This is a genomic window from Enterobacter sp. PL_is379 (assembly GCF_055817355.1).
In genome coordinates this window covers 171,142-227,330 of record NZ_JBVPGT010000026.1, presented here as the reverse complement: position 1 = coordinate 227,330, position 56,189 = coordinate 171,142, and the positions used below count along the sequence as shown (strand labels likewise).

Annotated in this window: 55 protein-coding genes, 1 other RNA gene and 1 other annotated feature (2 of these 57 only partly in view); of the genes, 19 read left to right on the top strand and 37 right to left on the bottom strand. The window is 55.6% G+C overall.

Annotated elements, in window-relative coordinates:
* From adk to AC0TOY_RS09010, 7 genes are all read right to left on the bottom strand, one after another.
* Positions 1-128: the 5' end (the start) of an adenylate kinase gene (gene adk / locus AC0TOY_RS09040; protein WP_006809841.1), read on the bottom strand. Its footprint begins 517 nt before the window's first position; only the first 128 of its 645 coding nucleotides appear in the window; its start codon is at positions 126-128; its stop codon lies beyond the left edge, outside the window.
* A gap of 229 nt (positions 129-357) precedes the next feature.
* On the bottom strand, positions 358-2,232 hold the full coding sequence (gene htpG / locus AC0TOY_RS09035; RefSeq protein WP_473721737.1) for a molecular chaperone HtpG: 1,875 nt from the start codon (positions 2,230-2,232) through the stop codon (positions 358-360).
* A 110-nt stretch (positions 2,233-2,342) separates the two neighbouring features.
* The gene (gene recR, locus AC0TOY_RS09030) at positions 2,343-2,948 is read right to left on the bottom strand and encodes a recombination mediator RecR (protein WP_008499298.1); all 606 of its coding nucleotides are present in this window, start codon (positions 2,946-2,948) and stop codon (positions 2,343-2,345) included.
* Complete coding sequence (locus tag AC0TOY_RS09025; RefSeq protein WP_003858972.1) at positions 2,948-3,280, bottom strand: YbaB/EbfC family nucleoid-associated protein; 333 nt, start codon at positions 3,278-3,280, stop codon at positions 2,948-2,950. Before AC0TOY_RS09025 ends, recR begins: the two co-directional genes overlap by 1 nt.
* Positions 3,281-3,333: 53 nt before the next feature.
* Complete coding sequence (gene dnaX, locus AC0TOY_RS09020) at positions 3,334-5,262, bottom strand: DNA polymerase III subunit gamma/tau (RefSeq protein ID WP_473721736.1); 1,929 nt, start codon at positions 5,260-5,262, stop codon at positions 3,334-3,336.
* Positions 3,940-4,004: a sequence feature (DnaX frameshifting element), on the bottom strand. It overlaps the preceding gene by 65 nt.
* An 88-nt stretch (positions 5,263-5,350) precedes the next feature.
* Positions 5,351-5,902, bottom strand: coding sequence for an adenine phosphoribosyltransferase (apt, locus tag AC0TOY_RS09015; protein WP_006176947.1), 552 nt, complete (start codon positions 5,900-5,902; stop codon positions 5,351-5,353).
* A 151-nt stretch (positions 5,903-6,053) separates the two neighbouring features.
* Positions 6,054-6,431 carry a DUF454 family protein gene (locus AC0TOY_RS09010; protein WP_024906851.1) on the bottom strand — a complete coding sequence of 126 codons (378 nt, stop codon included), beginning with the start codon at positions 6,429-6,431 and terminating at the stop codon, positions 6,054-6,056.
* A 50-nt stretch (positions 6,432-6,481) separates the two neighbouring features.
* Here AC0TOY_RS09010 and priC point away from each other — a divergent pair, with 50 nt between their 5' ends.
* Together priC and rsmS are read left to right on the top strand one after the other, a co-directional pair.
* The gene (gene priC, locus AC0TOY_RS09005; protein ID WP_048991480.1) at positions 6,482-7,009 is read left to right on the top strand and encodes a primosomal replication protein N''; all 528 of its coding nucleotides are present in this window, start codon (positions 6,482-6,484) and stop codon (positions 7,007-7,009) included.
* A 14-nt stretch (positions 7,010-7,023) separates the two neighbouring features.
* The gene (gene rsmS / locus AC0TOY_RS09000) at positions 7,024-7,200 is read left to right on the top strand and encodes a pleiotropic regulatory protein RsmS (protein WP_048991481.1); all 177 of its coding nucleotides are present in this window, start codon (positions 7,024-7,026) and stop codon (positions 7,198-7,200) included.
* Between the two features lies 1 nt (position 7,201).
* On the opposite strand, the gene mscK is transcribed toward rsmS, so the two are convergent.
* Together mscK and acrR are read right to left on the bottom strand one after the other, a co-directional pair.
* Complete coding sequence (mscK, locus tag AC0TOY_RS08995) at positions 7,202-10,549, bottom strand: mechanosensitive channel MscK (RefSeq protein WP_473721735.1); 3,348 nt, start codon at positions 10,547-10,549, stop codon at positions 7,202-7,204.
* Positions 10,550-10,662: 113 nt separating this feature from the next.
* Positions 10,663-11,316, bottom strand: coding sequence for a multidrug efflux transporter transcriptional repressor AcrR (acrR, locus tag AC0TOY_RS08990; protein ID WP_024906848.1), 654 nt, complete (start codon positions 11,314-11,316; stop codon positions 10,663-10,665).
* 140 nt (positions 11,317-11,456) lie between these two features.
* Between acrR and acrA the strand changes: the two genes are divergently transcribed.
* The 6 genes from acrA (at position 11,457) to AC0TOY_RS08960 (ending at position 18,291) form a co-directional block, all read left to right on the top strand.
* Positions 11,457-12,650: a multidrug efflux RND transporter periplasmic adaptor subunit AcrA gene (gene acrA / locus AC0TOY_RS08985; RefSeq protein ID WP_032646183.1), complete on the top strand. Its 1,194-nt coding sequence runs from the start codon at positions 11,457-11,459 to the stop codon at positions 12,648-12,650.
* A 22-nt stretch (positions 12,651-12,672) separates the two neighbouring features.
* Entirely contained in the window at positions 12,673-15,819 is a 3,147-nt protein-coding gene (gene acrB, locus AC0TOY_RS08980) for a multidrug efflux RND transporter permease subunit AcrB (RefSeq protein WP_024906846.1), read from the top strand.
* A 509-nt stretch (positions 15,820-16,328) separates the two neighbouring features.
* Positions 16,329-16,703, top strand: coding sequence for an Hha toxicity modulator TomB (tomB, locus tag AC0TOY_RS08975; RefSeq protein ID WP_008499288.1), 375 nt, complete (start codon positions 16,329-16,331; stop codon positions 16,701-16,703).
* Positions 16,704-16,730: 27 nt separating this feature from the next.
* Positions 16,731-16,949, top strand: a complete 219-nt coding sequence (locus tag AC0TOY_RS08970) for an HHA domain-containing protein (protein WP_010428174.1) — start codon at positions 16,731-16,733, stop codon at positions 16,947-16,949.
* 205 nt (positions 16,950-17,154) lie between these two features.
* Positions 17,155-17,706: a maltose O-acetyltransferase gene (gene maa, locus AC0TOY_RS08965; protein ID WP_090417995.1), complete on the top strand. Its 552-nt coding sequence runs from the start codon at positions 17,155-17,157 to the stop codon at positions 17,704-17,706.
* Positions 17,707-17,823: 117 nt separating this feature from the next.
* A complete protein-coding gene (locus AC0TOY_RS08960) occupies positions 17,824-18,291 on the top strand; it encodes a YlaC family protein (protein ID WP_024906844.1) in 468 nt (155 codons plus the stop codon).
* On the opposite strand, the gene pdxR is transcribed toward AC0TOY_RS08960, so the two are convergent.
* Positions 18,263-19,723, bottom strand: coding sequence for a MocR-like pyridoxine biosynthesis transcription factor PdxR (gene pdxR / locus AC0TOY_RS08955; protein ID WP_473721734.1), 1,461 nt, complete (start codon positions 19,721-19,723; stop codon positions 18,263-18,265). The two genes, AC0TOY_RS08960 and pdxR, sit on opposite strands and share 29 nt — an antisense overlap.
* Before the next feature lie 101 nt (positions 19,724-19,824).
* On the opposite strand from pdxR, the gene AC0TOY_RS08950 reads away from it, so the two are divergent.
* On the top strand, positions 19,825-20,535 hold the full coding sequence (locus tag AC0TOY_RS08950) for a GNAT family N-acetyltransferase (protein WP_208763566.1): 711 nt from the start codon (positions 19,825-19,827) through the stop codon (positions 20,533-20,535).
* Here the strand turns inward: AC0TOY_RS08950 and ykgO are convergent.
* Positions 20,532-20,672 carry a type B 50S ribosomal protein L36 gene (gene ykgO, locus AC0TOY_RS08945; protein ID WP_003859006.1) on the bottom strand — a complete coding sequence of 47 codons (141 nt, stop codon included), beginning with the start codon at positions 20,670-20,672 and terminating at the stop codon, positions 20,532-20,534. The two genes, AC0TOY_RS08950 and ykgO, sit on opposite strands and share 4 nt — an antisense overlap.
* Before the next feature lie 2 nt (positions 20,673-20,674).
* Positions 20,675-20,935, bottom strand: a complete 261-nt coding sequence (locus tag AC0TOY_RS08940; protein WP_006176933.1) for a type B 50S ribosomal protein L31 — start codon at positions 20,933-20,935, stop codon at positions 20,675-20,677.
* 219 nt (positions 20,936-21,154) lie between these two features.
* On the opposite strand from AC0TOY_RS08940, the gene AC0TOY_RS08935 reads away from it, so the two are divergent.
* Positions 21,155-22,720, top strand: a complete 1,566-nt coding sequence (locus AC0TOY_RS08935; RefSeq protein WP_473721733.1) for an EAL domain-containing protein — start codon at positions 21,155-21,157, stop codon at positions 22,718-22,720.
* Here the strand turns inward: AC0TOY_RS08935 and AC0TOY_RS08930 are convergent.
* Entirely contained in the window at positions 22,713-22,985 is a 273-nt protein-coding gene (locus tag AC0TOY_RS08930; RefSeq protein ID WP_024906840.1) for a metal/formaldehyde-sensitive transcriptional repressor, read from the bottom strand. The genes AC0TOY_RS08935 and AC0TOY_RS08930 overlap by 8 nt on opposite strands.
* A gap of 133 nt (positions 22,986-23,118) precedes the next feature.
* Between AC0TOY_RS08930 and AC0TOY_RS08925 the strand changes: the two genes are divergently transcribed.
* Complete coding sequence (locus tag AC0TOY_RS08925) at positions 23,119-23,934, top strand: nickel/cobalt efflux protein RcnA (RefSeq protein ID WP_061715862.1); 816 nt, start codon at positions 23,119-23,121, stop codon at positions 23,932-23,934.
* A gap of 38 nt (positions 23,935-23,972) precedes the next feature.
* Here AC0TOY_RS08925 and AC0TOY_RS08920 read toward each other — a convergent pair whose 3' ends face one another.
* From AC0TOY_RS08920 to yczE, 3 genes are all read right to left on the bottom strand, one after another.
* Entirely contained in the window at positions 23,973-27,062 is a 3,090-nt protein-coding gene (locus tag AC0TOY_RS08920; RefSeq protein WP_473721732.1) for a beta-galactosidase, read from the bottom strand.
* 102 nt (positions 27,063-27,164) lie between these two features.
* Positions 27,165-28,235 (bottom strand): LacI family DNA-binding transcriptional regulator, encoded by a 1,071-nt coding sequence (locus AC0TOY_RS08915; RefSeq protein WP_473721731.1) that lies wholly within the window; start codon positions 28,233-28,235, stop codon positions 27,165-27,167.
* 78 nt (positions 28,236-28,313) lie between these two features.
* A complete protein-coding gene (gene yczE, locus AC0TOY_RS08910) occupies positions 28,314-28,925 on the bottom strand; it encodes a membrane protein YczE (RefSeq protein ID WP_032646175.1) in 612 nt (203 codons plus the stop codon).
* An 86-nt stretch (positions 28,926-29,011) separates the two neighbouring features.
* Here yczE and yczR point away from each other — a divergent pair, with 86 nt between their 5' ends.
* A complete protein-coding gene (yczR, locus tag AC0TOY_RS08905) occupies positions 29,012-30,433 on the top strand; it encodes a MocR-like transcription factor YczR (protein ID WP_473721730.1) in 1,422 nt (473 codons plus the stop codon).
* 83 nt (positions 30,434-30,516) lie between these two features.
* On the opposite strand, the gene AC0TOY_RS08900 is transcribed toward yczR, so the two are convergent.
* From AC0TOY_RS08900 to ffs, 3 genes are all read right to left on the bottom strand, one after another.
* Positions 30,517-30,732, bottom strand: a complete 216-nt coding sequence (locus AC0TOY_RS08900) for a hypothetical protein (protein WP_008503298.1) — start codon at positions 30,730-30,732, stop codon at positions 30,517-30,519.
* On the bottom strand, positions 30,729-30,980 hold the full coding sequence (locus AC0TOY_RS08895) for a hypothetical protein (protein WP_023310587.1): 252 nt from the start codon (positions 30,978-30,980) through the stop codon (positions 30,729-30,731). Before AC0TOY_RS08895 ends, AC0TOY_RS08900 begins: the two co-directional genes overlap by 4 nt.
* A 261-nt stretch (positions 30,981-31,241) precedes the next feature.
* Positions 31,242-31,338, bottom strand: an RNA gene (gene ffs, locus AC0TOY_RS08890) — signal recognition particle sRNA small type.
* Positions 31,339-31,508: 170 nt separating this feature from the next.
* Between ffs and AC0TOY_RS08885 the strand changes: the two genes are divergently transcribed.
* Complete coding sequence (locus AC0TOY_RS08885) at positions 31,509-31,820, top strand: MGMT family protein (RefSeq protein WP_024906834.1); 312 nt, start codon at positions 31,509-31,511, stop codon at positions 31,818-31,820.
* Positions 31,821-31,853: 33 nt separating this feature from the next.
* Here the strand turns inward: AC0TOY_RS08885 and AC0TOY_RS08880 are convergent, their stop codons facing one another.
* The gene (locus AC0TOY_RS08880; RefSeq protein ID WP_024906833.1) at positions 31,854-32,381 is read right to left on the bottom strand and encodes a YbaY family lipoprotein; all 528 of its coding nucleotides are present in this window, start codon (positions 32,379-32,381) and stop codon (positions 31,854-31,856) included.
* A 200-nt stretch (positions 32,382-32,581) separates the two neighbouring features.
* Between AC0TOY_RS08880 and tesB the strand changes: the two genes are divergently transcribed.
* On the top strand, positions 32,582-33,442 hold the full coding sequence (gene tesB, locus AC0TOY_RS08875; RefSeq protein WP_023293157.1) for an acyl-CoA thioesterase II: 861 nt from the start codon (positions 32,582-32,584) through the stop codon (positions 33,440-33,442).
* Between the two features lie 191 nt (positions 33,443-33,633).
* Here tesB and amtB read toward each other — a convergent pair whose 3' ends face one another.
* The 5 genes from amtB to AC0TOY_RS08850 all read right to left on the bottom strand — a co-directional run bounded on the left by amtB (position 33,634) and on the right by AC0TOY_RS08850 (position 39,553).
* On the bottom strand, positions 33,634-34,923 hold the full coding sequence (amtB, locus tag AC0TOY_RS08870; protein ID WP_473721729.1) for an ammonium transporter AmtB: 1,290 nt from the start codon (positions 34,921-34,923) through the stop codon (positions 33,634-33,636).
* Positions 34,924-34,958: 35 nt separating this feature from the next.
* Positions 34,959-35,297 carry a P-II family nitrogen regulator gene (gene glnK / locus AC0TOY_RS08865; protein ID WP_008503304.1) on the bottom strand — a complete coding sequence of 113 codons (339 nt, stop codon included), beginning with the start codon at positions 35,295-35,297 and terminating at the stop codon, positions 34,959-34,961.
* A 220-nt stretch (positions 35,298-35,517) separates the two neighbouring features.
* The gene (locus tag AC0TOY_RS08860; RefSeq protein WP_473721728.1) at positions 35,518-37,299 is read right to left on the bottom strand and encodes a SmdB family multidrug efflux ABC transporter permease/ATP-binding protein; all 1,782 of its coding nucleotides are present in this window, start codon (positions 37,297-37,299) and stop codon (positions 35,518-35,520) included.
* Positions 37,292-39,064 carry a SmdA family multidrug ABC transporter permease/ATP-binding protein gene (locus AC0TOY_RS08855; protein ID WP_473721727.1) on the bottom strand — a complete coding sequence of 591 codons (1,773 nt, stop codon included), beginning with the start codon at positions 39,062-39,064 and terminating at the stop codon, positions 37,292-37,294. The genes AC0TOY_RS08860 and AC0TOY_RS08855 overlap by 8 nt, the downstream gene beginning before the upstream one ends.
* Before the next feature lie 30 nt (positions 39,065-39,094).
* The gene (locus AC0TOY_RS08850) at positions 39,095-39,553 is read right to left on the bottom strand and encodes an Lrp/AsnC family transcriptional regulator (protein WP_008503307.1); all 459 of its coding nucleotides are present in this window, start codon (positions 39,551-39,553) and stop codon (positions 39,095-39,097) included.
* A gap of 112 nt (positions 39,554-39,665) precedes the next feature.
* On the opposite strand from AC0TOY_RS08850, the gene AC0TOY_RS08845 reads away from it, so the two are divergent.
* Positions 39,666-40,715 carry a PLP-dependent cysteine synthase family protein gene (locus AC0TOY_RS08845; protein WP_473721726.1) on the top strand — a complete coding sequence of 350 codons (1,050 nt, stop codon included), beginning with the start codon at positions 39,666-39,668 and terminating at the stop codon, positions 40,713-40,715.
* 42 nt (positions 40,716-40,757) lie between these two features.
* Here AC0TOY_RS08845 and cof read toward each other — a convergent pair whose 3' ends face one another.
* The gene (gene cof / locus AC0TOY_RS08840; RefSeq protein WP_045909771.1) at positions 40,758-41,576 is read right to left on the bottom strand and encodes an HMP-PP phosphatase; all 819 of its coding nucleotides are present in this window, start codon (positions 41,574-41,576) and stop codon (positions 40,758-40,760) included.
* Positions 41,577-41,677: 101 nt separating this feature from the next.
* Between cof and AC0TOY_RS08835 the strand changes: the two genes are divergently transcribed.
* Positions 41,678-43,378 carry an SgrR family transcriptional regulator gene (locus tag AC0TOY_RS08835; RefSeq protein ID WP_473721725.1) on the top strand — a complete coding sequence of 567 codons (1,701 nt, stop codon included), beginning with the start codon at positions 41,678-41,680 and terminating at the stop codon, positions 43,376-43,378.
* Positions 43,379-43,444: 66 nt separating this feature from the next.
* A complete protein-coding gene (gene queC / locus AC0TOY_RS08830; RefSeq protein ID WP_032646166.1) occupies positions 43,445-44,140 on the top strand; it encodes a 7-cyano-7-deazaguanine synthase QueC in 696 nt (231 codons plus the stop codon).
* A 2-nt stretch (positions 44,141-44,142) separates the two neighbouring features.
* Here queC and AC0TOY_RS08825 read toward each other — a convergent pair whose 3' ends face one another.
* The 11 genes from AC0TOY_RS08825 to bolA all read right to left on the bottom strand — a co-directional run bounded on the left by AC0TOY_RS08825 (position 44,143) and on the right by bolA (position 55,221).
* On the bottom strand, positions 44,143-44,472 hold the full coding sequence (locus AC0TOY_RS08825; protein ID WP_024906824.1) for an addiction module antidote protein: 330 nt from the start codon (positions 44,470-44,472) through the stop codon (positions 44,143-44,145).
* The gene (locus AC0TOY_RS08820) at positions 44,459-44,812 is read right to left on the bottom strand and encodes a type II toxin-antitoxin system RelE/ParE family toxin (protein WP_024906823.1); all 354 of its coding nucleotides are present in this window, start codon (positions 44,810-44,812) and stop codon (positions 44,459-44,461) included. The genes AC0TOY_RS08825 and AC0TOY_RS08820 overlap by 14 nt, the downstream gene beginning before the upstream one ends.
* A 47-nt stretch (positions 44,813-44,859) precedes the next feature.
* Positions 44,860-45,258 carry a YbgC/FadM family acyl-CoA thioesterase gene (locus AC0TOY_RS08815; protein WP_024906822.1) on the bottom strand — a complete coding sequence of 133 codons (399 nt, stop codon included), beginning with the start codon at positions 45,256-45,258 and terminating at the stop codon, positions 44,860-44,862.
* A 99-nt stretch (positions 45,259-45,357) separates the two neighbouring features.
* Entirely contained in the window at positions 45,358-45,738 is a 381-nt protein-coding gene (locus tag AC0TOY_RS08810) for a helix-hairpin-helix domain-containing protein (RefSeq protein ID WP_157188690.1), read from the bottom strand.
* A 148-nt stretch (positions 45,739-45,886) separates the two neighbouring features.
* On the bottom strand, positions 45,887-47,758 hold the full coding sequence (gene ppiD, locus AC0TOY_RS08805) for a peptidylprolyl isomerase (RefSeq protein ID WP_024906820.1): 1,872 nt from the start codon (positions 47,756-47,758) through the stop codon (positions 45,887-45,889).
* A 212-nt stretch (positions 47,759-47,970) separates the two neighbouring features.
* Positions 47,971-48,243 carry a nucleoid-associated protein HU-beta gene (gene hupB, locus AC0TOY_RS08800; protein ID WP_002444653.1) on the bottom strand — a complete coding sequence of 91 codons (273 nt, stop codon included), beginning with the start codon at positions 48,241-48,243 and terminating at the stop codon, positions 47,971-47,973.
* Positions 48,244-48,453: 210 nt separating this feature from the next.
* Positions 48,454-50,808: an endopeptidase La gene (gene lon, locus AC0TOY_RS08795; protein WP_023334706.1), complete on the bottom strand. Its 2,355-nt coding sequence runs from the start codon at positions 50,806-50,808 to the stop codon at positions 48,454-48,456.
* Positions 50,809-50,990: 182 nt separating this feature from the next.
* Positions 50,991-52,265 (bottom strand): ATP-dependent protease ATP-binding subunit ClpX, encoded by a 1,275-nt coding sequence (gene clpX / locus AC0TOY_RS08790; protein ID WP_024906819.1) that lies wholly within the window; start codon positions 52,263-52,265, stop codon positions 50,991-50,993.
* Between the two features lie 126 nt (positions 52,266-52,391).
* Positions 52,392-53,015, bottom strand: a complete 624-nt coding sequence (clpP, locus tag AC0TOY_RS08785) for an ATP-dependent Clp endopeptidase proteolytic subunit ClpP (RefSeq protein ID WP_010428105.1) — start codon at positions 53,013-53,015, stop codon at positions 52,392-52,394.
* Between the two features lie 259 nt (positions 53,016-53,274).
* Positions 53,275-54,573, bottom strand: coding sequence for a trigger factor (gene tig / locus AC0TOY_RS08780; protein ID WP_024906818.1), 1,299 nt, complete (start codon positions 54,571-54,573; stop codon positions 53,275-53,277).
* A gap of 330 nt (positions 54,574-54,903) precedes the next feature.
* Complete coding sequence (gene bolA / locus AC0TOY_RS08775; protein WP_021241655.1) at positions 54,904-55,221, bottom strand: transcriptional regulator BolA; 318 nt, start codon at positions 55,219-55,221, stop codon at positions 54,904-54,906.
* 305 nt (positions 55,222-55,526) lie between these two features.
* Here bolA and AC0TOY_RS08770 point away from each other — a divergent pair, with 305 nt between their 5' ends.
* Both AC0TOY_RS08770 and ampG read left to right on the top strand, forming a co-directional pair.
* The gene (locus AC0TOY_RS08770) at positions 55,527-56,105 is read left to right on the top strand and encodes a lipoprotein (RefSeq protein WP_023310568.1); all 579 of its coding nucleotides are present in this window, start codon (positions 55,527-55,529) and stop codon (positions 56,103-56,105) included.
* A gap of 46 nt (positions 56,106-56,151) precedes the next feature.
* A protein-coding gene (ampG, locus tag AC0TOY_RS08765) for a muropeptide MFS transporter AmpG (protein ID WP_473721724.1) crosses the window boundary here: on the top strand, positions 56,152-56,189 show its start. The gene runs 1,438 nt beyond the window's last position; the window shows 38 of its 1,476 coding nt (coding positions 1-38); it begins with the start codon at positions 56,152-56,154; its stop codon lies beyond the right edge, outside the window.

Sequence of the window (56,189 nt, the reverse complement as noted above, 5' to 3'; positions counted from 1 at the left end):
GAGCCAGATTTAACAGCGGCGCGCAGCATATCACCGGTGGAGATTTGCGGAATACCGTATTTCTCCATGATGAACTGAGCCTGAGTTCCTTTACCCGCGCCCGGAGCGCCAAGCAGAATAATACGCATTGCGAAAATCCCCTCAAAAGTCGTTTCAATTTTTCAAAAGCGCTAAACAATACCACCAGAACGGGCATCGCTCAAGGAAGGCAGGAAGGCTGAAACGGTTAACGGGGGGAGATAATTTGGGATAGTGCGAGAATGCCCCCTCACCCTAACCCTCTCCCCAAAGGGGAGAGGGGACGATTATACCCTCTCCCCTTTGGGGAGAGGGCCAGGGTGAGGGGCAGGTGTTTAATTACGCCAGCAGCAGCGTATTCACACGTTTAATGAACAGGTTAGGATCTTCCAGCGTACCGCGCTCGGCCAGCAGGGACTGATCCAGCAGCAGTTCAACCCACTCGGCAAAGCGGGCGTCGTCCTGGGTATCCGCTGCGCGTTTCACCAGCGGATGATCCGGATTAAGCTCAAAGATATATTTCACTTCCGGCATCGCCTGGCCCGCCGCCGCGAACAGTTTCGCCATCTGAGTGCCCATTTCGTCGGCATCGGTGGTGACGATGGCTGGGGTGTCGGTCAGACGGTGCGTGAAACGCACCTCTTTCACGCGGTCGCCCAGCAGGGTTTTCACGCGCTCAACGAACGGCTCCAGCGCCTTCTCGGCTTCTTTCGCGCTTTCGTCCACTTCATCCGCCAGCTTGTCGATGGACTCGTCGGCTTTGGCCACAGACTGGAAGGATTTACCGTCGAACTCGGTCAGGTAGTTCATCATCCACTCGTCGATGCGGTCAGAAAGCAGCAGCACTTCGATGCCTTTCTTGCGCAACAGCTCCAGGTGCGGGCTGCTCTTCGCCGCCGCGTAGCTGTCGGCGGTGATGTAGTAGATCTTCTCCTGCCCTTCTTTCATGCGGGAGACGTACTCTTCCAGCGACACGGTCTGCGCGGAGGAGTCGGTATGCGTTGAGGCGAAACGCAGCAGTTTGGCGATGGTTTCAACGTTCGCGGTGTCTTCTGCCGGGCCTTCTTTCAGCACCAGGCCGAACTGTTTCCAGAAGGTCTGATATTTTTCCGCATCGTCTTTCGCCAGTTTTTCCAGCATCTGCAGCGCACGTTTGGTCAGGGCGTTGCGCAAGTTACGGGTGACGGTGCTGTCCTGCAGAATTTCACGGGAGACGTTGAGCGGCAGATCGTTAGAATCGATCAGGCCGCGCACAAAGCGCAGGTAGTTCGGCATGAACTGCTCGGCGTCGTCCATGATAAAGACGCGCTGCACGTACAGCTTCAGACCGTGCTTGTGATCGCGGTTCCACATGTCCCACGGCGCCTGTGCCGGAATGTACAGCAGGCTGGTGTACTCCTGCTTACCTTCCACACGGTTGTGGCTCCAGGTCAGCGGGTCGGTAAAATCGTGGGCGATGTGCTTGTAGAATTCGTTGTACTCGTCGTCTTTAATTTCAGACTTGTTGCGCGTCCACAGCGCCTGCGCCTTGTTGATCTTCTCCCAGGAAACCACGGTTTCGCCGTCTTTCTCTTCCTGTTTTTCAATCTCGACCGGCAGGGCGATATGATCGGAATATTTGCTGATGATGGAGCGCACGCGCCAGTCGTTCAGGAAATCGTCTTCGCCTTCGCGCAGGTGCAGGGTGATTTCAGTGCCGCGGTCCGCTTTGGTGATGTCATCAACGGTGTATTCGCCTTCCCCTTTGGATTCCCACAGCACGCCGTTTTCAGCGCTGTCGCCCGCCGCACGGGTGCGCACGGTGACTTTGTCGGCCACGATAAACGCCGAGTAGAAACCGACGCCGAACTGGCCGATGAGCTGGCTGTCTTTCGCCTGGTCCGAGCCCATGGACTCTAGGAACGCTTTGGTGCCGGATTTGGCGATGGTGCCGAGGTGGTCGATCACCTCGTCGCGGTTCATCCCGATGCCGTTATCGGCGATGGTCAGGGTGCGGTTCTCCTTATTGAACGAGACGCGCACGCGCAGCTCGCCGTCGCCTTCGTACAGATCCGGGTTAGACAGCGCGCGGAAGCGCAGCTTGTCCGCCGCATCGGATGCGTTGGAAATCAGCTCACGCAGGAAAATTTCTTTGTTGGAATACAGGGAATGGATCATCAGGTGCAGAAGCTGTTTTACTTCTGACTGGAAACCACGGGTTTCTTGTCCTTTCATCTATGTCGACCTCAACAATGCCATTTAATGGGGTTTTAAAACGTTGAGTGAGAGATGGGGATACGGGGGGAAATTTTCAAGCGGAGGCCGCGCGCGCAGCCTCCGTTTGGTCAGAAAATAATCTTGTGACGCCCGGCCAGAGAGTGTGACAGCGTGGTGCCGTCCACCATCTCCAGCTCGCCGCCGACCGGCACGCCGTGGGCGATGCGGCTGGCGTCAACGCCGTACTGCGAGCACAGCTCGGCGATGTAGTTGGCGGTTGCCTCCCCTTCCACCGTCGGGTTGGTGGCGAGGATCACCTCTTTGATGGTTTCGGACTCAAGACGCTGTTCAAGGCGATCAAGACCGATATCATCCGGGCCAATACCGTCCAGGGGGGAGAGATGCCCCATCAGCACGAAGTAGCGGCCGGAAAACTGCCCGGTTTGTTCGATGGCGTAGATGTCCGCCGGACTCTCCACCACGCAAATCTGACCGTTTTCCTGACGACGCGGGTTCGTACAGATGTTACACACGTCCTGCTCGGTAAAGGTACGGCAGTCCGCACAGTGACCAATTTCTGACATGGCGCGTGTCAAAGCCTGCGCCAGGCGCATCCCGCCGCTGCGGTCGCGCTGCAATAGCGTAAACGCCATGCGCTGCGCCGACTTCGGGCCAACGCCCGGCAGGCAGCGCAGTGCTTCCATTAACTGCGTGAGCAGCGGACTGGTTTGCATCAGAATGGCATCTTGAAGCCAGGCGGCAGCTGCATACCGCTGGAAACAGAGGCCATTTTCTCTTTCTGAGTTTCGTCGATACGGCGAGCGGCATCGTTAAACGCGGCTGCAACCAGATCTTCCAGCATCTCTTTGTCGTCTTCGAGCAGGCTAGGGTCGATTTCCACGCGACGGCAGTTGTGCGCACCGTTGATGGTCACTTTGACCAGACCGGCACCGGACTCACCCGTGACTTCCAGCTGAGCGATCTCTTCCTGCATCTTCTGCATTTTTTCCTGCATCTGCTGAGCCTGCTTCATCAGGCCACCCAGACCGCCTTTTCCACCAAACATAGGCTTCTCTCTTTTTCACGTTTAAGGATTACAACCGTAAGTCAGACTCACGATCAAATGGGGCGAATACTCTCTTCATCCAGATCGGCGTCGAAGAACCGGCGCAGGGTCTGAATGTTGTTATCCGCAATAATCGCCTCGCGCGCCTGCGCGAGCTTTTCTTCATAAATGGCCTGGCGCCACTCGAGCGGCGTTTTCACTGCCGGATTATCATCTTCAATGATAGTCAATTCAACCGGCGCGCCCTGTAATGTGGCGAGCGCCTCGGCCAGCGCCTTTTGCGCGCCAGGGGAATTGAGGTGTCGCTGGCCCGGACGCAGGTGCAGACGCACCTGATTGCCGTCCTGCTCTTTCCAGGCGTTCAACGCGACCTGCTCCACCAGCTTCGGCAGCTGGAGTTTGCTGACCTCAGCGGCCCAGGCGTCGCGCGCAATGGACTCTTCGGCAAGCTTCGCGGAAAGCTCCGGCGTTTTCTCATGCTCCAGCGCCTTTTTCAGCGCTTTCGGCGTGGTGACCTCTTCCTTCACCTCTTCGGTGATGGTGGTTGCCTTCCAGCGGTAAGCCTCTTCTTTCACCGGGGCTTTCTGCTCGAGCGCGGACGGTGCCGGACGCGACTGTACGCGCTCCGTTACCGAGGCCAGTCGTTCAAGCGCGGCGTTGTTCACCGGCCGCGCTCTTCCTGGCGCTGCCGGTTCACTCTTTTTTGGTTTGGTTACTCCCTGGGCACGCTGCAGCTGGCTGCGTGCGGCAAGCACCGAACTGGTGGCATCCGACAGCGGTACGTTCTGCTGCGGCGGCGGTGTCGGCTGCGGTGGCACCTGCTGCGGCGACATCACCGCCGTAGGGGCGACCGGCGCGAAAGACTGCCGCGGTACTTCCGGCTCCGGCAATGGCATGCGCGGGTGGAACGCCAGCGCGCGCAGCAGCGTCATTTCAACGCCCATACGCGGATCCGGCGCGAACGGTAACTCTTTGCGTCCAATCAGCAGCGTCTGGTAGTACAGCTGCACGTCGGCAGGCGGCACGGTGCGGGCAAGCTCACGCATCCGCTGTTCAATGGTCGCCATATCCGCACCAATGGCGGAGGGAGAAAGCTGCAGCATAGCCACGCGGTGCAGCAGGCTGAGCATCTCAACCAGCAGCCCTTCCCACTCAATACCCCGGGCAGCGGCGGCATTCACCTGCGACATCACGCGTTCGCCGTTGGCGGCAATCATCGCTTCGATAAGCGACAGCGCCTGATCGTCATCCAGCGTGCCGAGCATGGTGCTGACCGCCTCGGTAGAGAGCTTGCCGTCACCGCTGGCAATCGCCTGGTCGGTCAGGCTGAGCGCATCACGCAGGCTGCCGTCCGCCGCGCGGGCCAGCAGCTGCAGGGCGCGCGGTTCGTGGACAATTTTCTCTTCATCAAGGATATGCTCAAGCTGCGCGCGGATCTGCTCAACGTCCAGCGCCTTCAGATGGAACTGCAGGCAGCGCGACAGGATCGTGACCGGCAGCTTTTGCGGATCGGTGGTCGCCAGCAGGAACTTCACGTGCGCGGGCGGCTCTTCCAGCGTTTTCAGCAGTGCGTTAAAGCTGTGGCGCGACAGCATGTGCACTTCATCGATCAGGTAGACCTTGAAGCGGCCGCGCGCCGGGGCGTACTGCACGTTATCGAGCAGATCGCGGGTATCTTCCACTTTGGTGCGCGAGGCGGCGTCGATCTCGATCAGATCGACAAAACGCCCCTGCTCGATCTCCCGACAGTTATCACACACGCCGCACGGCGTGGCGGTGATCCCGGTTTCGCAGTTGAGACCTTTTGCCAGCAAACGGGCAATAGAGGTCTTACCGACGCCGCGGGTGCCGGAAAAAAGATAGGCGTGATGGATGCGACCTAGCGACAAGCCGTTCGCCAGGGCCGTCAGCACATGTTCCTGACCGACAACGTCAGCAAAGGTTTGTGGTCGCCATTTACGGGCTAACACCTGATAACTCATGGGCAGGCTCTGCAACGCTGGAAGGTGAATTTATGGAGGGGAATGCTATCACAACCTCACCCATTGAGCGAGGTTGTGAAAACCGGGATTAATGACCCGGGAAAGGCACCAGGCAATAGCTGGTAATACCCTGTTTTTCCAGGCGCTGTTCACCGCCGAGATCGAACAGGTTGATGATGAAGGCTGCGTCGGTCACTTCCCCACCCAGACGACGGATCAGCTTCACGGTCGCTTCAATGGTGCCGCCGGTTGCCAGCAGATCGTCGACCACCAGCACTTTGTCGCCCGGCTTGATCGCATCAACGTGGATCTCCAGCTGATCGGTACCGTACTCCAGCTCGTAGCTTTCTGCGATGGTTTCACGCGGCAGCTTGCGCGGCTTACGCACCGGCACAAAACCCACGCCCATTGCCAGCGCAACCGGTGCGCCAAACAGGAAACCACGGGCTTCGGTACCTACTACTTTGGTGATCCCGGCGTTTTTATAACGCTCGACCAGCAGTTCAATGCTGAGTGCGTACGCTTTCGGGTCTTCCAGCAAGCTGGTGACATCACGGAAAAGAATGCCAGGCTTTGGATAGTCCTGGATGCTTTTGATGCTGTTTTTCAGATATTCAAGCTGCTGTGCAGTTGCGGTCATCGGTTTGTGCCTAAATAAAACAGTGTTACTCACAGCGCGCAACGAGTCGGCCAAGGCAACAATTGTTTAACCTTTGACCAGGCGCACCTGTGCTCGAAAACGGTCGAATTTACTGGCTGCGCGTGATAATTGCAACAGCCATGATGAGGCTTCAGTGCTTTTGTTGCTTTTCATCAACCACGGGGATCCGCCACATAAAGAAAAGCAGGCAGGTCAGGATCGCCAGCAGCAGAATACGTACCCACATCATTTTCACCAGCCATAATGAAATAGCGAAGGTGATGAGGATCACTGCGATCGCGCGCGGCTTCGCGCCGGGCGGCATGGCCCGGTGTTTTTGCCAGTGCCGCAGATAGCCGCCAAACCATGAGCGGTAGAGCAGCCAGTGGTGAAAACGCGGCGACGAGCGGGCGAAGCACCAGGCCGCCAGCAGGATAAATGGCGTGGTCGGCAGTAAGGGTAAAAACACACCCAGCGTGCCAAGCACTACCGCGAGCCAGCCAATGATGATTAAAATAGTACGCTTCATAATGCGAATCGTTATCAAACTGAACGGCTACTTTACCACTGGAGAGCGCCTTGAAAACAGCACTGCTTCTTGAGAGGCTGCAAAATCAGCTGATTGCTCTGCGGGAGCAGGCTACACCGCTAATGGGGCACGCCACGCTGAAGCCGCGCTTTGACCGACAGCTTTTTCGTACCCGCAGCACCGTCATTCAGGATTACCTGGCGGAAGCGCAGACGAATCTCGACGAGCTTCGCCATGCGGTTGAGAGTGAACAGCAGGAACAGGTGACGTGGCTTGCGGCGCATCTCACCGAGCAGATCACCGCGCTGCATCGCGAAATCGCCGCCTGGCCGCTGCGCGCCTGGGACAGCGCCTCCCCGGGGCTCGGTAAATGGCAGCGCAAGCGGCTGGAGAACCAGGAGTTTGAACGCCGACTGTTTGAGATGAAGCGCGAACGCGAGGTGCGTCTGAACAACAGCGAAACGCTGGAAGAGCAGCAGCTATTGATGCGCGAGATTAGCGCGCTGGAAGGACGCATCGTCCGCTGCCGTCAGGCACTGGATGACATTGAGCGCGTCATTGAACGTTTGACCCGTTAACAGGAGCCACACCCATGTCACTGGAAAATGCACCCGATGAGGTCAAGCTGGCCGTCGATTTGATTATGCTGCTGGAGAATCATGAGATCCCCGCCGAAACGGTGCTTAAGGCACTGGAGATTGTACGGCGGGATTTTGAGGGGAAACTTCCCCCTCACTCTAACCCTCTCCCACAGGGAGAGGGAAAATAGATTAAGCCGGAGTCGGGTCGTCGCCCTTAATGTCGCGCTTCACTTCCGTATGCTCATCACCTTTCTCGTTACGCAGGTGAACCTCAAGCTGGTTAAAGGCGATATTAATATCGTTTTCACGGCACAGACGATCGATAGAACGGTTAAGTTCATCCACCGTGTAGCTGCGGTCACGCAGTTCACGCACGTATAAACGCAGTTCGTGATCCAGCGTACTCGGCCCAAAGGTGGTGAAGAAGACCGCCGGAGCCGGATCGTGCATCACTTTCGGATGCTCAGACGCCGCCTTCAGCAGCACCTCTTTCACCTTATCCAGATCCGATCCATAGGCCACGCCCAGGCGGATCACCACGCGCGTCACCGTATCCGAGAGCGACCAGTTGATCAGACGCTCGGTCACGAACGCTTTGTTCGGGATGATCACCTCTTTGCGATCGAAGTCGGTGATGGTGGTGGCACGAATACGGATCTTGCTGACCGTACCGGAGAAGGTACCGATGGTAACGGTATCGCCGATACGTACCGGACGTTCGAACAGGATGATCAGGCCGGAGACAAAGTTACCGAAGATTTCCTGCAGGCCAAAACCAAGACCGACCGAGAGGGCGGCCGCCAGCCACTGCAGTTTATCCCACGAGACGCCAAGCGAACCAAAGACCGTCATCGCCCCAACAATAATGATTACGTAGTTGAGGATCGTCGTAATGGCGTAGGACGCCCCCTGGCGAAGATTCAGACGTGACAGGAGCAGCACTTCGAGCAGGCCTGGCAGGTTGCGGATCAGCGCCCAGGCCACCACCGACGACACCAGCGCAAACAGCAGGCTGCCCATGGTCACGCTTTTCATGACCGCCGCGCCCGCTTCGGTACCGTTGTATTGCCAGAGGGTAATACTGTCGAGATAGGCGAAAACGGTAATAAGATCGGACCAGATAGCCCAGAACATCACCGCAAACAGGGCGATCATCACCAGCATGGTGATACGCAGCGTCTGCTGGTTAACCTGCTCCAGCGCGATGGTTGGCTCTTCCTGCGGCTCCGCGCCTTCGGCCCCCTCTTTCACCTGATGCTGACGACGCGCAATGGCACGGCGATAGGCGATGCGGCGGGCCGCCACGCTCAGGCCGCGCAGTACGGTCTGATAGAGCAGGTTCCAGACGATCACCAGATAGACCGTTTCAATCCAGCGCCCGGACAGGCGCAGCGTGGTATAGAAGTAGCCCGTTGCCGTCAGCACCATCAGCGCCAGCGGAATGATCGCCAGCACGGTCACGGTGGCCAGACGGATATTGTGGGACTCTTTATCACGCCAGCTGTCGCGGCACATCGGCCACATCAGGATCGCAATCAGCAGCAGGTTCAGCAGGATGACCAGTTGCCCCAGCACATCATCCATCAGATGCAGCGGGGAAAGCTCAGAAACAACCGACCAGAAGTGCAGCGGCAGGAGCGCCAGGCTGATGCGCACAATCTGGCGACGCCAGTGGCTGGTCAGCTGCGCAGGCATGTTGAAATGACGCACCGCCACGCCGTCTTTTTCCAGCACCTTCCAGCACACGCCAAACACCAGCCAGAACAGCGCCAGTTTTTTACTGAACGCCCACAGCAGATCGCTGACGTTGAGCTGCATGGTGAGCAGAATCAGGCCCACAGCCAGAATAATCAGGCACACCGGCAGGGCGCGGATGAGATCGATCAGAATCGCTTTTGGCGTATGAAGCTGGCTATCGTTACGCAGTTGCCCCACTTCGGAGGCCAGCTTCGCCTGGTATTTTTTCAGCCAGGCCAGACGCCAGCGGATCAGGCCAGCAATCAGCAGCAGCGGTAATCCCGCCAGCAAGGCAATCGTCACCGCAGGCCAGGCTTTCTCCCAGTTTACGGTGATCTTCATGCTCTTAATCTGCGTTTTCAGCGTCTCAGGGAAGGATTTAATCCAGTCCCAGTCCATCGGTTTGTTGCTGTTTACCCAGAAAATCTGCTGGGTCAGGATCTCCTGCAGACTTTTCGAGACGCTCACCAGCTGCTGCTGGTTGATTTGCAGGTTAATGGCCATCATCAGCTGGTTACCCAGCTGTTTGTTGAGCTGGTCCAGCAGCTCGCGACGCATATCCACGACCTGGAGCAGCGCGTCGTGCACTTCCGGGTTCACGTCGCTGGAATGCCCCTCTTCAATTTTGGCGACAAAGGTATCGCTCTGGAAAAGGGCATCGCGCTGCTGGTTGACGTCAAACTGTTCCAGACGTAAATCCGCGATGCGGTTGGTCATGTCCTCCAGCTCATCAGCGGACGGGAGCGTCTGCTGCTGCTGGTAGAGAATACGCGACAGCAGGAGGCTACCTTTCAGGACCGCGATCTGCTCTTTAATGTTGCGTTCCGCCTGCAGGGCGCGATCCAGCCAGTTCTTCACCTTGATATTTTGCTGAACCAGCGAGTTGCCGTTTTCGGTCGCCAGTATCAGGCGCTGGCTAAGCTGATGGTTCGCCTCAAGCTCCTGTTTCACCAGCGGATTCGCCTGAATGCGGGCGGTCTCGTCAGGGGATACGGCCTCCTGGGCGGTTTTTTCCGTCAGGGTCAGGCGCTTGCTGTTTACCGCCTCCTGCAATAGCTGAAGCTGGTGTTCCAGACGATTAATGTTGGCGGTGACGTAATCACGCTGTTTCTGCAGCGTGTCCTGCAGCACCGTATTCCCTTCCAGGCTTTTACGCTGCTGTTCAATCTGTGCGTTGAGCAAGGTCTGCTGAACCAGCAGCAGGGTTTGCTGGGTCGGGCGCAGCGTTCCCTCTCCCACCGTCGTGCCGTTCAGACGGTTGCGGATCTGCTGCAGCTGCTGAGACGCGGAGTACATCAAATTTTGCACGCGTTCCGGCTGGGTTTGCAGGGAGACAAGCTGGCTGTTATAGGTCGCGAGGTCGGACTGCGCGGTTTGCAGGTCGTCGAGCAGTTGCGCGACGCGCGACTCCAGCTGACGTAAAGAGAGCGTCGAGAGCGTCTTGCGCGTTTCGGTATCGTTATCGACGTCGCTCAGGGCGTTCAGTGATTCCGTCGCTTTGCGCATGTTTTCAGGAGCCTGCGCCACCTTCTGACGAAGCTGGGCGGTATCGGCTTTGACGCGTTCAATTTTATCCAGCGTTTCCAGCGTTTCCGTCAGATCCTGCTGGATAAGCTTATCCTGAGGAGAGAGCTCTTTTTGTTTGTTCAGCGCGTCGAGCTGCGACTGAACATCGCCACGCGAGGGAATGTCATTGCTGTTATCGGCGCGGGCCCAGGTCAGCGGCGCCGTGGCAAAGAAAAACAGCATCGCAAAGAGCAATGCAAAAACAGGATGTTGCGAGCGATTGATGGGCAGCATAGTTGTGAATGATGTCAGAAGATGACCGAAAATAGTCCGGCGTGAAGAATATCACGCTCGCCGGAAGCAGAATAGCGCGAACGTGAGCCTCTGAGATAAATCCTGGAAATGACTCAGGCAGTTAGCGATGGCGCGTCGCTGCGCAGCGACGGGCAGAGCTGTAGCATTTCCAGTAAAATCGCCACGTAGCTGCGGGCTTCCTCTTTGAGGTCAAAGGATTGCGGGGCAAACAGCCAGTTTTCCATCAGACCTGAAATGTAGCCGCGCATCAGGATAGCCGCCCGGCGGGTCAAGAGATTGGCCGGTAACAGCTTTGCCTGCATACACAGGTTGAGGTTCAGTTCGATACGGTCATAGCTTTCGAGGCTGAGGCTGCGTTGCGCCTGTTGCACCACCGCCATTTCGCCCACGAACTCGCATTTATGATAAATTATTTCCATCATTAATCTGCGACGTTCTTCAACTACCGTCGCTTCAAGGATATATACTAATATTTCTCTCATTACTGAGAGTGGATCATCAGGGAATTTTGCCCGATACTCACTCTCGAGATCGCTAATGCTGGACTCTGAAAGCTCCCAGATTTCACCGAACAGATCTGACTTATCTTTAAAATGCCAGTAAATCGCTCCCCGCGTCACACCGGCAGCCTGAGCAATTTGTGCCAGCGAGGTTGACGAAACACCCTGCTGAGAGAACAAACGTATTGCCACATCCAGAATGTGTTGTCGGGTTTCCAGCGCTTGTTGTTTAGTTTTTCGTGCCATAGGTGGGTGAATTTACAGGAGTCAGATTTACATACATTTGTGAATGTATGTACCATAGCATGACGATAATATAAACGCAGCAACGGGTTTTAGACTCAGGACCCTTGATCAATTTGAAATCGGACACTCGAGGTTTACATATGAACAAAAACAGAGGGTTAACGCCTCTGGCGGTCGTTCTGATGCTCTCAGGCAGCTTAGCGCTAACAGGATGTGACGACAAACCAGCTCAACAAGGAGCTCAGCAGGCGCCAGAAGTAGGCGTCGTGACGCTCAAATCTGAACCTCTACAAATCACCACCGAGTTACCAGGCCGTACAAATGCTTACCGCATTGCGGAAGTGCGTCCTCAGGTTAGTGGCATTATCCTGAAACGTAACTTCACCGAAGGCGGTGATGTGAAGGCCGGTGAGTCTCTGTATCAGATTGATCCCGCAACCTATCAGGCAAATTATGAAAGCGCGAAAGGCGACCTGGCGAAAGCACAGGCCGCAGCCAAAATTGCCCAGCTGACGGTGAATCGTTATCAAAAACTGCTCGGTACCAAGTACATCAGCCAACAGGATTACGATACCGCCCTGGCAGATGCGCAGCAGGCTAACGCAGCCGTAGTGGCAGCCAAAGCGGCGGTCGAAACCGCGCGCATCAACCTGGCCTATACCAAAGTGACCTCCCCTATTAATGGTCGTATTGGTAAGTCTTCCGTCACGGAAGGGGCACTGGTGCAGAACGGTCAGACCACCGCGCTGGCGACCGTGCAGCAGCTTGATCCGATCTACGTTGACGTGACGCAGTCCAGCAATGATTTCCTGCGCCTGAAACAGGAGCTGGCTAACGGCACCCTGAAACAGGAAAACGGCAAAGCCAAAGTGGAGCTGATTACCAACGACGGTATCAAGTTCCCGCAGGAAGGTACGCTGGAATTCTCTGACGTGACGGTCGACCAGACCACCGGTTCCATCACCTTACGTGCGATTTTCCCGAACCCTGACAAAAACCTGCTGCCAGGTATGTTCGTTCGCGCGCGTCTGGAAGAAGGAACGAATCCAACCGCCCTTCTGGTTCCACAGCAGGGTGTGACCCGTACGCCACGCGGCGATGCGAGCGCACTGGTTGTTGGAGCAGATGACAAAGTCGAAACGCGCAATATCACCGCCACCCAGGCGATTGGCGATAAATGGCTGGTGACGGAAGGTCTGAAAGATGGCGATCGCGTGATTGTTACTGGTTTGCAAAAAGTTCGTCCTGGCGCGCAGGTTAAAGCACAGGAAGTGAAATCTGACGATAAACAACAAGCTTCGGCCGCTGGCCAGTCAGAACAAACCAAGTCTTAACTTAAACAGGAGCCGTTAAGACATGCCTAATTTCTTTATCGATCGCCCCATATTTGCGTGGGTGATCGCCATTATCATCATGCTGGCCGGGGGACTTGCGATCCTGAAGCTGCCTGTCGCGCAATATCCAACGATTGCGCCACCGGCGGTGACCATCTCCGCAACCTACCCTGGGGCTGATGCGAAAACGGTGCAGGACACCGTCACTCAGGTTATCGAACAGAACATGAACGGTATCGATAACCTGATGTACATGTCCTCAAACAGTGACTCTACCGGTACAGTTCAGATCACCCTGACCTTCCAGTCAGGTACGGATGCTGACATTGCGCAGGTTCAGGTGCAGAACAAACTGCAGCTGGCGATGCCTTTGCTGCCGCAGGAAGTACAACAGCAGGGTGTGAGCGTCGAGAAATCGTCCAGCAGCTTCCTGATGGTTGTCGGCGTTATCAACACCAACGGCACCATGACGCAGGAGGATATTTCCGACTACGTGGGTGCCAATATGAAGGACGCCATCAGCCGTACTTCCGGTGTGGGTGACGTTCAGCTGTTCGGTTCACAGTACGCGATGCGTATATGGATGGATCCGAACAAACTGAACAACTTCCAGCTGACCCCCGTTGACGTGATCAATGCGATTAAAGCTCAGAACGCCCAGGTGGCAGCCGGTCAGCTAGGCGGTACGCCGCCGGTGAAAGGCCAGCAGCTTAACGCCTCGATCATCGCACAGACCCGTCTGACCTCTGCCGATGAGTTCAGCAAAATTCTGCTGAAAGTGAATCAGGACGGTTCCCAGGTTCGCCTGCGCGACGTGGCTAAGGTCGAGCTGGGCGGTGAGAACTACGACATCATCGCGAAGTTCAACGGTAAACCGGCTTCCGGTCTGGGTATCAAACTGGCGACAGGGGCTAACGCCCTGGACACCGCCACGGCGATCCGCGCAGAGCTGAAGAAGATGGAACCGTTCTTCCCGTCAGGTCTGAAAATCGTTTACCCGTACGACACCACGCCGTTCGTCAAAATTTCGATTCACGAAGTGGTTAAAACGCTGGTAGAAGCGATCATCCTGGTGTTCCTGGTGATGTACCTGTTCCTGCAAAACTTCCGCGCGACGCTTATCCCAACGATTGCCGTGCCGGTTGTTCTGCTCGGGACCTTTGCGATCCTGTCGATATTTGGCTACTCGATAAACACCCTGACGATGTTCGGGATGGTGCTCGCCATCGGCCTGCTGGTGGATGATGCCATCGTCGTGGTAGAGAACGTCGAGCGCGTGATGGCGGAAGAAGGTCTACCGCCGAAGGAAGCGACCCGTAAATCAATGGGTCAGATCCAGGGCGCGCTGGTCGGTATCGCGATGGTGCTGTCTGCGGTATTTATCCCGATGGCTTTCTTCGGGGGCTCTACCGGTGCGATTTACCGTCAGTTCTCAATTACCATCGTTTCCGCGATGGCGCTGTCGGTGCTGGTCGCGTTGATCCTGACGCCTGCGCTGTGTGCCACCATGCTGAAGCCGATTCAGAAAGGCGGTCACGGCGAGCATAAAGGGTTCTTCGGCTGGTTTAACCGCATGTTTGACAAGAGCACGCACCACTACACCGACAGCGTGGGCAACATCCTGCGCAGCACCGGTCGTTACCTGCTGCTCTATATCATCATCGTGGTGGGGATGGCGTTCCTGTTCGTTCGTCTGCCAAGCTCGTTCCTGCCGGATGAAGACCAGGGCGTGTTCCTGACAATGGCACAGCTTCCTGCGGGTGCGTCGCAAGAGCGTACCCAGAAAGTGCTGGATGAAGTGACGGACTACTACCTCACCAAAGAGAAAGACAACGTTGAATCCGTGTTTGCGGTTAACGGCTTTGGCTTTGCGGGTCGTGGTCAGAACACAGGTATTGCCTTCGTTTCTCTGAAAGACTGGTCTGAACGTCCGGGCGAAAAGAACAAGGTTGAAGCCATCACCGGCCGTGCAATGGGCACCTTCTCACAGATTAAAGATGCGATGGTCTTCGCCTTTAACCTGCCAGCGATTGTTGAACTGGGTACCGCGACCGGCTTCGACTTCCAGCTGATTGACCAGGGCGGTCTGGGTCACGAAAAACTGACGCAGGCACGTAACCAGCTGTTTGGCGAAGTGGCTAAGCACCCTGACCTGCTGGTCGGCGTGCGTCCAAACGGCCTGGAAGATACGCCGCAGTATAAAATCGACATCGACCAGGAGAAAGCCCAGGCGCTGGGCGTATCCATCAGTGACATTAATACCACGCTGGGCGCCGCCTGGGGCGGTAGCTACGTTAACGACTTCATCGACCGTGGCCGCGTGAAGAAAGTGTACGTGATGTCAGAGGCGCAATACCGTATGTTGCCAAACGATATCAACAGCTGGTTCGTGCGCGGCAGCAATGGTCAGATGGTACCGTTCTCGGCGTTCTCAACGTCACGCTGGGAATACGGTTCGCCGCGTCTGGAACGCTATAACGGTCTGCCATCGATGGAAATCCTGGGTCAGGCCGCGCCGGGCCGAAGCACCGGTGAAGCCATGAATCTGATGGAAGAGCTGGCGAGTAAACTGCCTTCGGGTATCGGCTACGACTGGACCGGTATGTCCTATCAGGAACGTCTGTCCGGAAACCAGGCCCCTGCCCTGTACGCGATTTCACTGATCGTCGTCTTCCTGTGTCTGGCAGCGCTGTACGAGAGCTGGTCAATTCCGTTCTCCGTTATGCTGGTGGTACCGCTTGGGGTTATCGGTGCGCTGCTTGCGGCAACGTTCCGCGGACTGACCAACGACGTGTACTTCCAGGTAGGCCTGCTGACAACCATTGGCTTGTCGGCGAAGAACGCGATACTTATCGTTGAATTCGCCAAAGATCTGATGGAGAAAGAAGGTAAAGGCCTTATTGAGGCGACGCTTGAGGCTGTTCGTATGCGTCTGCGCCCAATCCTGATGACATCACTGGCGTTTATCCTCGGCGTACTGCCGCTGGTTATCAGTTCCGGTGCTGGCTCCGGTGCGCAGAACGCGGTCGGTACAGGCGTTATGGGTGGTATGGTTACCGCAACCGTACTCGCTATCTTCTTCGTACCGGTGTTCTTCGTGGTGGTTCGCCGCCGCTTCAGCCGGAAGAATGAGGATATTGAACACACGCATTCGGTAGAACCTCACTGATACCGGTTTCACATGATAAAAAGGCCGCATTAGCGGCCTTTTTCATTTTCAGAAAAAATCATAAATTACGCTTATTGTGGTTCTATTTATTTTCTGCCATCTTAAATAGACATATCATAATTAACTGATAACTTAATCGGTGAATTCAGGATTTTTTTAATTTCATTTCTCCGCTTAAGTTATTAGGAATATTCCTAATAAGAAGTTCTTACAAAGATAAGTCTGAATCTGAACTTTTCTCATCATTTTGCTAAGCCGATGAAACGTAAGGAAGCGATAAAGCACCCTCGTTAATTTGGATAAAAAGTTGAGTCCGGGATGACCATTTGCGTACTTGCTCGCATGTCTGCGGTTTTATTTGTAATTTTTCGTAATCGCGCGATGAAATCCAGGAAGGAGTGGCTTATAGTTAGGTTATCAGGAACACAGCACTCATGTAGCTAAGTCAGTTGTATCCATCCCGACAATGATGTTCGGTGAGTAAGAAATCACTCAGAAGGGGATGCGCTATGGACGAGTACTCGCCAAAAAGGCATGATATCGCGCAGTTGAAATTTCTCTGCGAATCCTTGTACCATGACTGCCTTGCCAACCTTGATGAAAGCAACCATGGCTGGGTAAACGACCCAACGTCTGCTATCAATTTACAGTTGAATGAGCTGATAGAGCATATCGCAACCTTCGCACTTAATTATAAAATTAAGTACAATGAAGATAATAAGCTCATTGAGCAAATTGATGAATACCTGGACGACACCTTTATGTTGTTCAGCAGTTACGGCATTAACGCCCAGGATTTGCAAAAATGGCGTAAATCGGGGAACCGGCTATTCCGCTGTTTCGTCAACGTGAGCAGAGCTAACCCGGTTAGTCTTTCCTGTTAAAATTATTACAATTACTAAGGTGAATTTATGTCTGATAAACCACTCACAAAAGTCGATTATTTGATGCGCTTACGACGTTGTCAGTCAATTGACACGCTTGAGCGCGTCATTGAAAAGAATAAATACGAGCTTTCGGATAATGAGCTGGCGGTATTTTATTCAGCCGCTGACCATCGTCTTGCCGAGCTGACAATGAATAAGCTGTATGACAAAATCCCTACTTCTGTGTGGAAATTTGTCCGTTAATCTTTGAAGGGTGTCTGTAGAGTTCTACGCCTCGTTCTCAGTTTTTACCTATCCCGTTATACTCCCTGTGCCCAGGCCAGGTCTCCGTGTAAAACGTGTTTTTCAGCAGCAATGTTGTGACGCCAGTCACATCGGCTTTTCGGGAACGTTCCCCTCCTGGCCTGTTCAGATTACCCTGCGGTAATCACATCCAGCGAGGTTTCCAATGAGCTTAGAAAAACAGAAGATGATTGCCGGTGAACATTATCGTCCCGGCGATGAGACGTTACGGGCCGACCGACTGCGAGCCCGCCATCTGGTCTATCGCTATAACCACACCGCACCTGATGAAAAAACAGAACGCCAGAACATTCTGGCGGAACTTCTGGGACAAAGCGAAGGCGCTTATATAGAACCGAGCTTCCGCTGCGACTATGGATATAACATTTATCTGGGCAAAAACTTTTACGCTAACTTCGACTGTGTAATGCTGGATGTCTGCCCTGTTCATATTGGCGATAACTGCATGCTCGCGCCGGGTGTTCATATTTATACGGCAACCCACCCGCTGGATGCGGAGGAACGCAATAGCGGCGTGGAGTTTGGAAAACCTGTCAGCATTGGCGATAACGTCTGGATTGGTGGCCGGGCGGTCATTAACCCTGGCGTCACCATTGGTGATAATGTCGTGGTGGCCTCCGGCGCCGTCGTGACGAAAGACGTCCCGGCTAACGTCGTCGTTGGCGGCAACCCGGCCAAAATCATTAAAACGCTGTGAGGTTACGGGGAGCCAACTGTTATGGTCTTTTAGCGCCAGACTGTTACTTTTTTCAGCCTGATGGCTCCCCTAAAATTGGCAGACACCCTGTATTGTCAACTCTCATGAAGGCAAAAAATGACCGAGATACAGCGCCTGCTTACCGCCACCATCGACGATCTTAACCTCCGCGAAAAGCGCGACAATCGCCCACGCTTTAGCATTAGCTTTATTCGCAAACATCCTGGACTGTTTGTCGCCATGTATGCCGCCTGGCTGGCGACGCTTATTGTAATGCTGACATCCGAAACGCTGGTGGACTCCGTCTGGCTGCTGGTTGTACTGTTTGTCGTCTTTAACGCCTTTTTCTTTTTCGACGTGAATCCGCGCTACCGTTACGAAGATATCGACGTGCTCGATTTCCGGGTCTGCTACAACGGCGAATGGTACAACACGCGTTTCGTGCCAGCGGAACTGATCGAAAACATCCTGCATTCTCCGGCGGTTGAAGCCGGGCAAAAAGAGAAACTGCAGAAAATGGTCTCCACCAAAGGACAGCTCTCTTTCTATGATGTCTTTAGCCTTTCCCGCCCCGCTGCTGCGTGATGAGCGCCTGCAGACGTCGGATCCCCGAGGCAAACTGAGAAGCAGAGGTATTGCCGTAACCTAAAACCAGACCGGTTTGCCCCAGCTTCGCCTCCAGGTAGTACCCGCTCAGTGCAGCGGGTGCCAGTTGAAACGCCCTCGCCTGCTCCACCAGTTTCTGGTCATCAATATTGTCTATCGCCAGCGTCAGATGCATCCCGCCTTCACCGGCCAGAATACGGTGCGGCGCATGAAGCTCTGCGCCCAGCACCTCCCGCAGTTGGCGATAGCGTTTACGGTAGAGCCGACGCATGGCGGCAAGATGGCGAGCGTAATGACCGTCCTCAATGAACAGCGCCAGCGTGCGCTGTTCGGCACGGTGCCCACCGCGCAACAGCGAGCCGATGGCCGGGCGAGCCGCTTTCGCCAGCGCTGGCGGTAACACCATAAATCCCATCCGGAGCGACGGAAACAGCGTTTTACTGAACGTCCCCAGATACACAACGGGCGCATTGTTGACCATTCCCAGCATCGCCGGTACGGGCTCACCGGCATAACGGAACTCGCTGTCGTAATCATCTTCAATGATCCACGCGTTGTGCTGCCCGGCCAGTTCCAGCAGCGCCAGCCGCCGCCGCGCGCTGAGCACGCTCCCGTAAGGGAACTGGTGCGAAGGTGAGGTAAAAATCAGTGAGGGTGCAGGCGCATCCAGCCCTTCCCAGCACATTCCCTCGTCATCAACCGGTATTCCCGTCATTGCCAGGCCTGTTTTAACAAACGCGCTTTTTGCCCCGCTATAGCCGGGGTTTTCTACCCAGGCGATATCCCCCGGCTCGCTCAACAGCATCGTGCACAGGTTGACGCCTTCAAGCGCACCTTCGGTTATCACAATCTGGCTGGCGTCGCAGTCAATGCCGCGGGACAGGGCAAGATGTCGGGCAATCGCGGCCCGCAGCGACGGCTCGCCGGCCGGGTCGCCATACCCTAGCAGAGCATTTCCCTCCTCCCGCATCACGCGATCGTACAGTCGCCGCCACAGCGGCAGCGGAAAATAGTTGATGGCCGGCGTGCCTGGGGTAAACGCCAGAACAGGCGTGTCCCGGGGCACTGGCGCAGGTAGCAGCCCGACCCGTTTTGCGAGCGTGATGGCAGGGTCCGGCATTGTCCGGGTGACGGAACGGTGAGCTAACTGTGCCACCCGCGTTCCCTGGCGATTACGCTGCAAATACCCTTCGAGAGTGAGCTGGTCCAGCGCCGCATTGACGGTATTCCGGGAAAGGGAGAGCTGCTGGGCAAGCGTTCGCGAACCGGAAAGCTGGCTGCCGGATCGTAGCCTTCCGCACAGTATGGCCTCCCGCAGAGCAAGGTAGAGCGTACGCTGGAGCGTCTCTTCCCCGCGTGTTTTCAGGGCTGCATGGAGCAAGGTATAAAATTCATCACCCGGTATATTCATCTCGCCTCCTCGTGGAACCATCAAAACATAGCGCAGTGGTTCTTTTTAAGGAACCAGCAATTCACTAGTCTGAAGTTCTTTTCAACGTCACGGAAATTAAGATGAAGACATTCAATCAGTTCGGACAGCCGGTGGGCGAAGCGCTTACCGACTGGCAACCCCGTCAGCACCCGTCCCGGGTGGTCCTTCAGGGTCACTATTGTCGGCTTGAGCCGCTGCGCGTGGGGCATGCCCAGGCGCTGTTCTCTGCGTATTCCCTGGCCGAAGATACCCGCAGCTGGACGTGGCTACTGCGTGAACCCGATGCCACCGCAGAGGAGTTTGCCGAATGGGTGGCGAGCGTAAGTGAGTTATCCGATCCCATCCACTTTACCGTGATGGATAACCGGACTCAGTCCCCCGTTGGAACGCTGTCCCTGATGCGGATCGATCCTAAAAACGGGGTCGTGGAAGTGGGGCACGTTCACTTCTCTCCCCTGTTAAGCCGCACGCCCATGTCGACAGAGGCGCAATATCTGCTGATGCGGTATGTGTTCGATACCCTGGGCTACCGGCGTTATGAGTGGAAGTGCAATAGCCTGAACGAACCTTCCCGCAAGGCCGCCCTGCGCCTGGGTTTTCAGTTTGAGGGGCGCTTTCGCCAGGCGCTGGTGATAAAAGGCCACAACCGGGATACCGACTGGTTTTCGATTCTCGATAAAGAGTGGCCGACGCTGGCGAACGCCTTTGAACGCTGGCTTGCCACCGACAATTTTACTGCCGATGGCAAACAGAAAAGATCCCTGGAAAGCTGGCGAGAAACGCGCGTCTAGCGTCTTTTTTTACGTCCCTGAACCGCCTTAAAGCGCGGATTGGATTTGCAAATCACGTACAAGCGTCCCTTGCGTTTGACTATCTGGCAATCCGGGTGACGCTGCTTTGCACTGCGTAATGAGTTAAGTACCTGCATGGTTAGCCCCGCTTCGCATTGAGAAAGCCGCCAAAACGCTTGCGGAAGCGCGCTGCGCTACCGTCCGTGGAGAACGTTTTCTGCTTACCGGTATAAAACGGGTGCGATTTTGAAGAAACCTCGATGGTGATATACGGATATGTTTCACCGTCGAGTTCAATTTCGCGGTCGGTCTTAATGGTTGAGCCAACCTTGAAGTATTCATTCGCGCTGGTGTCGTGGAAGACCACGGTGCGATAGGCTGGATGGATATTGGGTTTCATCGTCAATCCTTTATGTTTTGTTATAACATAACAAAATAATATCCAGGACAGGTTCTAAAAACAACCCCTTCCTTCTGACGATATTTTCTGGTTTACCTGAGATAAAATGAAAACCAGGCCAGCCACGTGCTATAACTATATCATTTCGCGGTAAAATCTTTCTCTTCAGGCAGGGAACTCAGTGCTCAGGAACGGGTATACGAGGAAGGACACGACAGCATGAAAACCCGACATCTGGTCAGTCTGGTGACTGGCGTACTCATCTTTTCCGTGCTGGTCCCCATTTGCCTGAGCATCTGGCTGGCCCATCGCCAGGCGGAAGATAAATTTGTCGATGCGCTGGAAAACTATGCCTCACGCGTGCTGATACGCACCGACAAGGTCGTGGATCAGGCGAAAGAAGCGCTTAATCATCTGCAGGCCTTTGAGGGCGTGCCGTGCAGCCCGTTGCAGTTAAGGGAGATGCGACGGGTCGCTTTCTCGTGGCGATACGTTCAGGAAGTGATTTATATCGACAACCTCAGGCCGCTCTGCTCCTCTCTTGAGCAAACCAGCCATGCCGCCCCTTTCCCCCCGCCGATGCGCATTACCGAAGACGGTTACAGCGCATGGCTGACCACGCAAAACGATCTTGGGTTTCATCGCTACATGGCGGTGCTGGGGCAAGGTCATTACCTTGTCCTGGTCGATCCGGCCTCACTGGTGGATGTCATCCCTTTCGGCGAGATAGCGATTGATGCAGCCCTTGTTGGAAGCACAACACACCGTATCTTCGCCAGCAGCAATACACTCGATCCGCATATCCGTGACATGATCAAAGGTCAGGAGATGACCAGCATACAGTACGACGGTTCAATGTACGTTATGAAGCCTGTACCTGAACTGGGATTTACCGTTGTCGCATGGGCTACGCTCAAACCGCTGGCGGAAACCTGGCACCGGCAGCTGCTTTTATGGCTCCCCTTCGGCGTCCTGATAAGCCTGCTTGCCGCGCTCTTTGTCCTGCGGATACTGCGTCGCATTCAGTCGCCGCGCAACCGCCTGCTTGACGCCATTAACAGCCGCGATTTTGTGGTTCACTATCAGCCCATCGTGGCGCTGTGTAGCGGAAAAATTGTCGGCGCAGAAGCGCTGACGCGCTGGCCGCAGCCGGACGGAAGCAGCCTCTCGCCTGATATTTTTATTCCTCTTGCCGAGCAAACCGGGCTTATCTCCCAGCTGACGCAGCTCGTTATCGAAAAAGTGTTCGAGGATATGGGCAACTGGCTGCACCTTCACCCCGATCAGCATATCTCCATCAACCTCGCGCCCGCCGATTTAATCTCCGGCACGCTGCCGCCGCTGCTGAGTCACTTGCTGAACAAATGGAAGGTCCACCCGAGCCAAATCGCCCTTGAGGTCACCGAGCGCGGCTTTGCCGATCCAAAAATCAGCGCGCCGGCTATCGCCGCATTCCGTCGTTCGGGGCACCCTGTCTATATAGATGATTTTGGTACGGGCTATTCCAGCCTGAGCTATCTGCAGGATCTGGATGTCGACACGCTAAAAATTGATAAATCGTTCGTGGATGCGCTGGAGTACAAAAACGTGACGCCGCACATTATTGAAATGGCGAAGTCGCTGCAGCTGGCGATGGTTGCGGAAGGCGTCGAGACCGCCGGGCAGCTCGCCTGGCTGCACCAGCACGGCGTGCAGTACGGACAGGGCTGGTACTACAGCAAAGCGCTGCCGAAAATGGAATTTATCCTTTGGGCAGAGAATAACCTCGGCACGCACGCTACTTAAGATAGGATTTGATCACCTGCAGCACCACGCCAAGATCGGCTTCACGCTGCGCTTCTTCAGGTTCTTTCACCACATGATCGGTTAAATGCCCTTCGATCACCTGCATCATCATGCCGTTGACCGCCCCGCGGATCGCCGCCAGCTGCTGTAACACCTCGGCGCATTCGTGATCGCTGTTCAGCATTTTCTCCAGGGCGTTGCTCTGCCCCTGAATTTTCTTCAGCCGAGTCAGTAACATTTTCTTGTCGCGAACGGTATGTGACATCTCTCTATCCCTTATTTTTGGCTTTTAAAGCATAACACGCTCTACTCCCCCTGAGTATTTTTCTACTGGGGGGTAGTATTAGACTACTGGGGGGGAGTAGTATTTGCAGACATTTTCCACGCCGGAATCCCCCATGACCGATTTTGCTTCACTCCTGCAGCAGGGTAATGCCTGGCTGTTTGTTCCCAGCGCTATCCTGCTTGGCGCGCTGCATGGCCTGGAACCGGGCCACTCAAAGACCATGATGGCCGCTTTTATCGTGGCCATCCGCGGCACGCTGAAACAGGCGGTACTGCTAGGCCTGGCGGCCACGCTCTCCCATACGGCGGTGGTTTGGCTCGTTGCTATGGCGGGATTATGGTTTGGTCGGGGCTGGGATGCGCATACGTCCGAACCCTGGTTCCAGCTGATCTCCGGGGTGTTGATCGTTGCGATCGCCCTGTGGATGGCGTGGCGAACCTGGAAAGAGAGCCAGCCACACGATCATCACCATCACCATCACGATCATCACCACCATGACCATCATCATGATCATCACCACCACGAACACCCGCTGGTTGAAGAGGAGTGGCAGGATGCCCACCAGCGCGCGCACGCGCAGGATATTAACCGCCGCTTCAGCGGTCAAAACGTCACCACCGGACAGATCGTCATGTTCGGCCTGACCGGCGGGCTTATCCCCTGCCCGGCCTCCATCACCGTTTTGCTGATCTGCCTGCAGCTGAAGCATTTTGCCCTCGGCGCAACGCTGGTATTCAGCTTCAGTATTGGTCTGGCGCTAACGCTGGTCGCTTCCGGCGCGATTGCCGCCTTAAGCCTCAAACATGCGACAAAACGCTGGCCCGGATTTAGCGAATTTTCCCGTAAAGCGCCGTGGATCTCCGCAGCGCTGATTACCGCGGTAGGGATTTATATGAGCCTGCACGGTCTGAGCGGCATTCTGAGGTAAGCGTGCGGCCACGCCCTGTGGCCGCCTCTCCTGGTCAGTTAAGGATTTTGCTGCCAGCTAAAGGTGTAGCGAAGCTGGCGTTTCTGCAGAATGAATTCCGGTGAAACGCTGGGGCTCCAGGAATCGTCGCCGCCCACGCCCATATGGAACGCATCGAGGTTGAGCCAGCACCCCGGCTCTTCCCGCAGCAAATGGTGATGGGTTGTCTCCCGCAGCTGCTGCTGGCTGTAGCGGCTCACCGAGAAATGGAACCTGCCATTCAGCTGATGCGTTCCCAGCACAAGTTCACGGGTATCGCAGCGCAAACCATTTTCCGTCGGGAAGATATACGGCGTGTGCATCTCCGCCAGGGGTAATGTCCAGCGCCCCTGCTGCGCCGCCAGCTTTCTGTCCGGGTAGTTTTCATGCGGCCCCAGCCCCAGCCAGGAAACATTTTCCGGCGTTTCGGCGAGATGAACGCTCAGGCCAATCCGTGCAGGTTCCGGAATATCAGACGCCATATCGACCTGAATATCGCCGTGCAGATCGCCCCGATCGTCCACCCGCCAGACTTTACGGCTCAGGAACAGCGTTTTGCCATGATACTCCCCGATGTGGAGGGTGGTGACCACGACTTCGCCCGCATGCTGCTCTGCCTCACAGCGCAAAACGCGTAAAGTGAGATCGTACATGCCCGCCGCTTTCCAGCGTTCAACCCAGGCATTCGGATCGATCTGCGTCGCTTCACTCACGCCAATGTCGTTGTCCAGCGGCGCACGGCTGACGTTATCCGTCAGAGGTGAAAGCAGCGTTTCAACGCCATTTCGCCACCATTGGGTCAGGTTTCCGGATGCGCGATCGAACTGCCAGCGCTGTTGACCATGCGCGATCTCCAGGATGCGATCGCTTTGCGTTAACACCGGAGGCTCGCCCGCCGGGACTGGCGGAGCAATAAAGAGTGGAGCGGGAAGCGGCCACTGATCCCACGCGCAGCGGTGGTCTGCCGGTGACCACGGCGTTGCCCGCGGCTGGCGTACTTCAACATTCAGCCAGACTTCCCCCGGCTCGGCTTTCAATTCTGGCAGAGCGATCTCCAGACGCTGAGCGCCTCCAGGGGCTATCGCCAGCGTCACCTCGCCCGAAGCCAGCACCTCCCCGTCCCGGGCAACAGTCCAGCTCAGCACTTCGTTATCGGTGTGGCGGAACAGGTAGCCGCTTTGCACCTCAATCACCAGCGGAGAGGTGCTAACCCGCGTAAAGGTAAAGAACTGCTGGGCGCGCTGCGCCTCGTACAGCGCCGGGTGCGGCGTGCGATCGGGGAACACCAGCCCGTTAAGACAGAACTGTCGATCGTTCGGCTTATCGCCAAAATCCCCGCCGTATGCCCAGAACGTATTGCCCTCTTCATCTTTCTTCGTCAGAGCCTGATCGACCCAGTCCCAGACAAATCCCCCCTGCAACCGAGGGTGGCTGCGAAACGCCTGCCAGTATTTCGCGAACCCGCCGAAGCTGTTCCCCATCGCGTGGGCGTATTCGCAGAGGATCAGCGGACGCGTTTCATCCGGCATGCCGATCCATTTTTTGATTGACCATTTAGGCACTGCCGGGAAGGGCTGATCCTGATCGACCCGGGCATACATCGGACAGACAATATCCGTCGCCGCCGTGTTCGCGCCGCCGCCTTCATACTGCACCGGACGCGTCGGATCCGTGGATTTCATCCAGCGATACAGCGCGTCGTGGTTTGCACCGTGCCCGGACTCATTGCCCAGCGACCAGATGATAATTGAGGGATGATTACGATCGCGCTGCACCATACGGGTCACGCGCTCGCTCATAGCAGGCAGCCAGCGCGGATCGTCAGCGAGGCGGCTCATCGGCACCATGCCGTGGGTTTCGATGTTGGCTTCGTCAACAACGTACAGCCCATAGCGATCGCAAAGCCGGTACCACAGCGGATGGTTCGGGTAGTGCGAGCAGCGCACGGCGTTGAAGTTGTGCTGCTTCATGATCTCGATATCGCGACGCATCGTCGCTTCGTCCATCACCTGGCCGTTTTCCGGATGATGCTCGTGCCGGTTAACCCCGCGGATCAGCAGCGGTTTTCCGTTGAGCTTCAGCAGGCCGTTGCTGATGTCAACCCGGCGGAAGCCGACATCGCACGCTTCCGTCTCCAGCACGCTGCCCTGCGCATCCAAAAGCACAATCGTCAGGCGATAGAGTTCCGGGGTTTCCGCACTCCATAACGCGGGGGCTGTAACCGGGATCGCCGCCGTTAACCGCTCGGCCCAGTTGCCGCGTTCATCCACAATGGCAGAGCCTGACCGTTGGGTGGTGCCGCCACAGCGTTCACCGTTGCGCCATAGCGTTATCGCCACGTCGCACTCCGCGTAGTCAGCGCCTGTCAGCGAAACCTCGACTTTCAGCGTCGCGCGGTCCAGCTCCGCATTCAGATCGGTGACCACATGATAATCCGCAATGTGCGTCTCCGGCTTATGCAGCAAGGAAACATCGCGGAAAATGCCGCTCATGCGCCACATGTCCTGATCTTCCAGATAGCTGCCGTCGCACCAGCGCAAGACCATGACCGCCAGGCGGTTCTGCCCGGGGCGTAATGCCGCCGAGAGGTCAAATTCGGCGGGCAATCGACTGTCCTGGGAATAGCCTATCCACTGCCCGTTGCACCACAGATGGAACGCCGAGTTCACGCCATCAAAAATAATTCGGGTTTGCCCGCTCTGCAGCCAGGCGTCATCCACATCGAATGTGAGCGAGTAACAACCGGTCGGGTTTTCCTGCGGCACAAAAGGCGGGTTGACGGGGATCGGGTAGGTGACATTGGTATAGATGGGCGTGTCGAACCCCTGCATCTGCCAGTTAGACGGCACGGGCATCGCAATGGCATCCGCGCAATCTTCTGTTACCCATGCCTTAGGAACCTGCTCCGGCGCTGAAAAGTAGCTAAACCGCCAGATCCCGTTGAGGGAGCGCCTGCTGAGGGAACCAGCGTCATCTCTGGCAGAAGATTCATTACGCCAGCTGTGCAACGGCGCGTGTGCGGCCAGACGGTTCCACTGGGTAACGCCGGGGTTTTCCCAGTCCCGACGGGCCAGGATGTCGCTGAGGGTCAGCGAAGATGTATGAGACATATCAACCTCTTTGCGAAGCGCTCACAATTTTGGTTAACATGCCCTGGCACTCTGCGACGGTAAAGCGCCCAATCGCAGGGTAGCGAGTCCGATCACAAAGTTTTATTTGCGGGCAAGCTGCTCGGCCAGGAGTGCCAGACTTCTGAGCTGCTGCGCCAGATCCTCGCGTTCGGCCTGCTGCGTCGCGCGGCGCGCGGTGGAATGACGGGTAACCAGCGTTACCGGCAGTTGAACCTGCCAGCACGTCTCGCCTTCGGTGGGGGCCAGCAGCCACTCCACGCTGCGCTCGCCCGCCTCGCGAAACGCCTGGCGAATGGTCGTCAGCGGCGGAGAAAACCAGGCGCTGTCAGCCGTATCGTCGAACCCAACCACCGATATCTGGCCCGGAACCGCTACCCCTTTTTCCGCGCAGGCGCGCATCACCCCGAGCGCCATTTGATCGTTCGCCACCAGAATGGCATCCGGCAATGCGCTACCTGACAGCAGCACATGCCCTTTCTCATAACCGCTGGCCGCGCTCCAGTCACCGCAGGCCACCGCAGCGGCTTCAAGCCCCGCGCGGGCCAGAGCCGCTTTCCATCCTGCCAGACGCGCCCGTGCAGAGACCGAGCTCTCCGGTCCGCTCAGCAGTGCAATGCGCTGATGTCCCAGAGAAAGCAGATGCTCAACGCCCAGATGCGCCCCCTGCTCTGCGTCAAACACGAGGCTGTGTACCTGCGCTGAGGGGGATACATCGAGGAACAGCACCGGAACAGGCGACGCCAGCGCCCTGAGCGCCTCGGCGTCAGGATCGTCGAGCGGCACATTTACCAGCAGCGCCTCCACCCGCTGTGCCAGCAGCGCCTGAAGCGCGGCCTGACACTGCTGCGGCTGCTCCACCATGGACATAAGGACACTCGCCCCCTGTTCCGCTGCGCGGGATTTTACCGCCGACACGATTTGCGAGGGCGCATGCAGGGCCAGATCGGTGGTGATGAGTCCCAGCGTGCGGGTGCGTTTACCCGCCAGCTGCTGTGCCCGCAGGTTAGGAACGTAGTGCAGCTCCGCCATCGCCTGCTGCACCTTTTCCCGCGTGCGGGCAGAGACATGCTCCGCGTCGTTAATGACGCGAGAGACGGTCTGATAAGAAACCCCCGCAAGGAGGGCGACATCATAGAGAGTGATCGCTTTCATGCATTGTGGCATCGCGTGAGTCGTGGCCCATTATTGTGGCACAGCGACGCCGTTAAAACATGTGAGCGCTTCGCAAAATTAGACAACCCGCTCCGGCTGCACGATTTCAGCAACGCGCGGCTTCTGGCGGAACCAGGGCAGACAGAGCTGGATAAGTGGGCCAATGGTCAGGGCATACAGTACGGTTCCCACCCCAAACGTGCCGCCAAGCACGCACCCAATCAGCAGGACGGACACCTCAATGGAGGTGCGCACGCTGCGAATGGACCACCCCAGCCGGGCATGAATGCCGGTCATCAGGCCGTCGCGTGGGCCAGGACCAAAACCTGCGCCAATATACATGCTGGTCGCAATCGCGTTCATCACGATACCCGACACCAGGAAAGCGATGCGAACCGGTAACGAATCCAGTTCCGGAATAAGCGCCATGCTGGCGTCCGCCGCCAGACCGATACAAATCACGTTGCTGATGGTGCCCAGGCCCGGCATCTGGCGCAGGGGGATCCACAGCAGCAGCACCGCAGCGCCGGTCACAATGATCACCGTCCCGATCGTCATCCCCAGCTGCATCCCCACCCCAAGGTGAAAAACATCCCAGGGATCGACACCCAAATCGGAACGAATAAACATTGCGGTGGAAAGGCCATACAGTCCTAAACCGACATAGAGTTGTAGCAGACGACGTACCATTTTTATCTTCTCCAGTGAACCAGGCTTTCATCCTGACCTAAAATGGCACTATGATTAATGTCCAGTTTTCAAATAGTGGACTGCATATGTCATCACGTCGCTTCGGAAGCCAGTCTCTGGTACGCCTTTTAGGCCACTGGCAGCAAGCCTCATCCCGTACCCCGCTCTGGCGACAGCTGGCCGACGCGCTGCGTCTGTTAATCCTTGATGGACGTCTGGCGCTGAATACACGGCTACCGGGCGAGCGTGAGCTGGCCTCCGCGTTGGACGTGAGCCGGACCACCATCAGCAGCGCCCTCGCCCATCTGCGCGAGGAGGGTTATCTTGAAAGCCGCCACGGCAGCGGGTCACGCGTGCTCCTCCCGGATACGCGCGCCGTTCCCACCCTTTCAGCGGCAAGTGCCGCACTGGATCTTTCCACTGCTGCCCTCAATGCCGGGCCGGAGATCCATCAGGCTTATGCCCATGCGCTCACGGCCATTACGCAGCATCTCTCGCTGACGGGCTACGATCAGCTTGGGCAGCCCACGCTGCGGGAGGCCATCGCTGCGCGCTATACCGCGCGGGGTCTTCCCACCCGCGCAGACGAAGTGATGGTGGTCAATGGCGCCGTCAGCGGCTTTGCGCTGGTGCTGCGGATGATGACCGGGCCGGGGGATCGCGTCGTGGTCGATCACCCCACCTATCCGCTGGCGATTGCCGCCATTCAGGGTGCGCAGTGTCGGCCCGTGGGGGTGTCGCTGCCGGAAACCGGCTGGGATACGGATGGCTTCGCGGCAACGCTTGCCCAGACGGCGCCTCGCCTGGCGTATCTGATGCCAGATTTTCATAACCCCACCGGGCGCTGTATGGATATCGCGACCCGTCGGGCCATCACGGATATTGCTGCCCAAACCCGCACGGCGCTGGTGGTGGATGAAACGATGGTGGATCTCTGGTTTGACGCGCCTCCCCCGCCACCGCTGGCCGCTTTTAACCCGCAGGCCACCGTCATCACCTTAGGTTCTGCCGGAAAAAGCTTCTGGGGAGGGCTGCGCCTTGGCTGGATCCGCGCCTCCTCGCGCACGATCGCCACGCTTGCCCAGACGCGGGATACTCTGGATTTAGGCTCGCCGCTGCTGGAACAGCTGGCGATGCTGTGGCTCATTAACAACAGCGAGACGTTTCTGCCCGCGCGCCGGAAGATGCTGGCGGAACGACGCGATCGATGCGGTGAACTGTTGCGCGAACATTTCCCGGACTGGAAATTCCATGAAGCGGAAGGCGGGCTCTCTTACTGGATTGAGCTGCCAGGCATGCTGGCGACACAGCTTGCCGCGCGGGCTGAGATTCTGGGGATCAATCTGGGAACCGGTACGCGGTTTGGTTTATCTGGCGCATTTGATCGCTATTTACGGATGCCCTTCTCGCTCGAATCGACAGAGCTTGAACAGGCGTTGCTGAGGATCAAACCGCTATGGCTCGCCCTGAATAAAAACGTGCCATCGTTAAAACGCAGCGTGATCTAATATTAAAAATTTTGAAGCAGATCATAAAAAATAAAAACTGCTGACTGTCACGGATACAGTCAGCAGTTTTCACTAGTCAGGAGTTAATGCTGAGCAGGAATAGGAAAACCCTTCAGTGAAATAACGAAGTTTTCACCGTCTTTCTTTATTTTTGCGCCGGTATCACACCAGTCAGACGCAATACGAAAGAACTCATCACTTCCGACATTCCAGCCAAGACGTACATGCTTCACGTAGCCTGAACGCAACAGATCGCAGGCCTCTTTGTAGTCACTGGCAGTTGACAGTTGTTGTTTCATTTTCTCTTCTTCAGAAGTTTGCGTAGAGCTTTGATTTCTTTAGGAGTAAAAGGAGAAACACTCTCTTCTTCCGTGTGCTGATTATCAATATCCTCTTCCGATACTCCCGCCTCTTCTACTGCTTCGAACGCCAGCAGCAGCAGTTTCTCTGTCGTCACGCTTAAATTCTCGTTATTCACTTCCGCATAGTGGCGAAGTCTTTCTTTCAGCGCATCATCAATCTTAACGTTTAATACCGCTGTAGCCATGTTTGTCACTTCCCTTCGGAATAAGTACTTTATTTAATACACGAAGTTAACAATCTTATCCAGATATATATTTTTTTGAGTTATGGAAGAAAATAACCATCCAATTATAAAATGACAGTCTATTATTACAGGTTTATGACAATAATATTTCAGCGGGATGAAATATATATTACACAATATAGGCATAATATTATTGCGGGATAGCGGTTTAAAGGGAGAGGTGAAGCAGGAAGATCTTATGAGGGCAGAAATGGGTGGGGGCCCTGCCAGCTACATCCCGGCACACACGTCGTCTGCCCTGGCTGCTTCCTTCCGGACCTGACCTGGTGAACAGAGTAGCGTTGCGGGAGAACCAACAGAGCCCCCATTGAGAGCGTTGATAACCAACGCGCTGGCGCATTATCCCTGTGCGAGGGCCCAATTGCAAGCCGCCAGGAACCGGATGCTGGTTTCTTGCGCAAACAGGCGCAGCAATCATGAAGATCCTGGTTTACCATAGCTTTCCAGAAACTCCCCACAGGTGAAGGTATGGACGAACACGACTCCTTTCCACAGCGCGTATGGCAAATCGTGGCCTCAATCCCGGAAGGCTATGTCACCACCTATGGTGATGTCGCACGCCTGGCCGGTTCACCGCGCGCGGCGCGACAGGTTGGAGGCGTCCTGAAACGGCTGCCGGAAGGCAGTACGTTGCCCTGGCATCGGGTGGTGAATCGTCATGGCGTCATCTCACTCACCGGGCCGGATCTCCAGCGTCAGCGTCAGGCGTTACTTTCAGAGGGGGTGCAGGTGTCAGGGTCGGGTCAGATCGATTTGCAGAAATTTCGCTGGGAATATTGACCCCTCTCCCGGAGGAGAGGGGCAATGCAGATATTACATCTGAGTCGGTGGGGTTGGCAGGGACGGCTGATTGGTCTGCGGCGCGACCGGCACTTCGGTCTGTTGCACCGGCACCAGGTTCAGGTCGATTTTTGTCCCACCGTTGTTGATCGCTTCCTGGACCGTATCGGTAATGAAGACCAGCTTACCGTTGATGGTTACCGCTGCGCTCAGCAGGATACGGGCGTTAGGCTGCACGTCCGACGGGTTATACGGCAACACGAAGCTAAACGGCGCCTGCTTGCCTTCAGTACGAACGGCACGCTGAGCCACGACTTTCGACGGTGCGTCGGCCAGGGAAGCATCAGACAGCGTCACGGTTAATACCGCATCCGGCGGCAGCGCAACTCTCTGTTTAATCCAGATGGTACCGGAAACGTTAGGCTGCTGAATGGATTGCTGCGAAAGGGTATTAATCCCGTTCGGGTCTGCTGCTGGCACTGGCACCTGGGCGCTCTTACCGGCACAGGCGGACAACGCCACCGCAATAGCTACACCACTTAGCATGGGCACGAGTTTCATTGAAGTCTCCTTATCAATGCACCAGCGGGATCGATCCCATCCGATGTCGTTTCAATCACATAACGTAGTTAAGTGTGGCACAACTCACTGATTAATGCCTGAAATCATCCTGATATTCAGATTATTCTACCCATCGGACCACTTTCATTTCTGCGTTATACTCAGCCTATCTTTCGCTACGGCGTTTATTGAGGACAACTATGAGTCAGGCACTGAACAATCTGCTGACATTACTGAACCTGGAAAAAATTGAGGAAGGACTCTTTCGCGGACAGAGCGAAGATTTAGGTTTACGCCAGGTCTTCGGGGGGCAAGTCGTCGGACAAGCTCTGTACGCAGCAAAGGAGACTGTCCCGGCAGACCGTCTGGTGCATTCGTTCCACAGCTACTTCTTACGCCCTGGCGATAGCGCGAAACCCATCGTGTATGACGTTGAAGTTCTGCGAGACGGCAACAGCTTCAGCGCGCGCCGCGTCGCGGCCATTCAGAACGGTAAGCCGATCTTTTACATGACCGCCTCTTTCCAGGCGCCAGAGCCGGGTTATGAGCATCAGAAAGTCATGCCCCCTGCCCCCTCGCCGGACGATCTCAAATCGGAGACGGATATCGCTCGTGCGCTGGCGCATCTGCTTCCGCCTCAGGTCAAAGAAAAGTTTCTCTGCGATAAACCGCTGGAGATCCGCCCGGTTGAGTTCCATAACCCGATGAAGGGCCACACCGCCGAGCCAAAGCGCCAGGTGTGGATCCGGGCTAACGGCACCGTGCCGGAAGATTTCCGAGTGCATCAGTATCTGCTGGGCTACGCGTCTGATTTCAACTTCCTGCCGGTGGCGCTGCAGCCGCACGGCGTCGGCTTCCTCGAAAAAGGGATGCAGGTCGCGACGATCGATCACTCGATGTGGTTCCACCGTCCCTTCAACATGAATGAGTGGCTGCTCTACAGCGTGGAGAGTACGTCGGCGTCGAGCGCTCGCGGGTTTGTGCGTGGGGAGTTTTATACCCAGGACGGCGTGCTGGTCGCTTCAACGGTGCAGGAAGGGGTAATGCGTAATCGCGGATGATTATGTGCGGCCTGATGCCCTCACCCTGACCCTCTCCCACGGGGAGAGGGAATACACACTAAAAACGGCAACCTGAGGTTGCCGTTTTGCTTTTACCTTGTGCGGCCTGATGCCCTCACCCTGGCCCTCTCCCACGGGGAGAGGGAACAAACACTAAAAACGGCAACCTCAGGTTGCCGTTTTGCTGTTTATTACGCGTTATACGCATTCTCGCCGTGGCTGTTGACGTCCAGACCTTCGCGTTCCTGCTCTTCAGGGACACGCAGACCGACGGTCATGTCCGCCAGTTTGTAGCCAATGAAAGCGACAACGGCAGACCACACCACGGTGATAGCAATACTTTCCAGCTGCACCAGTACCTGATGAACCATAGTGACGCCTTCAGCGTAGCCCACACCACCCAGCGATTTCGCCGTGAAGATACCGGTCATGATACAGCCGACGATACCGCACACGCCGTGCACGCCAAACACATCGCATGGGTCGTCAACGCGCAGCAGACGTTTCAGTGCAGTCACGCCCCACAGACCCGCCAGACCGGACACCAGGCCGACCAGCAGCGCACCGCCCACACCGACATAACCACATGCTGGGGTGATGCCAACCAGACCGGCGATGGCACCCGAACAGGCGCCCAGCAGAGAAGGTTTACCGCGTACCGCCCACTCGCCAAATACCCAGGAGAGGATTGCACCCGCCGTGGCCACAACGGTGTTCACGAAGGCCAGCGCGGCGATTTCGTTTGCTGCACTCGCTGAGCCGGCGTTGAAGCCAAACCAGCCAAAGTAGAGGATAGCCGTACCGGTAAAGACCATCGGCAGGTTGTGCGGTTTAAACGCTTCTTTACCGAAGCCCACGCGTTTGCCAATCAGGTAGGCACCCACCAGACCCGCTACCGCGGCGTTGATGTGAACAACGGTACCGCCCGCGAAGTCCAGCGCACCGTGCGTTGCCAGCAGACCGCCACCCCAGACCATGTGCGCAATCGGCACATAGGAGAGCGTCAGCCAGACCACCACGAAGATCAGAACGGCAGAGAAACGAATACGCTCGGCCAGCGCGCCCACAATCAGCCCGACGGTAATACAGGCGAAGGAGCCCTGGAACGCCACGTGAATATACTGATAGAAGCTGCCCATCAGCGCGGTCAGCTCAATATTTTTCAGCATCACCCAGTCGAAGTTACCAAAGAACGCGTTGCCCGTGCCGAACGCCAGCGAGTAACCGTAAACCACCCACAGCACGCAGACCAGTGCGAACGTCACGGCAACCTGCGTCAGCATGGAGAGAACGTTTTTGCCACGGATCAGGCCGCCGTAGAACAGCGCAATGCCCGGAATGGACATGAACAGCACCAGCGCGGTGCTGATCATCATAAAGGCGTTATCGGCTTTGTCGACCACCGCAGGGGTAGCAGCCAGCGCCAGGCCCGGCAGCAGTGCCAGCGAACCCAGACCCGTTTTAAGTGTTGCTATCTTCATTTTCTCGATCCCTATCACTGTGTGCCAGGCGTTAATTACAGAGCCGCTTCGTCAGATTCGCCGGTACGAATGCGAATGACGCGCTGCAGTTCGGCAACGAAAATTTTGCCGTCGCCAATTTTGCCGGTGTAGGCCGCTTTGCTAATGACATCAATGACTTCATCAAGCTGATCGTCAGCAATCGCGACATCAATTTTTACTTTTGGCAGAAAGTTAACGCTGTATTCCGCCCCGCGATAAAGCTCGGCATGACCCTTCTGACGACCAAAGCCTTTCACTTCGGTGACAGTCAGTCCCTGAATACCCATTGAAGACAATGCTTCGCGCACGTCTTCGAGTTTGAATGGTTTGATTACAACCGTAACCAGCTTCATAGATCCCCTCCAGTCAGAATTCGGTAATGGCCGCAGCTTACGCAGAAGGTATTGCAAGGGGTGTGCCAGAAATGAAAACGAAGGGGAACAACGGTGTGATGAGCGTTACACGGTTCTGTTAAACGCCCGGGTGAAAAAAAACGCACCATGCCGGTGCAGGGTGCGTTTCAGTTTTGCACCAACAGGAATGACTGTTAGCGCGCCGCCTCATTTTAGTGCATCAGGCGCTAAGCGACTCTTCATCACGCACGCTGGCGGCCAGCTCTTCGCCCGCCAGCTGCAGCTGGTACATCTGCCAGTAGCGCCCTTTTGCTTCCAGCAGCTCGCGGTGCGTACCGCGTTCAACGGCCTGTCCGCGATGCAGCACCAGAATGGTATCCGCATCGACGACGGTGGAAAGGCGGTGGGCAATCACCACCAGCGTCGTATGGTCGCGTACGGCGGCCAGCGCCTGCTGAATCGCCTGCTCGGTACCGGAATCTATGCTGGCCGTGGCTTCGTCAAGAATCAGCACCTGCGGCGTTTCAATCAGGACGCGCGCCAGCGCCAGGAGCTGTTTTTGCCCCACGGAGAGATTGTTGCCCTGCTCGCCCAGCTTCGTGTTGATCCCGTCGCTGAACCCGCGCGCCAGCTCTGCCAGCTGCACCGTTTCCAGTACCGCCCAAACCTGTGCCTCTGAATAGTCCCGCCCCAGGGTTACGTTGGCAAAGAAGGTATCGGCCAGTACGACCGGATCCTGCTGCACCATCGCAACGCCTTTGCGTAACACCGTGTGGCTAAGAGACGCGAGCGGGCGCCCGTCGAGGCGGATTTCGCCTTGCGTGACCGGGTAGTAGCCCATCAACAGGCTGGCGAGCGTGCTTTTACCGCTGCCGGTATGACCCACCAGCGCGACGAAACCGCGCGACGGAACGTCAAGCGTGATGTCCTGCAACACCAGACGGTCTTCACGATAGGCAAACGAGACGTTATCAAAGGCGATTGCCCCGCTTTGCAGAGGTCGCTCATCATTGCCGTAGGCCTGACGCGGCCTGTCCATCAGCTCAAAGACGCGCTCACCGGCGACGACCGCCTGTTGCAGCATCGATTGCTGCGTAGTGAGCTCGATCAGCGGCTCGTTGAGGCGTCCCAGATAGCTAATAAAAGCGTACAGCACGCCCACCTCAATCGTACCGTTTGAGCTCAGGCCAAAGAGCATCAGCAGCCCACACAGCACCAGCGCCGAGAACAGGCTCAGCAGCGGTCGCAGCAGGAAACCGTCCAGGCGCAGCGTCTGCATACGCGCCATATAGTGCGAACGGCTGGCTTCGCCCATGCGTTCGCCAAAGCGCGCCTGCTGGCGGAACTGCTGGATGACGCTCATGCCGTTGATCACTTCGTTGAAGCCATCATTGATGTCGGCCAGGTAAGCGCGCACCCGACGCACAATCGGCGTGCTGTAGCGCTGGTAAATCACCATAACAATCAGCACCGCCGGGAAGATGGTGATCGCCACCAGCGCCATGCGCCAGTCGAGGCTGAACATCGCCACCAGCATCGCGCCAATCAGCGCCGCGCTGCGTAATACCGTCGCGACCACGGTGACGTACAGATCGCGGATCACCTCGGTATCGTTGGTCACGCGCGAAATCACCTGCCCGACCGGCTGGATATCAAACTCGCTGAGCGGCTGGCGAAGCGCCGCGTCCATGACATCGGTACGCAGCTGCTGAACGACGCCCACGGCGGCCCGGTTAAACAGCAGCGACTGAGCATAGTGCAATCCTGCCGCCGTCAGCTGTAAGCCGACGTAGGCCACGCCTAAACCCGCCACCAGACCCAGCGGTAGATAGCTTTTGGCGACCATGTTGTCGATAAAATAGCTGATGAGCAGCGGACCGCTCACCTCGGCAATTGCCGCAATCCAGAGCAAAAGCACGGCCACCGAGAGCGGTTTACGCCACGGTGAGCCGTAGGCCAGCAGACGTTTAAGCGTCGGCCACATTGTTCCGAGCTTACGCATTGGCGGCCTCCTCATCCTGCTCCGGCGCATCGTCCAGCGCCGCTTCAAGCTGTTGATAGCGGTACATATCGCGATACCAGCCCGGCTGCTCGGCCAGCGTTTCATGCTGCCCGCGCTGGGCAATGTGCCCGTGTTGTAAGACCAGAATTTCGCTGGCTTCGGTGAGCGCTGACAAACGGTGGGCGCTGATAATCACCGTGCGTCCGTCGCCCCACTGGCGCAGGTTATGCAGGATTTCGTGCTCGGTACGGCCATCCACGGCGGAGAGCGCATCGTCCAGGATCAGGATTTCCGCATTCAGCAGCAGCGCGCGGGCAATGGAGATACGCTGTTTTTGCCCGCCGGACAGCATGACGCCGCGTTCCCCGACTTCCGTTTCGTAGCCCTGCGGCAGACGCAAAATATCCTCATGCACACTGGCCAAACGCGCCACATGTTCAATCTCTTCCTGCGTCGCCGACGGACGTCCAAGGGCAATGTTGTTCGCCACGGTGTCCGAAAATAAAAACGGCGTCTGGCTGACGACCGCCAGGCGACCACGCCACTCATCCAGCAGTAGCCTGGTCAGGGGAATATCGTGGAAGCGGATATCACCCTCGGTGACGTCAAAGTGGCGCTGGAGCAGCGACAGCACGGTACTTTTGCCGGATCCCGTCGGGCCGCAGATGCCCAGCATCTGGCCCGGCTGTAGGGTAAAGCTGACGTTCTCCAGTACCGGATTCTCCGTATGCGGATAGATAAACTGCCGGACGTCGACGGTCATGACGCCGCGCCCTTCCGGTACCGCGTCGCTGCCGTCAACGACCACAGGCGCTTCGGCCAGCATGGCGCGAATGCGGCTATAGGCGGCGCTGCCGCGCTCCACGATGTTAAACATCCAGGCCAGCGCCAGCATCGGCCAGATCATGAGCCCCAGATACATCGCAAAGCTGGTTAATTGCCCCAGGGTCAACGTGCCCTGCACCACCATCCAGCTGCCGCCGCCAATCGCCAAAAGGTTAGCCATGCCAATCGCGATATAGATCGTCGGGTCGAAGCGGGCGTCAATACGCGCAACGCGCATGTTTTTCGCTCCCGTGTCCGCCGCATCGGCCGCAAACAGCGCAGATTGCCGGTCTTCCAGGCCAAACGCTTTGATCATGCGAATGCTGGTCATGCTCTCCTGGGTGCGATCGTTCAGAGACGAAAACGCCGCCTGCGCCAGCTTAAAGCGCTCGTGCAGCTGTTCACCATAGCGATTGATCGCCAGCGCCATGATCGGCATCGGCAGAAGAGCGAGCAGGGTCAACTGCCAGCTGATCTGCGTGGACATCACGATCAGCACCGCGCAGCCCATCACCAACGAGTCCACCAGCGTCAGCACCCCTTCCCCGGCGGCAAAGACCACGCGGTCGACGTCGTTAGTGGCGCGCGCGATAAGATCCCCGGTGCGGTGGCGCAGATAGAATTCGGGATGCTGTCGGCTCAGCTGGTGATAAAAATCTTCGCGCAGCTCAACGGCCAGCTGATAGGACGCACCAAACAGCAGCACGCGCCAGACGTAGCGCAGCAGATAAACAATGACCGCCGTCAGCACCAGCGTGCCAACCCACATCAACACCCGTGCGGTGGTGTAATGCTGTTCGGTGACGCCATCCACGACGTAGCCCACCACTTTCGGCGGGATCAGCTGCAGGATGGCAATGATAATAAGCAGGGCGACTGCACCGAGGTAGCGTTGCCACTCCCGACGAAAGTACCAGCTTAATTGGGCAAATAATCGCACGCGGTTTGTTCCTGAAGGTATTTTACGAAGTTATTCAATAGGTAATGCTGTGGTGTATTTAATCTGTTCCATGGCGAAACTTGAGGTGACGTCCGATAACCCCGGCACGCTGTTCACCAGCCGCTTGTAGAAGTCATCATAGCGCTTCATGTCGGCCACCTGGACGCGCATCAGGTAATCGTACTCGCCGGCCATGCGCCAGAAACCGAGCACTTCGGGCATCTCAGACACCTGGGTGACGAAGCGACAATACCACTCGCTGCTGTGATGCTGGGTTTTTATCAGCACAAATGCCGTCAACCCAAGCCCCAGCTTTTCGGGATCTAACAGCGCGACGCGCCCCAGAAGAATGCCATCATCTTCCAGCTTCTTAAGACGCTTCCAGCACGGGGTGGTGGTCAGATTAACGGCATCTGCCAGCGCCTGCAAAGAGAGGGTACAGTCACTTTGCAGCAATGAAAGGAGCTTGCGGTCAATTTTATCTAGCATACCCACCTCACAGAGAAAATTTTTCTCCCTTCATTCTATTTTAAAGGCCAGATAGCAACAATTTTTTCTGTGCTTTTCGCTATGCTAGGCACAAAATGACAAACGGATAACGATGATGAATAGCACCTGGGTTAAACATGCGATCAGCGAAATCAATGCCGACTATCAGCGCTCGGCGGATACGCACCTGATTCGCCTTTCCCTGCCGGGATTTGACGGCATTCAGCTCTATCTGAAAGATGAAAGCACCCATCCTACCGGCAGCCTGAAGCATCGCCTGGCGCGCTCGCTGTTTTTATACGGTTTATGTAACGGCTGGATTAAAGAGGGTACCACCATTATTGAATCCTCTTCCGGTTCAACGGCGGTATCCGAAGCCTATTTCGCCCGCCTGCTGGGCCTGCCGTTTATCGCGGTGATGCCGTCATGCACCGCAAAACGCAAAATCGAGCAGATCGAATTTTACGGCGGTCGCTGCCACTTTGTGGAAAGCGCCTGCGAAATCTACGCCGCCTCCGAAATGCTGGCCCGCGAGCTGAACGGCCACTACATGGACCAGTTCACCTTCGCCGAGCGCGCAACGGACTGGCGCGGGAATAACAACATTGCCGACAGTATCTTCCGCCAGATGACCCACGAACCGCATCCGGTTCCGTCGTACATTGTCATGAGCGCCGGTACCGGCGGCACGTCAGCCACGATCGGACGCTACATCCGCTGTCAGGGCTACGATACCCAGCTGATGGTGGTTGACCCGCAGAACTCCGTGTTCCTCGACTACTGGCAAAATCGCGATGCCGGCCTGCGCAGCCCGGTGGGGAGTAAAATTGAAGGGATTGGTCGTCCGCGCGTCGAGCCCTCTTTCATCCCCGATGTGGTGGACGAGATGATGCGCGTGCCGGATGCCGCCAGCGTGGCCACCGCTCACTGGCTGGAGACGCAGCTGGGCCGCAAAGTGGGTGCCTCGACGGGCACCAATATGTGGGGCGCGCTGCAGCTTGCCGCACGTATGCGCGAAGAGGGTCGCAGCGGTTCCATCGTCACGCTGCTGTGCGACAGCGGCGAGCGTTACCTTGATACCTACTACAATGCGGAGTGGGTGCAGGCTAACATCGGTGACATCGCCCCTTGGAAAGCGCAGATTGCGAAGCTGCTGAAATAAAAAAAAAGCCAGACCGAAGTCTGGCTTGCTGGAAGGGTCTCACTATTCGGGGGAATATGGGAGGTTGTTATTGTCCAGCCAATGCGTCAAAAAATGGGACACCGCTTCATTACGGCAGTGACCAATAACCGGCAGATGAGGAAGTTCTGCTTTCAGCTGCGCCATCGCATTCCCCATGATCAGACCGCGACCTACGCTACCCAGCATTTCGCGGTCGTTCATGGCGTCGCCGAACGCCATACACTCCTGCAGCGTTAATCCCAGGTGGTCGCTCAGCACCGCCAGAGCGGAACCTTTGTTACAGCCCACCGGCAGCACTTCCAGGCAATCCACCGCCGAGAAGGTCAGGTGTGCCCGGTCACCCAGCGCCTCATTCAGTTGAATCCGTAAGCGACAGAGATCGTCGTGATCGCCGCAGAAGCAGATCTTGGTCACCGCATGGGCGGGGATCCGACGCAGATCGATAAGCTGATATGTAAAACCGCTATACACATGCGCGTGCAATAATTCCGGGATGTCGCTTCCGGTAAACCAGCCCCGATCGTTGAACACGTGAATACTGGCCTGCGTGTCCCAGGTACTGTGCAGCACGATGTCAGCCACTTCCGGGTTGAGATCCTGTCGGTGCAGCACATCACCTTCTACAGAATGAATTCGCGTCCCGTTGCCGGTGATCAGAAAGGCGTCGAGGGAAAACGCGCCCAGCAGGTGGCGCATCTCCAGCACATGGCGGCCAGTGGCAAACGTCAGGGTGACATTACGCTCGTGCAGACGCTTCAGCGTGTTCAGGGTTTTCTCCCCTAAACGGTGATCTGGCATTAACAGCGTACCGTCCATATCAAATGCAGCGAGCCGAGCCATGATTACTCCCGAAATGTGATGCGGTTAACTTGTGCAACAGTATCGTGTGAGATATACGGAAGTAATAGTGAAAAGATGATAATTATTGTTCCGGGTTTAGCATGCGCCAGCTCAATCGACTTAACCAGTATCACCGGCTCTGGCAGCCTTCCGAGGGTGCAACGCAACAGGTCACCATCAGCGAGCTGGCCGCCCGCTGTTTTTGCAGCGAGCGGCATGTCCGAACGCTGCTGCGTCAGGCACAGGAGGCGGGCTGGCTGAGCTGGCGAGCGCAGTCTGGCCGCGGTAAACGGGGTGAACTGACGTTCCATGTCGCGCCTGAATCTCTGCGCAATACCATGATGGAGGAGGCGCTGAGGCGGGGAGAACAGCACAACGTGCTTGAGCTGGCCCAGCTCGCCCCCGACGCATTGCGATCATTGCTGCATCCCTTTTTAGGCGGGCAGTGGCAAAACGATACGCCAACGCTGCGCATCCCCTATTACCGCTCGCTGGATCCGCTTCAGCCGGGTTTTTTACCCGGTCGGGCGGAGCAGCATCTTGCGGGACAGGTATTCTCCGGACTGACGCGATTTCACGGCAACAGCAGTGAACCCACGGGCGATCTCGCTCATCACTGGGAGGTGTCGACGGACGGTTTGCGCTGGCATTTCTATATTCGTTCCACTCTGCACTGGCATAACGGCGATAAGGTCGAAACCGGACAGCTTCAGCAAAGCCTGAATGCGCTTTTTGCCTTACCCGCCCTGCGTAAACTGTTCCAGAGCGTCCTGCGCATTGACGTCACCCATCCCCAGTGTCTGACGTTCACACTGCACCAGCCGGATTACTGGCTGGCACACCGCCTCGCCACCTACTGTAGCCGGCTTGCACATCCCGAACAGCCCCTGACGGGCTGCGGCCCCTTCAGACTCAGCGTGTATGAGCCGGATCTGGTTCGTCTGGAAAGCCACGAACAGTACCATCTCAGCCACCCGCTGCTTAAGGCTATCGAATACTGGATCACACCGTCGCTGTTTGACTATGGGCTGGGTACCAGCTGTCGCCATCCGGTGCAGATCGCCATTGGCGAGCCGGATGAGCTGGAGAGTCTGCGCCTGGTGACGAACAGCACCAGTCTGGGCTTTTGTTATCTCACCCTGAAGCAAAGCCCGCGTCTGAGTGAAATGCAGGCACGACGGCTCATTAACATCATTCATCTCTCATCGCTTCTGCACACGCTTCCGCTCAACGAAGGGCTGATTACCCCAACAGAGGAGTTACTGCCAGGATGGGCAATCCCTCAGTGGTCGGATTTAACTCATGTCTCTCTGCCGACTAAGTTAACCCTGATTTACCATTTACCGGTTGAGTTACACACGATGGCGCGTCAGCTAAAACAATATCTTGCGCAGCAGGGCTGCGAGCTAACGGTTATCTTTCACGACGCAAAAACCTGGGACGGATGCCAGCAACTGGCGGACGCGGACCTCATGATGGGTGACAGGCTGATTGGCGAAGCGCCGGAATATACGCTTGAACAGTGGCTGCGCTGTGATGCCCTATGGCCACACGTGCTTAGCGCACCGCAATATGCTCATCTGCAGGCCACCCTGGATGCCGTACAGACCCAGGCCGACGAGCAGGCCAGACATGCCGGGCTCAGGGCCATTTTCTCCCGGCTCATGGAAAAGGCGGTGATCACCCCACTGTTCAATTATCAATACCAGATCAGCGCCCCGCCGGGAGTTAACGGCATACGCCTCAATACCCGCGGCTGGTTTGACTTTACCGAAGCCTGGCTGCCCGCCCCTAAATCGTGAAGAAGCTGGTCGCCGTCGTGGTCTGACGGTAACATAACGTTTTTACCGTAACAGTCGAGATGATTTATGAAACGTGCCGTCGTCGTGTTCAGCGGAGGACAAGACTCTACTACCTGCCTGGTTCAGGCTCTTCATCAGTACGATGAAGTTCACTGTGTGACTTTCGATTATGGTCAGCGTCATCGCGCTGAAATCGACGTTGCCCGTGAACTTGCCCTGAAACTGGGCGCACGCGCGCACAAGGTGCTGGACGTTACGCTGTTAAATGAACTGGCCGTAAGCAGCCTCACCCGGGACAGTATTCCCGTCCCGGACTACGAACCTGATGCCAGCGGCATTCCGAATACCTTCGTGCCGGGTCGTAATATCCTCTTCCTGACCCTGACGGCGATCTACGCCTACCAGGTAAAAGCCGAAGCGGTGATCACAGGCGTGTGCGAGACCGACTTCTCCGGCTACCCGGACTGTCGTGATGAGTTCGTGAAAGCGTTAAACCACGCCGTCAATCTGGGGATGGCGAAAGAGACGCGCTTTGAAACCCCGCTCATGTGGCTGGATAAAGCAGAAACCTGGGCGCTGGCGGACTACTGGGGCAAGCTGGACCTCGTTCGCAGCGAAACGCTCACCTGCTATAACGGTATCAAAGGCGACGGTTGCGGCCAGTGCGCGGCCTGTAATCTTCGCGCTAACGGGCTGAACCACTATCTTGCCGATAAAGTCGGCGTGATGGCCGCGATGCAGAAAAAGACCGGGCTTAAATAGGGCTATTTGACCGTGCTGTCGAACAGTTTCACACCGGCAGCACGGGTGACTTTCATCAGCGTTGTCAGCGTTGGGTTGCCGTTGTCTGATAAGGTTCGGTATAGCTGCTGGCGGGACAGACCTGCTTTGGTAGAAATTTCTCCGATACCGCCTCGCGCTTCGATGACCTGACGGAGTGCAATGAGATAAGCAGGGATCCCCTGGTCTTCATAGATCTCTTCCAGGGCCGTTTGCAGATAACGCTGAGCGTAGGAAGGATTCTCTCGCAGCATTTTCACAACAGCATCATGGTGGTTAACGGAGCTCGAATATTTTCGTTCAGCGGCACTCATTGGAATGTCCTTTTGTTTGATGATCTTTCCAGTAATCTACTGCCAGTTGGATATCTGCTTTTTGGCTCTTTTTGTCACCACCGATCAGTAACAATAAAACCTGCCGATTCTCTACTGAAAAATAGATTCTGTAGCCGGGGCCACTGTCGACTCGCATCTCCCAAACACCTTCCCTGAGATACCTGTAATCGCCAAAATTACGTTTTATCGCACGGTTAATCCGCATAAGGATCCGGAAAACCATATCCGGATCCTTTCGATTCATTCTGGCTACCCACTCTTCAAACGGCACTTTTCCGTCACGGGTCCGGTAACGTTCAACAACGTAGTCCCTGTCCATTATTCTATCCCTGAAAAACCCTTTTGTCTTTTATAAAAGACAAATTCCTACGCGATCATCAACTCCAGCTTTTCCCGCAGTTCCCCTTCCAGCGGCAGCGCTTTCTGCGTTTTCAGATCGATACAGACAAAAGTAATCAGCGCATCAGCCACCACCTGCCCTTCAGGATCGAGCGTCACCACCTGGCTTAGCACCCCGCTTTTGCCGTTGATCTGCTGCACCTGGCTGGTCACCGTGAGCACATCGCCCAGCACGGCCGGACGCCGGTAGTTGATATTGATATTGACGACCACAAACGCGATGTTGTGCGCGGTCAGCCACTGAAAACTTTCGCTATTTTCCAGCCCGTCCCAGCGCGCTTCTTCAAGAAACTCAAGATAGCGAGCGTTGTTCACATGCTGGTAAACGTCGAGATGAAAACCGCGTACTTTGATTTTTGTCTGCATAGCGCAATTGCCTTTACTGTTATTGTAGGATGAGAGGTCATAACTGGTATGACCTCTTTATCCTGGCAAAATTTTGCCGCAGTGCAAGAAATTGCGTAATTACAGCGTCAGGTGTGAGAGGTTGCGCTCAACCAGTGCGCCCCCCATGCCCGGAACCTGTTTGAGATCGTCGACCGTTTTGAAAGGACCATACTCTTCGCGGTAGCTGACGATGGCCTGCGCTTTTTTCAGGCCGACGCCATTCATCACGCGGGCCAGATCTTCCGCCGAGGCCGAATTGATACTCACCCGCGTACCGTCATCATCCACGTTTTTACCGGCGTCAGTCGCTTTGGTTTGCCCCTGGACCGGCGCGGCTGTGTCGGACTTGCTCTGCGTAGCCTGTGGTTTGGCGGCGGGCGTCGCCGCCAGCGCGCCCGCGCTCATCCCGGTGGTGGCAATAGCCAGCGTAATTAACAGTGCTTTGATTCCACATTTCATGCTGTTATCTCCTTGTTTGTTGACAGCCACGTCACGATAGCCGCCAGATAAACCCGGCACAAACAGCAGATTGCAGAAATGGAAAAGGCCGCGAAAGCGGCCTTTAGTTATTGCAGAGCGTTACGAAAATCTGCGAGCAGACACGTAATTACTGCTGCTGAGTCATCACATCACCCAGCTTGATTTTGGCTTCTTTACGCAGGTTGCTCATCATGGCTTCGAAGGCAATCTGAGCATTGTTCTGGGTAATCCCCTGAACCATCGCTTTCTTCTGCGCGTCTGGCAGGGTGCCGGCTTTCACTTCATCCAGCGCCAGCAGAACGACGTTACCCTGCGCATCGGTGGTGGTACCGAAGCTTGGCTTGTCCTTCGCAGGCAGAGTCAGACCAAACGCGGCCTGGCTGATTGGGTCCTGGCCGGTACGGCTCAGCGTTTTCGCTTCACCGAAGCTCAGGCCAGCCGCTTTCAGCGCGTCTTCTTTACCCGCTTTCAGATCAGACAGAATCTTTTCAGCATCCAGTTTCGCCTGCTGTTCCGCTTTGTTGTGCTTAACCTGGGCAACGACCTGATCCTTCACGTCCGCCAGCGGTTTGACCGCTTCTGGCTTGTGCTCGCTGACGCGCAACACAAACGCTCGATCGCCGTCGACGGTAATGATGTCAGAGTTACTGCCCGGCGTGCCGTTCTCGCCCACCAGACCACCATTGAAGATGGCATCGGAAACCGGTTTAAAGTTCAGCTCTTCCGGCAGGTTGTCACGACCAAACCAGCCCGTCTCAACCGCTTTCACCCCAGCCGCCTGCTCGGCACCCGCCAGAGATTCGTTGTCGTTGCTGGCAGCATCGCTCACCTTCTGCTGCAGCGCGTAGTAGGCATCCAGCGCTTTTTCCTGTTTCACTTTCGCCGCGATATCGTCGCGAACCTCAGCCAGAGGCTTGGTTTTCGCCGCGGTGATGTCGTCCAGACGCACGACCAGGAAACCAACGGAAGACTTGATGACGCCAGAAAGTTGACCTTTATCTTTCAGACCGGCATTTTTCAGCTCATCCGGTGTAGTCGCGTCTTCCAGCCATCCCATATCACCGCCGTTTTTCGCAGAGATAATGTCGGTGGATTTCGCTTTCGCAACGGTCGCGAAATCAGCGCCTTTATTCAGCTCTTCCAGTACCGCTTTGGCATCAGCCTCGGTCTTCGTCTGAATCACGCTGTAGCGGTTACGCTGCGGCTGAGTGAACTGATCCTGATGCTGGTCGTAGTAAGACTGGATTTCCGCATCAGACGCGGTTTCCTGCAGCGCGGCAGCATCCAGCTTGATGTAGCTCACACGGAACTGCTCTGGAGAAACAAAGGAATTCTTGTTCTGCTCGTAGTAAGCGTTAACGTCAGCGTCGCTCACCTGCTGTTTCGCCGCCAGGGCGTTCACATCAATAGTCGCTTCGCGTACAACGCGCTGCTGTGCCACCAGCGCGGCCAGTTCATCCGTTTCACCTTTGAGCATGAAATCAGTGCCGACAACGGCATTGATGAGCTGCTGAGTGGTCAGTTGGTTACGCAGAGCCTGCGCGTACTGATCGGCCGTCATGCCCATCTGGTTGACGATGCTGTTATAACGCGCGTTGTCGAATTTACCGTTAGACTGGAAGGCTTGCGTGGAGAAAATGGCTTTTTTCACCTGCTCATCGCTGATGCCAAGGCCCAGTTTTTTGGCATACTGATCCAGCAGCGCTTCGTCGATAAGACGGTTCAGAGTCTGTTGGCGCAGGGTCTTCATGTACCCTTCGTTCGCTGCCAGTTCAGAGAATTGGTCGCCCAGCTGTTGCTGCATACGGTTACGTTCACCGGCAAAAGCATTCTCGAACTGACCGCGGCTGATCTCCTGGCCATTCACTTTTGCGGCATAGTTCGCGCCACCGCCAATAAGGTAACTGCTCACGCCGGTCAATATGAACGACACGATAATGATACCGAAAATAATCTTGAGCACGAGACTGTTAGCAGCCGTGCGTAAGCTGTCCATCATGGTGTAACAACACTCCGCTGTAGGTGACTGGTTACCTGACGCTGACGGAAAATCCTGCCCGTCGCGCGTAAAGTCGTATTGTGACAAGAAAACGGGGCGATTGTCAGCCCACAACTCGCATAAACTCGCACAAATCAGGTCTGGACAAACAAAAAAGGCACATCAAACGATGCGCCCTTGTACTATCCGGCTTCCCTGAAACGGGAAAGCAATCAGTTTACTGCGTCTTTCAGCGCTTTACCTGCACGGAAACCCGGCACTTTAGCGGCAGCAATGGTGATCTCTTTACCGGTCTGAGGGTTGCGGCCAGTACGGGCAGCACGCTCTTTAACAGCAAAAGTACCGAAGCCTACCAGTGCAACGTCGTCCCCAGCCTGCAGAGATTCAGTAACAGAAGCAATTAATGCATCTAACGCACGTCCAGCTGCAGCTTTAGAAATATCAGCACCAGCAGCAATTTTGTCAATCAGTTGAGATTTATTCACTGTTCTCTTCCTCTCTTTATAATTTATATCGCGCCTGAATCCTTCACAACGCGACCGCGCAGCAGTTATATCAGGCCTGCCATGACCTTACAACACCCGTTGTTGATGGCTGACCTAATCAGCAATCTAAATTAGCTATACAAAAAAAGGCTGGCAAGTGCGAAATGACTTACCAGCCTTGTTTTTATTGACGCTCTTTGCGCGAGGTCACTATTTTGCGGTTACAACCTGCATTCCTGACGGTTCATTCTGCAATGCGAGACTAAGAACTTCCTCAATTCGCTTAACAGGATGAATCTGCAGGTCGGCAATCACGTTGTCCGGAATCTCTTCCAGATCGCGTTTATTTTCGTAAGGGATCAATACGGTTTTGATCCCACCGCGATGTGCCGCCAGCAGTTTTTCTTTTAAGCCGCCAATCGGCAGAACCTGGCCACGTAGCGTAATCTCACCGGTCATCGCCACATCGGCACGCACCGGGTTCCCTGTCAGGCAAGAAACCAGAGCGGTACACATGGCAATACCCGCGCTTGGACCATCTTTCGGCGTCGCCCCTTCAGGTACGTGCACGTGGATGTCGCGTTTTTCGTAGAAATCAGGGTTGATCCCCAGTTTCTCCGCGCGCGCGCGCACCACGGTCAGCGCCGCCTGGATGGACTCCTGCATCACTTCACCCAGCGAGCCGGTGTAGGTCAGTTTACCTTTACCCGGTACACAGGCGGTTTCGATGGTCAGCAGATCGCCACCCACTTCCGTCCATGCCAGGCCAGTCACCTGACCAACGCGGTTTTCGTTGTCCGCGCGACCGTAGTCGAAGCGCTGGACGCCCAGGTACGCATGCAGATTGTCGCCGTTAATCACAATATGTTTCAGGCTCTTATCCAGCAGCAGCTGTTTCACCGCTTTACGACACAGTTTAGAGATTTCACGCTCAAGACTACGCACGCCCGCTTCACGGGTATAGTAGCGAATGATGCCGATAATCGCGCTGTCCTCGACGGTCAGCTCGTTGGCTTTCAGCGCGTTACGCTCGATCTGTTTCGGCAGCAGGTGCTGCTTAGCAATGTTCAGCTTCTCATCTTCGGTATAACCGGAGAGACGGATCACTTCCATACGGTCCAGCAGCGGGGCCGGAATGTTCATGGAGTTCGACGTCGCCACGAACATCACGTCGCTCAGGTCGTAGTCCACTTCCAGGTAGTGATCGCTGAACGCCACGTTCTGTTCTGGATCAAGCACTTCCAGCAGTGCAGACGCGGGATCGCCACGCATGTCCGACGACATCTTGTCGATCTCATCCAGCAGGAACAGCGGGTTTTTAACGCCCACTTTCGCCATCTTCTGGATCAATTTACCCGGCATAGAACCGATGTAGGTACGGCGGTGACCGCGGATTTCCGCTTCATCGCGCACGCCACCCAGCGCCATACGAATATACTTACGTCCGGTCGCTTTAGCGATGGACTGACCCAGAGAGGTTTTACCCACCCCTGGCGGTCCGACCAGGCACAGAATTGGGCCTTTGATTTTGTTTACACGGCTTTGTACCGCGAGGTACTCAAGAATGCGGTCTTTCACGCGTTCCAGGCCGTAGTGGTCGGTATCGAGGATTTCCTGCGCCTGACGCAGGTCTTTTTTGACCTTGCTGCGGGCGTTCCATGGAACCTGCACCATCCACTCAATGTAGCCGCGTACAACGGTCGCTTCAGCCGACATTGGAGACATCATTTTCAGCTTCTGCAGCTCGGCTTCGGCTTTCTCTTTCGCCTCTTTCGGCATCTTCGCCGCGTCGATCTTACGCTTCAGCGCTTCGTTTTCGTCCGGCGCATCGTCCATCTCGCCCAGTTCTTTCTGAATGGCCTTCATTTGCTCATTCAGATAGTACTCACGCTGAGATTTTTCCATCTGCTTTTTCACGCGGTTGCGAATACGCTTCTCAACCTGCAGCAGATCGATTTCAGACTCCATCATCGCCATCAGGTATTCCAGACGTTCGTTAACGTCGGACATTTCCAGCACAGACTGTTTGTCAGCCAGTTTCAGCGGCATATGTGCAGCGATGGTGTCTGCCAGACGTGCAGGATCGTCGATGCTGTTCAGCGACGTCAGCACTTCTGGTGGGATTTTCTTGTTCAGCTTGATGTAGCCTTCAAACTGGCTAATCGCGGTGCGAACCAGTACTTCCTGCTCGCGCTCATCAAGTTCAGGCGAATCAAGGTACTCTGCCTTGGCAGAGAAATGTTCGCCGTCGTCTGACAGAGTGGTAATACGCGCACGCTGCAGGCCTTCAACCAGCACCTTCACGGTGCCGTCAGGCAGCTTCAGCATCTGCAAAATAGAGGCCACGGTCCCGACGGTGAAAAGATCGTTTACACCCGGCTCATCCGTTGATGCTTCTTTCTGCGCCACCAGCATGATTTTTTTATCATGATCCATAGCGGCTTCGAGGCAACGGATAGATTTTTCCCGCCCTACAAATAAGGGTATGACCATGTGCGGATAAACCACCACATCGCGCAACGGCAATACGGGGATTTCAATGCGTTCAGAACGCTCAGGATTCATAGAGCTCTCTCTTAGTTAGTGTCCGCCAGGTAAGCTGGTCATGTCACTGTGCTTCACATAACCATTAACATGTATCCAGTATATGGGGATGTTTCCCACACATTCAACGCTATGAATACGGAAAAAGTAAAGGGGAGATAAAATCCCCCCTTTTTGATTAACTGCTTGTATGATTTGGTGAATTATTCGCCAGATGCCTGCTGTGCTTCCGGTTTGCCGTAAATCAGCAGCGGCTTGGTTTGACCGCTAATGACGGACTCGTCAATCACCACTTTCTCCACGTCTTCCATCGACGGCAGATCGTACATGGTGTCGAGCAGTGCCGCTTCAACGATAGAACGCAGGCCACGCGCGCCGGTTTTACGGATCATCGCTTTCTTGGCAATGGCATCCAGCGCTTCGTCGCGGAATTCCAGGTCAACGCCTTCCAGATTGAACAGCGCCTGATACTGCTTGGTCAGCGCATTTTTTGGCTCTTTCAGGATCTGGATCAGCGCGTCTTCACTCAGCTCATTCAGCGTTGCCACAACCGGCAGACGGCCGATGAATTCAGGGATCAGACCGAATTTGATCAGATCTTCTGGTTCAACCTGAGACAGCAGTTCACCTTCGTTTGGTTTTTCGGACGTCGATTTCACCGTTGCGCCAAAACCAATGCCGGAGCCGGTTTCAACACGGTGGGAGATGACTTTATCCAGACCAGCGAACGCACCGCCACAGATGAACAGGATCTTAGAGGTATCAACCTGCAGGAACTCCTGCTGAGGATGTTTACGACCACCCTGTGGCGGAACAGCGGCAACCGTACCTTCGATCAGCTTCAGCAGTGCCTGCTGTACGCCTTCACCCGATACGTCACGGGTAATGGACGGGTTGTCAGATTTACGGGAGATCTTGTCGATCTCATCGATGTAAACAATCCCACGCTGGGCTTTCTGTACGTCGTAATCACATTTCTGCAGCAGTTTCTGGATGATGTTTTCAACATCCTCACCCACATAACCGGCCTCGGTCAGGGTGGTGGCATCCGCCATGGTGAACGGAACATCAAGCAGACGCGCCAGGGTTTCAGCCAGCAGCGTTTTACCGGAACCGGTTGGGCCGATCAGCAGAATGTTACTTTTACCCAGTTCTACGCCATTGCTGGTGTCGCCGTTACGCAGACGTTTGTAGTGGTTATAGACCGCTACCGCCAGCACTTTCTTGGCCTGCTCCTGTCCGATGACGTAGTCGTCAAGGTGATGACGAATTTCATGCGGCGTTGGCAGCGCGCTGCGCTCACGGTGCGGTGCGACTTCTTTAATCTCTTCGCGAATGATGTCGTTACATAAATCGACACATTCGTCGCAGATATACACGGACGGCCCGGCAATCAGTTTACGCACTTCATGCTGGCTTTTGCCGCAAAAAGAGCAGTACAGCAGTTTGCCCGAACCATCTTTGCGTTTATCTGTCATGAGTCCAAACCTCTTTTTAAGTTCTTTGTGCCGCACATGACGACGCAAATGCCAATCTAAGACGCAAGCTGCAATAAGCAGCGTGCCGCCCTACCTTAGTATAGCGGCACACTCGCGTCGCGGGCATCAATTACGATGGGTCAACACGGAGTCGACTAAGCCGTACTCAACTGCCTCTGGTGCAGAGAGGAAGCGATCGCGCTCGGTATCGCGCTCGATCTGCTCGAGTGGTTGACCCGTATGCTGCGCCATAAGTTCATTCATGCGCGCTTTTACTTTCAGAATTTCGCGGGCGTGGATTTCGATATCCGTCGCCTGCCCCTGGTAACCGCCCAGCGGCTGGTGAATCATCACGCGGGAATTTGGCAAGCAGAAACGCTTCCCTTTCGCCCCTGCTGTTAACAGGAACGCGCCCATAGATGCAGCCTGACCCATACAGATAGTGCTGACATCTGGCTTGATGAATTGCATGGTGTCATAAATGGACATCCCCGCTGTAATCACGCCCCCCGGGGAGTTGATGTACAGGTAAATGTCTTTTTCCGGGTTTTCCGCTTCCAGAAACAGCATCTGCGCCACGATCAGGTTAGCCATGTGGTCTTCCACCTGGCCGGTCAGAAAGATAACGCGTTCCTTGAGCAGACGGGAATAGATATCAAAAGATCGCTCACCACGTGAGGTCTGTTCAATAACCATTGGCACCAGAGCCATATGGGGTGCAAAGTTATCTCGTTCGCCACTGTATGACATTTCCGTCTCCTGGATCTAAATTGAAAACACCTGCTGTACTGATTGTAACCTTATGGACGGATTATCAGCCAGTCTCATTCATCGTGATTACGTACTTATGGGGTTCACAGTGCCCTATTTCAAGCATAACAACCTTTTGTTGTTACGCTAACACTGAAAGGGCGTTTTAGCACTCTTCCTGGGCTATTGGTGTGATAAAAAAAACCCGTCACCAAAAGGCAACGGGTTTTTGTTCAAACTTTAAACCGTTGGGGCGAAATTACGCCTGCTGGTTCATCAGTTCGTTGAAAGAGGTCGCTTTTTCGGACACTTTCGCTTTCGCCAGTACCGCTTCAACAGCCTGCTCTTCCAGGGCGACGTTGCGCATGTTGTCCATCAGCTCTTTGTTCTTACCGTAGAACTCGATCACTTCTGATGGATCTTCGTATGCAGAAGCCATCTCTTCGATCAGGCCTTTCACACGCTCTTCGTCAGCTTTCAGCTCGTGGGTACGAATCACTTCACCCAGCAGCAGGCCAACAACTACGCGGCGTTTCGCTTGCTCTTCGAACAGCTCGCGTGGCAGTTCCATCGCTTGCTGCTGGTTGCCACCAAAACGCTGTGCAGCCTGACGGCGCAGAACGTCGATTTCGCTGTCGATCAGGGCAGCTGGAACGTCGATGTCGTTGGCTTTCACCAGACCTTCGATCGCCTGAGATTTCACACGGTTACGCACCGCGCCGTTCAGTTCGCGTTCCATGTTCTTACGCACTTCGGTACGCAGACCCGCTACGGAACCATCTTCCACGCCGAAACGCTTGATGAATTCTTCAGTCAGCTCTGGCAGTTCGCGCTCTTCAACTTTCTTCAGGTTGATAGCGAACTTCGCTGCTTTCCCTTTCAGGTTTTCAGCGTGGTATTCTTCCGGGAAGGTCACGTCGATGGTGAACTCTTCGCCAGCCTTGTGGCCTTTGATACCGTCTTCAAAGCCTGGGATCATACGACCCTGGCCCATTGCCAGTACGAAGTCAGACGCTTTACCGCCTTCGAACTCTTCGCCGTCTACAGAACCGGTGAAGTCGATGGTGACACGGTCTTCAGCGTCAACAGCGCCTTCTTTCTCTTTCCAGTTCGCCTGCTGCTTGCGCAGGGTATCCAGCATGCCGTCAACGTCTTCGTCAGTCACGGAAACAACTGGTTTTTCAACTTCGATAGATTCCAGACCTTTCAGCTCAACTTCCGGGTACACTTCGAACTCTACGGAGTAGGTGAAGTCTTCGCCCAGTTTGTATTCGCCTGGAACGTAGTTCGGCGCGCCGGCCGGATTGATTTTTTCTTTGATGATCGCATCAATAAAGTTACGGCTCATCAGTTCACCCAGCACATCCTGACGCACGGAAGCGCCATAACGCTGAGCAACAACATTCATTGGTACTTTGCCCTTGCGGAAGCCGTCAATACGTACTTTTTTTGCTACGTTGACCAGCTCGCTTTTCACAGCAGTTTCGATGCTGTCAGCAGCGATAGTAATCGTTACACGGCGGCCAAGGCCTTGAGTGGTTTCAACTGAAACTTGCATCTTGTTACCTCAAAAAAATCACAGTGCTCGGTCAACTCTGAATCTGTCTGTTATACCGGGATGCTCTCTTAGTGCAGATTCACATTCCCTGTCGCCAGAATCATCCCGAAGACATTCAATAAGACGCGGCATTATAGCGGCATCACTTAGGTGAGTCGAGAACGGTTGGGGCATGTTGCTGCGGCTTTTTTCACACTTTAAGGCTATTTTTAGCCTTAAAATCGCACCATCCGCTCAAAACTCAGACAAAACAAAACGGCCCGGAGGCCGTTTTGAGGAAATCTGTAAGCAACATACTGGAAAAGCTCCAGCCGTTGCAAATCCGATTTATCAGGCGATTGTGCCTGCTCCGCGACAGGGCGGTGATGCAAAAACCGTATCCTGCAAGCCTTCCCATTCCTTAATGGTATAGGTATGCAGTGCCAGCGCATGTACGGTCGTGGAGAGTTCTTCCGTCAAGGTGCTGTAGATCAAGCGATGCCGATTCAGGAAACGTTCTCCCGTGAAGCGATCGCTAACCAGAACCACTTTGAAGTGGCTTTCAGAACCTGCCGGCACGTTATGACGATAGCTTTCGTCGACGACTTCGAGGAACACAGGGTTGAACGCCGCCCTTAATTTATCTTCTATATGCTCACGTATCATCATGAAATTACTCCTCCGACAACGCCAGGATGTCACCCATCCCTTTAAATGTTAGCCGCTTTTACCGTTTCCATTACACCTTGACAACAAATATTTAGCTTTCGTCTGATTTTCTCATTCAAACGAATGAAGTTCACTGTGAGACTCATACGTTTTGTCATACACGGATTGGGAAAAACGGTGAACTGGTCAGTTTTCGGACAAGGCGATGAATTTACATGCGTTGACCACTTCCCCTCGCCGTTGGCGATGTTATGATGGCGGCAATTTTTCTCTTTATATGCTTACGATTCGTTGAGAACCCGAAAATGTTAAAAAAACTCTTCTTTCCGTTGGTAGCCCTTTTTATGCTGGCAGGCTGCGCTACCCCGCCTACCACTATTGATGTCTCACCAAAAATCACCCTGCCTCAGCAGGACCCAAGCCTGATGGGCGTCACCGTGAGCATTAACGGTGCCGATCAGCGTCAGGATCAGGCGCTGGCAAAAGTGACCCGCGATAACCAGCAGGTTACCCTCACCGCGTCCCGCGACCTGCGCTTCCTGCTCCAGGAAGTGCTGGAGAAACAGATGACCGCTCGCGGCTACATGATTGGCCCAAGCGGCGCGGTTGATCTGCAGATCATCGTGAACAACCTGTATGCTGACGTGTCTCAGGGCAACGTGCGCTACAACATCGCGACCAAAGCGGATATCGCCATCATTGCCACCGCGAAGAATGGCAACAAGATGACCAAAAACTACCGCGCCAGCTACTCTGTTGAAGGTGCGTTCCAGGCCTCCAACCAGAACATTGCTAACGCCGTTAATAGCGTGCTGACCGATACCATCGCCGATATGGCGCAGGACACCAGCATTCACGACTTCATCAAGCAGAACGCGCGTTAATCCCGCTCGCTGACCCGGTGTATCACCGGGTCAGTTTTATAAGAACATGTCCAGCCATTACTTACGCATTTTCCAGCAACCGAA

Excerpts from the sequence above, each read along its gene's own strand:
- AC0TOY_RS08850 (WP_008503307.1), bottom strand. The coding sequence starts at position 39,553 with ATGCTAGATAAAATTGACCGCAAGCTCCTTTCATTGCTGCAAAGTGAC.
- tomB (WP_008499288.1), top strand. The coding sequence starts at position 16,329 with ATGGACGAGTACTCGCCAAAAAGGCATGATATCGCGCAGTTGAAATTT.
- queC (WP_032646166.1), top strand. The coding sequence starts at position 43,445 with ATGAAACGTGCCGTCGTCGTGTTCAGCGGAGGACAAGACTCTACTACC.
- AC0TOY_RS08885 (WP_024906834.1), top strand. The coding sequence starts at position 31,509 with ATGGACGAACACGACTCCTTTCCACAGCGCGTATGGCAAATCGTGGCC.
- dnaX (WP_473721736.1), bottom strand. The coding sequence starts at position 5,262 with ATGAGTTATCAGGTGTTAGCCCGTAAATGGCGACCACAAACCTTTGCT.
- bolA (WP_021241655.1), bottom strand. The coding sequence starts at position 55,221 with ATGATGATACGTGAGCATATAGAAGATAAATTAAGGGCGGCGTTCAAC.
- pdxR (WP_473721734.1), bottom strand. The coding sequence starts at position 19,723 with ATGAATATACCGGGTGATGAATTTTATACCTTGCTCCATGCAGCCCTG.
- AC0TOY_RS09025 (WP_003858972.1), bottom strand. The coding sequence starts at position 3,280 with ATGTTTGGTGGAAAAGGCGGTCTGGGTGGCCTGATGAAGCAGGCTCAG.
- AC0TOY_RS08860 (WP_473721728.1), bottom strand. The coding sequence starts at position 37,299 with ATGCGTAAGCTCGGAACAATGTGGCCGACGCTTAAACGTCTGCTGGCC.
- AC0TOY_RS08820 (WP_024906823.1), bottom strand. The coding sequence starts at position 44,812 with ATGGACAGGGACTACGTTGTTGAACGTTACCGGACCCGTGACGGAAAA.
- lon (WP_023334706.1), bottom strand. The coding sequence starts at position 50,808 with ATGAATCCTGAGCGTTCTGAACGCATTGAAATCCCCGTATTGCCGTTG.
- apt (WP_006176947.1), bottom strand. The coding sequence starts at position 5,902 with ATGACCGCAACTGCACAGCAGCTTGAATATCTGAAAAACAGCATCAAA.
- AC0TOY_RS08835 (WP_473721725.1), top strand. The coding sequence starts at position 41,678 with ATGCGCCAGCTCAATCGACTTAACCAGTATCACCGGCTCTGGCAGCCT.
- AC0TOY_RS08925 (WP_061715862.1), top strand. The coding sequence starts at position 23,119 with ATGACCGATTTTGCTTCACTCCTGCAGCAGGGTAATGCCTGGCTGTTT.
- htpG (WP_473721737.1), bottom strand. The coding sequence starts at position 2,232 with ATGAAAGGACAAGAAACCCGTGGTTTCCAGTCAGAAGTAAAACAGCTT.
- mscK (WP_473721735.1), bottom strand. The coding sequence starts at position 10,549 with ATGCTGCCCATCAATCGCTCGCAACATCCTGTTTTTGCATTGCTCTTT.
- maa (WP_090417995.1), top strand. The coding sequence starts at position 17,155 with ATGAGCTTAGAAAAACAGAAGATGATTGCCGGTGAACATTATCGTCCC.
- recR (WP_008499298.1), bottom strand. The coding sequence starts at position 2,948 with ATGCAAACCAGTCCGCTGCTCACGCAGTTAATGGAAGCACTGCGCTGC.
- acrR (WP_024906848.1), bottom strand. The coding sequence starts at position 11,316 with ATGGCACGAAAAACTAAACAACAAGCGCTGGAAACCCGACAACACATT.
- yczE (WP_032646175.1), bottom strand. The coding sequence starts at position 28,925 with ATGGTACGTCGTCTGCTACAACTCTATGTCGGTTTAGGACTGTATGGC.
- AC0TOY_RS08920 (WP_473721732.1), bottom strand. The coding sequence starts at position 27,062 with ATGTCTCATACATCTTCGCTGACCCTCAGCGACATCCTGGCCCGTCGG.
- AC0TOY_RS08960 (WP_024906844.1), top strand. The coding sequence starts at position 17,824 with ATGACCGAGATACAGCGCCTGCTTACCGCCACCATCGACGATCTTAAC.
- AC0TOY_RS08900 (WP_008503298.1), bottom strand. The coding sequence starts at position 30,732 with ATGAAACAACAACTGTCAACTGCCAGTGACTACAAAGAGGCCTGCGAT.
- AC0TOY_RS08880 (WP_024906833.1), bottom strand. The coding sequence starts at position 32,381 with ATGAAACTCGTGCCCATGCTAAGTGGTGTAGCTATTGCGGTGGCGTTG.
- AC0TOY_RS08915 (WP_473721731.1), bottom strand. The coding sequence starts at position 28,235 with ATGAAAGCGATCACTCTCTATGATGTCGCCCTCCTTGCGGGGGTTTCT.
- AC0TOY_RS08825 (WP_024906824.1), bottom strand. The coding sequence starts at position 44,472 with ATGAGTGCCGCTGAACGAAAATATTCGAGCTCCGTTAACCACCATGAT.
- AC0TOY_RS08815 (WP_024906822.1), bottom strand. The coding sequence starts at position 45,258 with ATGCAGACAAAAATCAAAGTACGCGGTTTTCATCTCGACGTTTACCAG.
- AC0TOY_RS08970 (WP_010428174.1), top strand. The coding sequence starts at position 16,731 with ATGTCTGATAAACCACTCACAAAAGTCGATTATTTGATGCGCTTACGA.
- acrA (WP_032646183.1), top strand. The coding sequence starts at position 11,457 with ATGAACAAAAACAGAGGGTTAACGCCTCTGGCGGTCGTTCTGATGCTC.
- AC0TOY_RS09010 (WP_024906851.1), bottom strand. The coding sequence starts at position 6,431 with ATGAAGCGTACTATTTTAATCATCATTGGCTGGCTCGCGGTAGTGCTT.
- cof (WP_045909771.1), bottom strand. The coding sequence starts at position 41,576 with ATGGCTCGGCTCGCTGCATTTGATATGGACGGTACGCTGTTAATGCCA.
- ykgO (WP_003859006.1), bottom strand. The coding sequence starts at position 20,672 with ATGCAGGTACTTAACTCATTACGCAGTGCAAAGCAGCGTCACCCGGAT.
- rsmS (WP_048991481.1), top strand. The coding sequence starts at position 7,024 with ATGTCACTGGAAAATGCACCCGATGAGGTCAAGCTGGCCGTCGATTTG.
- clpX (WP_024906819.1), bottom strand. The coding sequence starts at position 52,265 with ATGACAGATAAACGCAAAGATGGTTCGGGCAAACTGCTGTACTGCTCT.
- acrB (WP_024906846.1), top strand. The coding sequence starts at position 12,673 with ATGCCTAATTTCTTTATCGATCGCCCCATATTTGCGTGGGTGATCGCC.
- AC0TOY_RS08935 (WP_473721733.1), top strand. The coding sequence starts at position 21,155 with ATGAAAACCCGACATCTGGTCAGTCTGGTGACTGGCGTACTCATCTTT.
- clpP (WP_010428105.1), bottom strand. The coding sequence starts at position 53,015 with ATGTCATACAGTGGCGAACGAGATAACTTTGCACCCCATATGGCTCTG.
- AC0TOY_RS08845 (WP_473721726.1), top strand. The coding sequence starts at position 39,666 with ATGATGAATAGCACCTGGGTTAAACATGCGATCAGCGAAATCAATGCC.
- tig (WP_024906818.1), bottom strand. The coding sequence starts at position 54,573 with ATGCAAGTTTCAGTTGAAACCACTCAAGGCCTTGGCCGCCGTGTAACG.
- amtB (WP_473721729.1), bottom strand. The coding sequence starts at position 34,923 with ATGAAGATAGCAACACTTAAAACGGGTCTGGGTTCGCTGGCACTGCTG.
- AC0TOY_RS08930 (WP_024906840.1), bottom strand. The coding sequence starts at position 22,985 with ATGTCACATACCGTTCGCGACAAGAAAATGTTACTGACTCGGCTGAAG.
- AC0TOY_RS08810 (WP_157188690.1), bottom strand. The coding sequence starts at position 45,738 with ATGAAATGTGGAATCAAAGCACTGTTAATTACGCTGGCTATTGCCACC.
- AC0TOY_RS08940 (WP_006176933.1), bottom strand. The coding sequence starts at position 20,935 with ATGAAACCCAATATCCATCCAGCCTATCGCACCGTGGTCTTCCACGAC.
- ppiD (WP_024906820.1), bottom strand. The coding sequence starts at position 47,758 with ATGATGGACAGCTTACGCACGGCTGCTAACAGTCTCGTGCTCAAGATT.
- tesB (WP_023293157.1), top strand. The coding sequence starts at position 32,582 with ATGAGTCAGGCACTGAACAATCTGCTGACATTACTGAACCTGGAAAAA.
- AC0TOY_RS08770 (WP_023310568.1), top strand. The coding sequence starts at position 55,527 with ATGTTAAAAAAACTCTTCTTTCCGTTGGTAGCCCTTTTTATGCTGGCA.
- glnK (WP_008503304.1), bottom strand. The coding sequence starts at position 35,297 with ATGAAGCTGGTTACGGTTGTAATCAAACCATTCAAACTCGAAGACGTG.
- AC0TOY_RS08895 (WP_023310587.1), bottom strand. The coding sequence starts at position 30,980 with ATGGCTACAGCGGTATTAAACGTTAAGATTGATGATGCGCTGAAAGAA.
- AC0TOY_RS08950 (WP_208763566.1), top strand. The coding sequence starts at position 19,825 with ATGAAGACATTCAATCAGTTCGGACAGCCGGTGGGCGAAGCGCTTACC.
- yczR (WP_473721730.1), top strand. The coding sequence starts at position 29,012 with ATGTCATCACGTCGCTTCGGAAGCCAGTCTCTGGTACGCCTTTTAGGC.